49 protein-coding genes and 1 tRNA gene are annotated in these 57,671 nt (G+C 68.4%); 17 read left to right on the top strand and 33 right to left on the bottom strand.

The annotated features are described in order from the left end of the window. Positions 1–554 precede the first annotated feature (554 nt). Entirely contained in the window at positions 555–3,065 is a 2,511-nt protein-coding gene (gene hrpB / locus HNQ61_RS06105; RefSeq protein WP_170037182.1) for an ATP-dependent helicase HrpB, read from the top strand. Positions 3,066–3,740: 675 nt separating this feature from the next. Here hrpB and HNQ61_RS06100 read toward each other — a convergent pair. Beyond that, positions 3,741–4,988, bottom strand: a complete 1,248-nt coding sequence (locus HNQ61_RS06100) for an FAD-dependent oxidoreductase (RefSeq protein WP_170037185.1) — start codon at positions 4,986–4,988, stop codon at positions 3,741–3,743. Positions 4,989–5,392: 404 nt separating this feature from the next. Here HNQ61_RS06100 and HNQ61_RS06095 point away from each other — a divergent pair, with 404 nt between their 5' ends. The 7 genes from HNQ61_RS06095 (at position 5,393) to HNQ61_RS06065 (ending at position 15,694) form a co-directional block, all read left to right on the top strand. After that, entirely contained in the window at positions 5,393–6,070 is a 678-nt protein-coding gene (locus tag HNQ61_RS06095) for a hypothetical protein (RefSeq protein WP_170037188.1), read from the top strand. A 165-nt stretch (positions 6,071–6,235) separates the two neighbouring features. Further along, complete coding sequence (locus HNQ61_RS06090) at positions 6,236–6,754, top strand: hypothetical protein (protein ID WP_170037191.1); 519 nt, start codon at positions 6,236–6,238, stop codon at positions 6,752–6,754. Positions 6,755–7,038: 284 nt separating this feature from the next. After that, the gene (locus HNQ61_RS06085; protein ID WP_170037194.1) at positions 7,039–7,740 is read left to right on the top strand and encodes an SH3 domain-containing protein; all 702 of its coding nucleotides are present in this window, start codon (positions 7,039–7,041) and stop codon (positions 7,738–7,740) included. Positions 7,741–7,816: 76 nt separating this feature from the next. Next, on the top strand, positions 7,817–8,299 hold the full coding sequence (locus tag HNQ61_RS06080) for a hypothetical protein (protein WP_170037197.1): 483 nt from the start codon (positions 7,817–7,819) through the stop codon (positions 8,297–8,299). 949 nt (positions 8,300–9,248) lie between these two features. Next, positions 9,249–11,354: a lamin tail domain-containing protein gene (locus HNQ61_RS06075; RefSeq protein WP_170037200.1), complete on the top strand. Its 2,106-nt coding sequence runs from the start codon at positions 9,249–9,251 to the stop codon at positions 11,352–11,354. Positions 11,355–11,876: 522 nt separating this feature from the next. Then, on the top strand, positions 11,877–14,576 hold the full coding sequence (locus HNQ61_RS06070; RefSeq protein ID WP_170037203.1) for a TonB-dependent receptor: 2,700 nt from the start codon (positions 11,877–11,879) through the stop codon (positions 14,574–14,576). Positions 14,577–14,581: 5 nt separating this feature from the next. Then, positions 14,582–15,694 carry a phytase gene (locus tag HNQ61_RS06065; protein WP_205761886.1) on the top strand — a complete coding sequence of 371 codons (1,113 nt, stop codon included), beginning with the start codon at positions 14,582–14,584 and terminating at the stop codon, positions 15,692–15,694. Positions 15,695–15,791: 97 nt separating this feature from the next. On the opposite strand, the gene HNQ61_RS06060 is transcribed toward HNQ61_RS06065, so the two are convergent. The 5 genes from HNQ61_RS06060 to HNQ61_RS06040 form a co-directional block, all read right to left on the bottom strand. After that, positions 15,792–16,343, bottom strand: coding sequence for an alpha/beta hydrolase (locus HNQ61_RS06060; protein ID WP_170037206.1), 552 nt, complete (start codon positions 16,341–16,343; stop codon positions 15,792–15,794). Positions 16,344–16,642: 299 nt separating this feature from the next. Then, positions 16,643–17,059 (bottom strand): ASCH domain-containing protein, encoded by a 417-nt coding sequence (locus HNQ61_RS06055; RefSeq protein WP_170037209.1) that lies wholly within the window; start codon positions 17,057–17,059, stop codon positions 16,643–16,645. Beyond that, positions 17,031–18,548 carry a PIN domain-containing protein gene (locus tag HNQ61_RS06050; RefSeq protein WP_170037212.1) on the bottom strand — a complete coding sequence of 506 codons (1,518 nt, stop codon included), beginning with the start codon at positions 18,546–18,548 and terminating at the stop codon, positions 17,031–17,033. The genes HNQ61_RS06055 and HNQ61_RS06050 overlap by 29 nt, the downstream gene beginning before the upstream one ends. Then, positions 18,545–19,093 carry an ATP-binding protein gene (locus HNQ61_RS06045; protein ID WP_170037215.1) on the bottom strand — a complete coding sequence of 183 codons (549 nt, stop codon included), beginning with the start codon at positions 19,091–19,093 and terminating at the stop codon, positions 18,545–18,547. The genes HNQ61_RS06050 and HNQ61_RS06045 overlap by 4 nt, the downstream gene beginning before the upstream one ends. A 200-nt stretch (positions 19,094–19,293) precedes the next feature. Then, positions 19,294–20,646, bottom strand: coding sequence for an Ig-like domain-containing domain (locus HNQ61_RS06040; protein WP_170037218.1), 1,353 nt, complete (start codon positions 20,644–20,646; stop codon positions 19,294–19,296). 312 nt (positions 20,647–20,958) lie between these two features. Here HNQ61_RS06040 and rph point away from each other — a divergent pair, with 312 nt between their 5' ends. Then, positions 20,959–23,559, top strand: a complete 2,601-nt coding sequence (gene rph, locus HNQ61_RS06035; RefSeq protein WP_170037221.1) for a rifamycin-inactivating phosphotransferase — start codon at positions 20,959–20,961, stop codon at positions 23,557–23,559. Between the two features lie 588 nt (positions 23,560–24,147). On the opposite strand, the gene HNQ61_RS06030 is transcribed toward rph, so the two are convergent. After that, positions 24,148–25,182, bottom strand: coding sequence for an aldo/keto reductase (locus HNQ61_RS06030; RefSeq protein WP_170037224.1), 1,035 nt, complete (start codon positions 25,180–25,182; stop codon positions 24,148–24,150). Positions 25,183–25,475: 293 nt separating this feature from the next. On the opposite strand from HNQ61_RS06030, the gene HNQ61_RS06025 reads away from it, so the two are divergent. After that, a complete protein-coding gene (locus tag HNQ61_RS06025; RefSeq protein WP_170037227.1) occupies positions 25,476–26,333 on the top strand; it encodes an EAL domain-containing protein in 858 nt (285 codons plus the stop codon). Between the two features lie 272 nt (positions 26,334–26,605). On the opposite strand, the gene HNQ61_RS06020 is transcribed toward HNQ61_RS06025, so the two are convergent. The 6 genes from HNQ61_RS06020 to HNQ61_RS05995 all read right to left on the bottom strand — a co-directional run bounded on the left by HNQ61_RS06020 (position 26,606) and on the right by HNQ61_RS05995 (position 30,261). After that, positions 26,606–27,274 carry a hypothetical protein gene (locus HNQ61_RS06020; RefSeq protein ID WP_170037230.1) on the bottom strand — a complete coding sequence of 223 codons (669 nt, stop codon included), beginning with the start codon at positions 27,272–27,274 and terminating at the stop codon, positions 26,606–26,608. A 187-nt stretch (positions 27,275–27,461) separates the two neighbouring features. After that, complete coding sequence (locus HNQ61_RS06015) at positions 27,462–28,397, bottom strand: zinc dependent phospholipase C family protein (protein WP_170037233.1); 936 nt, start codon at positions 28,395–28,397, stop codon at positions 27,462–27,464. Positions 28,398–28,883: 486 nt separating this feature from the next. Then, positions 28,884–29,192: a hypothetical protein gene (locus tag HNQ61_RS06010; protein WP_170037236.1), complete on the bottom strand. Its 309-nt coding sequence runs from the start codon at positions 29,190–29,192 to the stop codon at positions 28,884–28,886. 6 nt (positions 29,193–29,198) lie between these two features. Beyond that, positions 29,199–29,351 carry a hypothetical protein gene (locus tag HNQ61_RS06005; RefSeq protein ID WP_170037239.1) on the bottom strand — a complete coding sequence of 51 codons (153 nt, stop codon included), beginning with the start codon at positions 29,349–29,351 and terminating at the stop codon, positions 29,199–29,201. A gap of 146 nt (positions 29,352–29,497) precedes the next feature. Next, the gene (locus HNQ61_RS06000) at positions 29,498–29,674 is read right to left on the bottom strand and encodes a hypothetical protein (protein ID WP_170037242.1); all 177 of its coding nucleotides are present in this window, start codon (positions 29,672–29,674) and stop codon (positions 29,498–29,500) included. 514 nt (positions 29,675–30,188) lie between these two features. Continuing rightward, a tRNA-Ile gene (locus HNQ61_RS05995) sits at positions 30,189–30,261 on the bottom strand. Between the two features lie 296 nt (positions 30,262–30,557). Here HNQ61_RS05995 and HNQ61_RS05990 point away from each other — a divergent pair. Beyond that, entirely contained in the window at positions 30,558–30,986 is a 429-nt protein-coding gene (locus HNQ61_RS05990; protein ID WP_170037245.1) for a hypothetical protein, read from the top strand. Between the two features lie 254 nt (positions 30,987–31,240). Beyond that, entirely contained in the window at positions 31,241–31,612 is a 372-nt protein-coding gene (locus HNQ61_RS05985; RefSeq protein WP_170037248.1) for an Ig-like domain-containing protein, read from the top strand. 129 nt (positions 31,613–31,741) lie between these two features. Here the strand turns inward: HNQ61_RS05985 and HNQ61_RS05980 are convergent, their stop codons facing one another. The 14 genes from HNQ61_RS05980 to trxA all read right to left on the bottom strand — a co-directional run bounded on the left by HNQ61_RS05980 (position 31,742) and on the right by trxA (position 45,057). Next, positions 31,742–32,014, bottom strand: a complete 273-nt coding sequence (locus tag HNQ61_RS05980) for a hypothetical protein (RefSeq protein WP_170037251.1) — start codon at positions 32,012–32,014, stop codon at positions 31,742–31,744. Between the two features lie 2 nt (positions 32,015–32,016). Next, the gene (gene upp, locus HNQ61_RS05975) at positions 32,017–32,655 is read right to left on the bottom strand and encodes a uracil phosphoribosyltransferase (RefSeq protein ID WP_338088082.1); all 639 of its coding nucleotides are present in this window, start codon (positions 32,653–32,655) and stop codon (positions 32,017–32,019) included. A gap of 414 nt (positions 32,656–33,069) precedes the next feature. Further along, a complete protein-coding gene (locus tag HNQ61_RS05970) occupies positions 33,070–34,041 on the bottom strand; it encodes a BON domain-containing protein (protein ID WP_170037254.1) in 972 nt (323 codons plus the stop codon). A gap of 99 nt (positions 34,042–34,140) precedes the next feature. After that, entirely contained in the window at positions 34,141–35,151 is a 1,011-nt protein-coding gene (locus HNQ61_RS05965) for a hypothetical protein (RefSeq protein ID WP_170037257.1), read from the bottom strand. A gap of 303 nt (positions 35,152–35,454) precedes the next feature. Beyond that, complete coding sequence (locus tag HNQ61_RS05960) at positions 35,455–36,630, bottom strand: aminotransferase class I/II-fold pyridoxal phosphate-dependent enzyme (protein ID WP_170037260.1); 1,176 nt, start codon at positions 36,628–36,630, stop codon at positions 35,455–35,457. Positions 36,631–36,648: 18 nt separating this feature from the next. Beyond that, entirely contained in the window at positions 36,649–37,143 is a 495-nt protein-coding gene (gene lspA / locus HNQ61_RS05955; RefSeq protein ID WP_170037263.1) for a signal peptidase II, read from the bottom strand. Then, positions 37,140–37,754, bottom strand: a complete 615-nt coding sequence (locus HNQ61_RS05950; RefSeq protein ID WP_205761888.1) for a fumarylacetoacetate hydrolase family protein — start codon at positions 37,752–37,754, stop codon at positions 37,140–37,142. Before HNQ61_RS05950 ends, lspA begins: the two co-directional genes overlap by 4 nt. A gap of 246 nt (positions 37,755–38,000) precedes the next feature. Further along, positions 38,001–38,222, bottom strand: a complete 222-nt coding sequence (locus tag HNQ61_RS05945; RefSeq protein ID WP_170037269.1) for a hypothetical protein — start codon at positions 38,220–38,222, stop codon at positions 38,001–38,003. A 337-nt stretch (positions 38,223–38,559) separates the two neighbouring features. Then, positions 38,560–41,127 carry a helicase C-terminal domain-containing protein gene (locus tag HNQ61_RS05940; protein WP_170037271.1) on the bottom strand — a complete coding sequence of 856 codons (2,568 nt, stop codon included), beginning with the start codon at positions 41,125–41,127 and terminating at the stop codon, positions 38,560–38,562. A 32-nt stretch (positions 41,128–41,159) separates the two neighbouring features. After that, positions 41,160–41,399, bottom strand: coding sequence for a hypothetical protein (locus HNQ61_RS05935; RefSeq protein ID WP_170037274.1), 240 nt, complete (start codon positions 41,397–41,399; stop codon positions 41,160–41,162). Between the two features lie 120 nt (positions 41,400–41,519). Next, positions 41,520–42,383, bottom strand: coding sequence for an SIR2 family protein (locus HNQ61_RS05930; RefSeq protein ID WP_170037277.1), 864 nt, complete (start codon positions 42,381–42,383; stop codon positions 41,520–41,522). Between the two features lie 325 nt (positions 42,384–42,708). Next, entirely contained in the window at positions 42,709–43,557 is an 849-nt protein-coding gene (gene rsmI / locus HNQ61_RS05925) for a 16S rRNA (cytidine(1402)-2'-O)-methyltransferase (protein ID WP_170037280.1), read from the bottom strand. Then, on the bottom strand, positions 43,554–44,531 hold the full coding sequence (locus tag HNQ61_RS05920; protein ID WP_170037283.1) for a hypothetical protein: 978 nt from the start codon (positions 44,529–44,531) through the stop codon (positions 43,554–43,556). The genes rsmI and HNQ61_RS05920 overlap by 4 nt, the downstream gene beginning before the upstream one ends. A 187-nt stretch (positions 44,532–44,718) precedes the next feature. Further along, entirely contained in the window at positions 44,719–45,057 is a 339-nt protein-coding gene (gene trxA, locus HNQ61_RS05915) for a thioredoxin (RefSeq protein WP_170037286.1), read from the bottom strand. Positions 45,058–45,177: 120 nt separating this feature from the next. Between trxA and mce the strand changes: the two genes are divergently transcribed. Next, positions 45,178–45,585, top strand: coding sequence for a methylmalonyl-CoA epimerase (gene mce, locus HNQ61_RS05910; RefSeq protein ID WP_170037289.1), 408 nt, complete (start codon positions 45,178–45,180; stop codon positions 45,583–45,585). 399 nt (positions 45,586–45,984) lie between these two features. Here mce and HNQ61_RS05905 read toward each other — a convergent pair whose 3' ends face one another. Both HNQ61_RS05905 and clpB read right to left on the bottom strand, forming a co-directional pair. Beyond that, entirely contained in the window at positions 45,985–46,449 is a 465-nt protein-coding gene (locus tag HNQ61_RS05905) for a hypothetical protein (protein ID WP_170037292.1), read from the bottom strand. 146 nt (positions 46,450–46,595) lie between these two features. Continuing rightward, positions 46,596–49,214: an ATP-dependent chaperone ClpB gene (gene clpB / locus HNQ61_RS05900; RefSeq protein WP_205761890.1), complete on the bottom strand. Its 2,619-nt coding sequence runs from the start codon at positions 49,212–49,214 to the stop codon at positions 46,596–46,598. A 355-nt stretch (positions 49,215–49,569) separates the two neighbouring features. Between clpB and HNQ61_RS05895 the strand changes: the two genes are divergently transcribed. From HNQ61_RS05895 to HNQ61_RS05880, 4 genes are all read left to right on the top strand, one after another. Beyond that, entirely contained in the window at positions 49,570–49,758 is a 189-nt protein-coding gene (locus HNQ61_RS05895) for a hypothetical protein (RefSeq protein WP_170037295.1), read from the top strand. A 34-nt stretch (positions 49,759–49,792) separates the two neighbouring features. Then, complete coding sequence (locus tag HNQ61_RS05890) at positions 49,793–50,110, top strand: hypothetical protein (RefSeq protein ID WP_170037298.1); 318 nt, start codon at positions 49,793–49,795, stop codon at positions 50,108–50,110. A 398-nt stretch (positions 50,111–50,508) separates the two neighbouring features. Next, positions 50,509–51,249, top strand: a complete 741-nt coding sequence (locus HNQ61_RS05885; protein WP_170037301.1) for a hypothetical protein — start codon at positions 50,509–50,511, stop codon at positions 51,247–51,249. Between the two features lie 62 nt (positions 51,250–51,311). Further along, positions 51,312–51,488, top strand: coding sequence for a hypothetical protein (locus HNQ61_RS05880; RefSeq protein ID WP_170037304.1), 177 nt, complete (start codon positions 51,312–51,314; stop codon positions 51,486–51,488). A gap of 232 nt (positions 51,489–51,720) precedes the next feature. Here HNQ61_RS05880 and HNQ61_RS05875 read toward each other — a convergent pair whose 3' ends face one another. The 4 genes from HNQ61_RS05875 to HNQ61_RS05860 form a co-directional block, all read right to left on the bottom strand. Further along, positions 51,721–52,110 (bottom strand): hypothetical protein, encoded by a 390-nt coding sequence (locus HNQ61_RS05875; RefSeq protein WP_170037307.1) that lies wholly within the window; start codon positions 52,108–52,110, stop codon positions 51,721–51,723. Continuing rightward, positions 52,107–52,673 (bottom strand): hypothetical protein, encoded by a 567-nt coding sequence (locus HNQ61_RS05870; protein ID WP_170037310.1) that lies wholly within the window; start codon positions 52,671–52,673, stop codon positions 52,107–52,109. Before HNQ61_RS05870 ends, HNQ61_RS05875 begins: the two co-directional genes overlap by 4 nt. 143 nt (positions 52,674–52,816) lie before the next feature. Continuing rightward, positions 52,817–54,244, bottom strand: a complete 1,428-nt coding sequence (locus tag HNQ61_RS05865; protein WP_170037313.1) for an MATE family efflux transporter — start codon at positions 54,242–54,244, stop codon at positions 52,817–52,819. Between the two features lie 869 nt (positions 54,245–55,113). After that, positions 55,114–57,648: a M14 metallopeptidase family protein gene (locus HNQ61_RS05860; protein WP_170037316.1), complete on the bottom strand. Its 2,535-nt coding sequence runs from the start codon at positions 57,646–57,648 to the stop codon at positions 55,114–55,116. Positions 57,649–57,671: the final 23 nt, after the last annotated feature.

Here is a 57,671-nt window from a genome sequence, read left to right as displayed (position 1 = left end):
ACGCCATGTCATCCCACACCATGCCATCCCACACCATGCCATCGCACACCTGTCCATCGCACACCGTGTCCATCCCACACCATGTCATCCTGAAGGAGCGTTGACCGGTCTTTCCGGACCGCCAATGCACGGCGCGACTGAAGGATCTACTATCCGCCAAGCCAACTCTCACCCTGAAACGCCAGTCCGCTCTCGCAGTCCGCGAAGGCGGACTTCGTGCTCTTCCAGCGGCGAATTCATTCGCTCCTGGGATCGGCGGGCGCGCCACATCCCGCCCACCTCGACACATCCCGCCCACCGCGGCGCAATCCCGCCCGAGCGCGCGACATCTCGCTCTACCCGACCCGCGCCATATCTCATCGCCTGTGGTTCATCTCGCCGCACGCGACGATCCTGCCGCCGCGGCCCATCCCCGCCCTGCGCGCACGAACCTCCGCATTGGTGGTCCGTTCCCGCCTGTTCTGCGCCGATTAGTCGAAAGCCGTCATCGACCGTGCTACATTACCGCCGCGCGATCCACTCCGGATGCGCGGCGTTCCGTTTTCCCGATCGCGATGCCGACCGACCTCCCCATCGAATCCGTCATCCCCGAACTCCGCGAGGCGCTGCGGGTTGCGGGCGCGGCGGTGCTTCAGGCGCCCCCCGGCGCGGGCAAGACGACGCGCGTTCCGCTGGCCCTGCTGGCGGAGCCGTGGCTGGCCGGCCAGCGCATCGTCATGCTGGAGCCGCGGCGGCTGGCGGCGCGCGCCGCGGCCCGGCAGATGGCGCGCACGCTGGGCGAGGAAGTGGGCGGCACCGTCGGCTTCCGCGTAAAGATGGAAACGCGCGTGGGGCCGTCCACCCGCATCGAGGTCGTTACGGAAGGCGTGCTTACGCGCATGCTGCAGAGCGATCCCGCGCTGGAGGGCGTGGGGCTGGTCATCTTTGACGAGTTCCACGAGCGCAGCCTGCACGCCGACCTGGGCCTCGCACTCACGCTGCAGTCCCGCGCCGTCCTGCGCGACGATCTGCGGCTGCTCGTCATGTCGGCCACGCTGGACGGCGCGCCCGTCGCGCGGCTGCTGGGCGACGCGCCCGTCATCACCAGCGAGGGGCGGATGTTTCCGGTGGAGGTGCGCTACCTGGGCGGACGCGGCGACGAGCGCATCGAGGCCGTCGTCGCGCGCGCCGTGCGCCGCGCGGTGGAAACGGTAGACGGCGACGTGCTCGTCTTTCTGCCCGGCGCGGCGGAAATCCATCGCACGCAGTCGTTTCTGTCGGATGGCGGATTGCCGGAGGGCGTCCGCATCCTCCCGCTGTACGGCAATCTGCCGCAGCCCGCGCAGGACGAGGCCATCGCGCCGGGCCGGCCGGGGCGCCGCAAGGTGGTGCTCTCCACCGCCATCGCCGAAACGAGCCTCACCATCGAGGGCGTGCGCGTGGTGATCGACAGCGGCCTGATGCGCGTCCCCCGTTTTGCGCCACGCACGGGAATGACGCGGCTGGACACCGTCACCGTATCCCGCGCCTCGTCGGAGCAGCGCTGCGGCCGCGCGGGACGGCTGGGCCCTGGCGTCTGCTTTCGCCTGTGGGACGAGCACGCGCAGCAGGCACTCGTCCCGCACGGCACGCCGGAGATCCTGGACGCGGACCTCGCCCCGCTCGCGCTGGAGCTGGCCGCGTGGGGCGTGGCGGACCCCGCGGAGCTGGCGTGGCTGGACGCACCGCCCGCCGCCGCGTTTTCGCAGGCCCGCGAACTCCTGGCGGAACTCGGCGCCATAGACGCCGCAGGGACGATCACGCCGCATGGACGGCAGATGGCGGGGCTGCCGCTCCATCCGCGTCTGGCGCACATGCTCCTGCGCGCGGACCAGCTCGGGTTGGGCGCGCTGGCCTGCGACCTGGCCGCGCTGCTGGGCGAACGGGACGTTTTCCGCCGCGGCGAGCACCCGGCGGACGTGGACGTGCGGCTCCGCCTGGAAGCGCTGCGCGACCTGGAAGCGGGCCGCCGCGCGCGTACCCACGGCAGCGCGGTGGACGAAGGCGGCCTGCGCCGCGTGATGGCGGAGTCGCGCGAACTGCGCCGCCGTTTGCGGACACGCGCGGGCGAGAACGAAGCGTCCGCGGCCGGGCTGCTGCTGGCGATGGCGTACCCGGACCGTATCGGGCAGCGGCGCGGAAAGGCGGGGCGCTTTCTGCTGCGCAACGGCCGCGGCGCCGCCATGGCCGAGCGTGATCCGCTGGCCGGCGCGCCGTGGATCGTGGCGCCGGAGCTGGACGGAACGGGCCGCGAAAGCCGCGTCTATCTGGCCGCATCCGTCGATCAGGCCGAGATCGAGCGCGAGTTCGCCGCGCAGATCACGACGGAGGAGGAGGTCGCGTGGGATGAGGACGCGCGCGCCGTCCGCCCGCGCCGGCGCACGCGTCTGGGCGCGCTGACACTGCGCGAAGTGCAGATCACGGACGCCGATGCGGATGCGGTTGCCGGCGCTCTGCTGCGCGGCATCGCGTCCGCCGGGATCGGCGTGCTGCCGTGGAGCCGGGGCGCGCGCCAGCTTCAGGAGCGCATGCGGTTTCTGCACCGGCACGACGCCACGTGGCCGGACGTGTCCGACGAGGCGCTCGCGGCGGGGCTGCACGAGTGGCTGGCGCCGTACGTGTACGGGATGACGCGGCTGGACGACCTGCACCGGCTGGACCTGCCGGAACTGCTGCTGGGGATGATGGGCTGGGAGCGCCGCGCCGCGCTGGACGACCTTGCGCCGTCGCACGTGGACGTGCCGAGCGGATCACGCATCCCCATCGACTACAGCGACGTGGAGGCGCCGGTGCTGGCGGCGCGGCTGCAGGAGCTGTTCGGGATGATGGAAACGCCGCGGATCGCGGGCGGACGCGTGCCGCTGACGATGCATCTGCTGTCGCCGGCGCACCGGCCGGTGCAGGTGACGCGCGATCTGGGGAGCTTCTGGAAGACGGGGTACTTCGAGGTGCGCAAGGATCTCAAGGGGCGGTATCCCAAGCATTACTGGCCCGATGATCCGCTTCAGGCGCAGGCCACCAGCCGCGTGCGCCCGCGGCCGGGGTGAGTTTCGGTGGAAGGCGGAGTCCAGGGCGGCCCCCACCCGGGCCGGCACCACCGGCCCACCCTCCCCCAAAAAGACTGGGGGAGGGTTGGGGCGGGCGGATGGTTCGGTGCGGGAGGCGGAGTTTTTGCGCGGTCCACGGTAATCCTGAGCGGATGAATCCGCCGCTCGAACGTCGCAAAGCCCCGACACCGGCCGCTGGCGCGTCCGGTTCGGGGCTTCAACCGCACGTGGTGGCAATCCCGGCGCGCACGGGACGGTTGGACGGAGGGATGGTAGATCCTTCGTCGGCGCCAAGTAGCCACGTGTCAATGACTTCGGCCGGCGCCTCCTCAGGATGACGCCTTTTGGGCGCGGTGGCGGAGTTGTGCGTTGCGCGGTTGAAGCCCCGGGCGTGGACGCGCCAGCGACCACGAGCCGGGGGTTCCCGCTGTTTGAGCGGCGGATTCATTTGCTCAACGAAGACGCGGCCTGCTCCCGCCAACTGCACCTGCGATAAGGACGACGCGGTTTGCTCCCAACGGCCACTGCACTCGCGCCGATCTGGAGTGTGCTCCCTCTCCCACATCTGTTCGTGGGAGAGGGTCGTCGTGCGCAGCACGCGGGGTGAGGGCTCCACTCCGCCGCCGCGCGATCCTTTGCAGACGCCGCCGGTCTCCTCAGCCACGCCCGCATGGCTTAGCTTCGCAGGTGATTGTGGATGAACTGGATGGCCATCGACCCCTCCCCCACCGCCGCGCCCACGCGCTTTACCGACCCGCTCCGCACGTCACCCGCCACGAACACGCCGGGCATGCTGGTCTCCAGCAGCTCGCGCGGGCGTTCCAGCGGCCACTCCACGCGACCCTCCAGATCCGGCCCGGCCAGCACGAACCCGTGCTCGTCGCGCTCCAGCACGCCATCCAGCCACTCCGTCCGCGGCGCCGCGCCGATGTACACGAAGAGCGTGCTGGTTTCCACCACCTCCTGTTCGCCACTGTCCACGTCCTCCACCGTGACGCGCTCCAGCAGTTCATCTCCCGACACGTCCGTCACCTTGCTGTGCGGGCGCAGGTGGATGTTGGCCGTACGCTCGATGCGGCCCAGCAGGTACTCCGACATCTTGTCGGAAAACTCCGCCTCGGGCGCCACCATCGTCACCGACTTGGCGTAGCGGGCCAGGTACAGCGCCGCCTGCCCCGCCGAGTTGCCCGCGCCCAGCATCAGCACGTCGCGCTCGCGGCAGGTCGGGATCGCGGCGGCCGCCCCGCCGTAGTACACGCCGCGGCCGATCAGCCGGTCGCAGCCGGGAGCCTCCAGCATCCGCCACGACACGCCCAGCGCGAGCAGAACGGCGTGCGCGGCGAGCGTCGATCCGTCATCCAGCGTGACCACGCGGTTGGGCTCGTCATCCGCCAGCCCCACCACGTCGCGCGCCACCACGATCTCCGCGCCGAACCGCGTGGCCTGCCGCACGCTGCGCTCCGCAAGCTCGCTGCCGCGCAGGCCGTCGGGAAAGCCGAGGTAGTTTTCAATCGCCTCGCTCATTCCCGCCTGCCCGCCGGGCGCCTCGCGGTCAATGAGCACCACGCGCAGCCCTTCGCTGGCACCGTAGACCGCGGCGGCCAGCCCCGCCGGCCCGCCGCCCACGATGATCAGGTCGTAGAACGGCGCCCCGGGCTCCGTCTGCAGCCCGACCTTTTCCGCCAGCTCCTCGTCGCTCGGGTCCACCAGATCGGTGCCGTCGCTGAAGCGCAGCAGCGGCAGCGAGCGCGTCCCCAGGCCGAGTTCGGCGACTTCGGCGCGTGCGGCTTCGTTGTGCTCGTAGTCGATCCATAGATACGGAATGCGACTGCGCGCCAGAAAGTCGCGCACCTCGTGGCCGCGCGGCGACCAGGTGTATCCGATGACGCGGACGCGCCCCGCCGGCGTTCGTTCGTTGTTCATCCCACGCTCAGGCTCGTGACCCCGTCCCGCGCGCCCGGACCGGCGCGTACTCGGCCCGTCATCGTCACGCCCTGTGCCACGCCTGCGCCAGCCGCGACGGTGGCCGCGGCGCCCGGTTGGATGGGCGGATCAGGATCGGCGGACGGGACGGCCGGTTCCGCTCCGCGGATGACGGCGTGCGGCGGCCGGCCGGCTGCGGAACGCGGATCGGGAGGCGTTCGGCGCGGGACGCCGGCCGAGATTGCCGCGCGGGTGGCGTGATCCTCGGGGCATCCGTAATCTACCCCTCGCGTGATGTACGGCTGATGACGGGAGGAGAACCGTCCCGTTGCCGTTTTCCGCCTCGGACAGCACTCCGCGACGTGCACGCCGCACGTTCCCGACGTCCCCACCGGAGCATTTTCGTGTCTCAGTCCACGCCGCGTTCGCAGCCGGTTCCGGAGGGCCGTACCGGGATCGCCATGTCCATCAACCCGGACGCGGGCACGCATCCCGTGAGCGCCGATCCGCGCGAGCTGGCCGCCGTGCGCCGCGCGACGGAGCGGTCGCTGGAGCGCTTTCCCTACTTCACCGCGCGCTACGGCGAGCGGGCGCTGCGGTTCGGGGACAGCGACGGGGCGTGGATGGCGCTGGTGGCGCACATGGACCCGTCGTACGTGGTGAGCCAGTCCCTGTGGCTGGCGTCGGTGCTGGCTTCGCGCGGCATGCCGACGCTGCTGCTGGAAGAGCACCTTCGCTTTCTGCGCCAGGAGCTGCAGGCCGCGCTTCCCGAGCACGCCGGGCGCTACGCCCAGCTGGACGCGGCGGCCGACGCGCTGCGCGACCGTCGCGAAACGGGAGGCGATCCGGGGCGGATGACGGTGCTGGCGGCGGAGTTCGGCGAGCGGCCCGGCGCGGACCGGGGCCCGTCCGGGTTCGGCGAGATCCTGGTGGCCGCCGTCGCGGACGAGCGTTCCGGGCTGCCCGGGACGCTGGCGGAGGTGCAGACCTGGGCCCGCGAGAGGCACGACTTCGGCGGGGAGTGGGTGGCCGCGGTGGACGACACGCTTGCCGCCGCCGCGCGGGTGCCCGCCTCCGGCTGAACCCATCGCGCCGCGCGCCGGAGCGAGCACGGGCCTCGCGCGCCGATCCGGGCGTGCGGGGCTCGTTTGCCTTCGGCGGTGGTGTGGATTGCGCGCCGCGGTATCCGCCACGGATGGGACGATCGTGTCCCGGGAAACACCACCGGCGGCGGGGATTGCCTGGGCGTGGACCGCGCACGGTTGATGCTGGTGTGCGCCGGGCTGGCGGGCCGGACGAAAGTCGCCTGCCTGCATCAACTTGCGGATGACGGGAGTGCGATGGGGATCCGCTTTCTGATCGACCTGCCCTGCCGGTGTGTGGTGACGCGGATGTGGGGTTCTGTGTCAGGGGCCGACATTCACGAGTACCTGCGCGCCATGCGGGCCCACCCGGATTTCAACCCCGACTACCCCCGCATCGTCGACATGCGGCGCATTACGCAGATGCCTACGACGTCGGAGATGCGGATGCTGGCGCAGACCGTGTCCGCCATGGCGGGCGGCACCGGCCGGCGCGCGCTGATCGCGGACCGCGATTATCCGTTCGGCCTGCTGCGGATGTTCGAGATCATCGCCGGCATTCACTCCACCGAGACCGACTACCGCGCGTTTCGCGATCCTGCCTCGGCCGCCGAGTGGCTGGAACTGGACGCGTCCGTCGTCGCCCCGCTCGAGGAGCCGGACGAGGACGATCCTCCCGCCTGACCCCCCATCGAATTTCCGTCCTCCTCCCCGAAGTTCTCCTCCCCTCTTGCCGCCATCCGCCGAACAAGCCATCATCTGCATGCGAATTCGGGAGCAGCGGTCCGACTAGAGACAGGTCATCGCGCGTGACGGGCTGCTGAGCCGCCTGAACTTGCGCCCCATCACGTTCCGGCCTCTCTCGTTTTGCGACAGCGGTCGAACGTCTCTCGGACGATGGAGGACGTGGCCGCGCCCGCTCACCGGGCTCCGAAGCTGATACGCGTGTTTCGCGGATCAGCAGCACCATGCAGACACTTTTCACCGCTCACGCCCGTCTTTATCCACCCGTTTTCCGCGTTGATACGATGGCTCCGCTCCTTGCTCTCATCCTGTTCATCTCCATGCTGGCGCTTGTCCTTTCGATGGCTCGACATGCCGCGGCACGCGCCGGGTCCGCGCGCCCGCGCACCGGGATGCGCGCGGCACTGATCCGCGCGGGCTCCCTCGCGATCACCGTGGGCGCGCTCACCGCGTGCGGCGAAACGTCCGAACCCGCATCCACGGCGCTCGCCACGGTTCTGGATTTCCCCGTGCCGGCGGCCCATGCGGCAACGCGTTCCGGGTTTCTCCCGGCAGCCGAATCCCCTTCCCTGACCACGCTTTACGCCCATTCCGCAATCCGCATCCGCTCGCGGCCGTCTCGTAGCGCCAGCATCGTCCGCACGCTTCGCGCAGGCGATTCCGTCACCGTGGCGGACCCGGAGGATGGCTGGTCGGCGGTGCTGGAGCGTGGGGATACGACCGGCTACGTGTCGCGGGCCACGAACAGCCTTCGCGCCTCGCGTCGGGGTACGATCCAGCCGCTGATGGGCTCCGGAAACGCCTATCAACCGTCAGGGCATGGCAGCTCCGGCTCGCGAGTCTACCACAGGGGCCCGAAAGGCGGCTGCTACTACTACACGGGTTCGGGTAATAAACAGTACGTGGCTCGCTCCGTGTGCGACTGAGCCTCGGCGCGCCGATGGCGATCATCAACCATCATCCCGTGACGTTGATGGGCACGCTCCGCACGGAAGTCTGAGCGTGCAAGCCGAACCGCAGTTCTGGACGATCGTCTCCACGCTGTCGGGTTCCGTGAGCGCGGTGTTCGCGGCGGTGGCGCTGTGGCAGAGCAGCAGCCGCACGCAACTGTCCGAGACGTTTCAGCATCTGCGGGACGTGAACACCGCGCTTGCCGGGCTGGGCGCGGCCGATGCCCCGGTGCTTCAGGCGGCCGCGCTGGCGTACACGCGCCACGAAACTGACGCGGTGCCCGAGCGGTGGACCGAGTACCAGGCCCTGCTCGACACGCTGGAGCTGCTGGCCTTTGCGGTCGAGCAGCGCGCCGTGAACCGGCGGGTCGCGAGCAGCTACCTGCGCTCTATTCTGGGCGGACACCTGGTGCCCGCCCAGTTTCTGCGCGACTACCAGCGGGCCGCGCGCAATCCTCACTGCTACGAGGCGCTTCTGCGGTTCGTGAACAGCAAGGGTCCCCCACTTCCCCCGATGACGGGCTATCCGGACTGATGACTTCCGTGATCGAGTTGAAAAAGAACCCCGGGCCGGAGCCCACTCCTCGCCCCGCTCCCACGCCCCGCCCCGACCGCACGCCGGGGGATGACCGGTCGAACGAAAACAATCCGAATCGTTCGCCGAACGATTCGCCGGCACGCCACGATCGTGGGGCTCCGTCACGCGGCCCCGGCGGAACGCGCCCTCCCGAGCGACGCTGACCGAGGGCCCCTGCGTGCATCGGGACGGTCGATCCCCGCCGGAGATCATGCGTGCGCGTTGGTGGATGACCGGCATCACTCGCCGTATAACGACGCTGTCCCCGCAAGCCGATGCGCTTGCGGGGACAGCTTTTTTCGTGGATGGATCTCGGGATTATGCCGTCTATGAACCAATTTTGGCGGCACGCGGGGAGGCCCCTCCCCGGCCCTCCCCGTGCAAACTGCCGCACGGAGAGGGGGGAACTGCGGGATTGGTGTGTTCCGGATGGTGCCGCGCGGCCGGAGACGCCTCCTCTCCCCGGCCCTCTCCCCCGCTCCGCGGGAGAAAGGGAGACCTCAGCGTGGCCGCGGGATTCGGCTCGAGGCACGTCGCTCCGTTGTGGTTGAAGCCCCGAACCGGACGCGTCAGCGGCCGGTGTCGGGGGGGTGCGCTGTTGGAGCGGCGGATTCATCCGCTCAACGCAACCCGGCGGCGGGGAACGGTTCCGACATCACCAGATTGGCTCGCCGGCGGGCTGTGAGGCCCCTCCCCCGGCCCCTCCCCGTGCAAACTGCCGCACGGAGAGGGGGGAACGGCGGTCTGGTGCGGGCAGAAAGGATTTACCGGTCCGTGACCCTTCCTTGAAGGTCGTGTCGCGGCGCGGTGGGATGCTGCTGTGCCCCGCGTGTCCGCCCGGCCGCGCGGGGCAGGCCTGCGTGCAGGCACCCGCGCTCTGGCGCGCCACCCCTTTCCACCAGACTCCGTGTCCCGTTCTCGCACCCTCGCGGCCGTGCGCGCACTCGCGCTCGCGCTCCTGACCGCCACCGCGGCCGCCTGCGGCGACGACTCGCCCAGCGAGCCGCCGGCGCTCACCACCCTCCGCATCACCCTTCCCGACAGCGCGCTTGCGATGGGCCAGACCACCACGGCCACCGTGGCCGGGCTGGACCAGGACAGCGCCCCCATCGCCACCGGCGCCGTCACCTGGGCCAGCAGCGCCGAGACCGTGGCCTCCGTCACCCCCGCGGGCGTGGTGACCGCGGTCGCGGCGGGATCGGCGGAGATCATCGCCACGGCCGGCGCAACCACGGCGCGCCGGACGGTGAAGGTGGCCGCCCCGGCGCCCATCCGCATCAACGAGGTGGAAAGCAACGGCGGATCGCCCGGCGACTGGGCGGAGCTCATCAACCCCACTGGCGCCGCCGTCGACGTGTCCGGCTGGATCTTTCGCGACAACGATCCCACGCACACCTACCGGCTGCCGGCGGGCACCAGCATCCCCGCGGGCGGCTACCTGGTGCTGGAAGAGGCGGCGTTCGGCTTCGGCCTGGGCGGCGCGGAGGATGCCCGCCTCTTCAACCCGTTCGAGGTCCCGGTGGATTCTTATACCTGGACCGCGCACGCCCCCGTCACCTACGCGCGCTGCCCCAACGGCTCCGGTCCGTTTGCCGCCAGCGCCACGTCCACCAAGGGCACGGCCAACGACTGCCGCCCGCTGGTGAAGATCAACGAAGTGGAATCCAGCGGGGGCACGCCGGGCGACTGGATCGAGCTGTACAACGCGGGCGCCACGGTGGTGAGCCTGGGCGGCTTCGTGCTGCGCGACAACGACGACACGCACACCTACACCCTCGCCGCCGGAACCACGCTCGCGCCCGGCGCGTTCCTGGTGGTGGAAGAGGCCGCGCTCGGCTTCGGGCTGGGCGCGGGCGACGCGGCGCGCCTGTTTGACGCGGCCGGCGCGCTGATCGACGGGTTCGAGTGGACGGCGCACGCCGCGGTCACCTACGGACGCTGCCCGGACGGCGCGGGCATCGCGGTCGCCACGACGGCGGCCACCAAGGGCACGGCCAACAACTGCACGCCGGCGGGCCCCGTCACCTCGCCGTGGCCGGGGAGCAACGAGGTGGAAACCGTGGACGGCACCGCGGTCTTTGGCGGCAACCTGAGCGGCCTCACGTACGAGGGCGCGGCCGGCGGGCGCCCCGCGTACCTGTGGGCGGTGCGCAACGGGCCCGGCACGCTGTACCGCATGGTCGCCAGTGGCGGCAACTGGATTCCTGACCCGGCGGACGGCTGGGGCTCGGGCAAGGCGCTGCGCTACCCCGACGGGCTGGGCAACCCGGACGCGGAGGGCGTCACCTTCGCGGGCGGCGGCTCGGCGGGCGGGATCTACGTGGCCACCGAGCGCAACAATGACGCGAGCACCATCAGCCGCAACGTGGTGCTGCGCTTTGATCCGGCGCAGGCGGGAACCACGCTTCGCGCCACGCACGCGTGGGACCTCACGGCGGACCTGCCCGTGGTGGGCGCCAACCTGGGCATCGAGGCGGTCAGCTGGATTCCGGACGCGGACCTGGTGGCCCGCGGCTTCTTTGATGAGGCCAAGGGGCGGGCCTACGCCCCCGCGGACTACGCGGACCACGGAACCGGGATCTTCTTCGTGGGCGTGGAGGCCAACGGAATCATCTACGCCTACGCGCTCAACCACGCCACGGGCGCGGCCACGCGCATCGCCACGATCGCAACCGGCTTTCCTGGCGTGATGGGGCTGGAGTACGATGCCACCAACGGCGCGCTGTGGGCCACCTGCGACGACGGGTGCGGCAACACGGCGGGGATTCTGGAGATCGACACCGCGTCGGGCTCGGCGGGACGCGGGCGCTTTCTGGCCCCGCGCCGCTTTGCCCGCCCCACGGGGCTGCCCAACCTGAACAACGAGGGATTCGCCTTTGCGCCCGTGCTGGAGTGCTCCGGCGGGCTGCGGCCGGTGTTCTGGGCGGATGACGGCGAAACCGGCGGCCACTCCATCCGCCGCGGCTATCTTCCCTGCGGCCGCGTGGCCGTCTCCACCATCCGCGCACGCTGATCGGTTGATGCACGCCGGCGGATGCTGATCGACGGAACGCTGATCTTCGAGAGATAATCGAAAGGCGGCCTTGACCATTCTGGTCAGGCCGCCTTTTTAGCATTCCTCCGTGATGTGAGCAGCCGAAGGCGCCCACAACGGCGGCAAACTCGCCCCCCCGATGTAGAGCCTGCCCCCACGCAAATGCCGTGGGTCCCGGCGTGAGTTCTCCCCTCTCCGTGCGGCAGTTTGCACGGGGAGGGGCCGGGGGAGGGGCCTCACAGCCCGCCGCCGGTCAGGACTTCGCCGCTTCCGAACCTATCCATCGACCGATCCACCCATCGACCGATGCTAACCGCGGGCCCTGCCCCGCCCCGTCCATCCGCCCGTGTGGAATCCGGCATCATCCCGGTACGGGGGCGTTACGCGACGGGAGTCGAAACGGCCCGCGGGCAGGGTAACGTGACCGTTCGGCCGCGTTCCGCCCGCGCGGGACGGCGGCCGGGTCACCCCCATGTTCACGAAGCTCCCCCGAGACGCACCATGCACACTGCGCGAGCACCCTGGATCCGCAGGGCCGCGATCACCGTGTTCTGCCTTCTGGCCGGCGCGCTCCCCCTTCACGCGCAGCAGGCCGGGCGCGTGGAAGGCCGCGTGACCGAGGCAGAAACCCGCCAGCCCCTGCAATCCGCGCGGGTGACGCTGCAGGGAACGTCGCTCAGCGCGGTCACCGCCGCCGACGGCCGCTACGTGCTGTACGCCGTGCCGCGGGGCGAATACGTCGTCGTGCTGTCCTACCTGGGCCGGCAGGAGCGCAGCCAGTCGGTCAGCGTGGCCGCGGGCGCCACCGCGACGGCGGACTTCGAGCTTCCCGTGCGCGCCATCGCGCTGGAAACAATCACCATCCAGGGCAGCCGGGCGCGCACGCAGGCCCGCGCGCTCAACCAGCAGAGCAACGCGCCCAACATCGTCAACGTCGTCGCGGCGGACCAGATGGGCCGCTTTCCCGACGCCAGCGCGCCCGAGGCGGTGCAGCGCATCCCCGGCGTGTCCATCGCCCGCGACCAGGGCGAGGGGCGCTACATCCAGATCCGCGGCGCCTCGCCCGCCGCCACGCAGGTGACGCTGAACGGCATCCAGGTCCCCTCGCCCGAGGGGGAGGCGCGGCAGATTGCGCTGGACGCCGTGCCGGTGGACCTGCTGGACGCCATCGAGGTTTCCAAGGCCATTCTCCCCAACATGGACGCCGACGCCATCGGCGGCGCCGTGAACCTGGTGACGCGGCGCGCGCCGGACCGCGGCCTCTTTTCGCTCGAGGCGGCCAGCGGCTATTCGTCGCTGCGCGAGGAGTTCGGCGGCAGCGGCGCGCTCACGGCGGGAAACCGGTGGATGGACGGACGTCTGGGCGCCGTGGTGACCGGCTCGTTCAACCGCCGCGCGTTCGGCAGCGACGACCTGGAGCCGGCGTACGACCTGGGCGGCGACGGGATGGATGATGACGAACTGGAAGAACTTCAGGTGCGCCACTACACCCTTTCGCGCCGCCGGGTGGGCGGAACGGGAAACCTGGACTACCGGCTGAGCCCCAACTCGTCGCTGATGCTGACCGGCGTGTACTCGCAGCTGGAAGACCACGAGCAGCGGCGCAACCTGGTGAACGCCGTGGCGGATGAGGAACTGGCCTTTCAGCACAAGAACCGGCTGGAGCGGCTGGAAACGTACAACCTGGCGCTCACGGGCGACCACGGGATCGGCGGCGGGCTGCGGCTGGAGCACAGCCTGGCGTTCACCCGGTCGCTGGAGCACACGCCGTTCGATGACGAGATCAGCTTCGTGCAGGGCGATGTGGCGTTCGCCCCGTCGCTGATCGACCCGGACCACGTGGGCGCGAACCCCGCCGCCGGCGCGCTGGACGGCGACTTCGAGTTCGACGAGATCGAAACCAGCCGCTCCGATACGCGCAACACCGACTGGGTGGGCTCGCTGGACCTGTCGCTTCCGCTGCGGCTGGGCGGCGCGGCCGGCACCCTGCGCTTCGGCGGGCGGCTGCGCGACCGCACCAAGATGCAGAACGTGGACACCGATGCCGCCGAACTCGCCGACGACGCGGAGGGCATTCTGCTGGGCGAGCAGGTGGGGCGCGGCTGGGGACGCTCGCTCCGCTATCCCGGGAGCTACCGCCAGACGCCGTTCGCCACCACGCCGGACGAGGTGCGCGGCTTCACCGACCGCTTTGCCGCGGACCTGGACAGCGAGCGCGACCTGGAGGAGGAGACCAACGACTACGATCTGGACGAGACGGTCGCGGCGGGATACGTGATGGCGGACGTGAGCCTCACGCCGCGCCTGCGCCTGCTGCCCGGCGTGCGCTACGAGCACACGGAGCTTTCCACCAGCGGCTTCGACTTTGATCCGGACGAGGAAACGCTCTCCCCGGTGCGGGCGGACAACGACTACGGCAACCTGTTTCCCATGGTGCACCTGCGCTACGCGGCCGGCGCCCGCACCAACCTGCGCGCGGCGTTCACCACCGCCATCGCGCGCCCCAACTTCTACGACCTGGTCCCCTACCGCCTGCGCGACGACGAGGACCTGACGCTGGGCAACCCCGGGTTGAATCCCACGCTGGCCCGCAACTTCGACCTGCTGCTGGAGCACTACGACGCGCGCATCGGCGTCGCCTCGGCCGGCGTGTTCTACAAGCGGATCAGCGACCCCATCTTCGTGTTCACGGCGGACAACGAGCTGGGTGGCGAGACGGAGCAGCCGGGCAACGGCGAGCGCGCGTCCATCCAGGGGGTGGAGGTGGCGCTGCAGCGCCAGCTGAGCGGGCTTCCCTTTCCGCTGGACGGCGTGGGCGTGTACGCCAACTACACCTTTACCGACTCGGACGCGAAACTGCCGGACGGGCGCCAGGTGCGGCTCCAGGGCCAGTCGCGGCACGTGTTCAACACCGCGCTCAGCTACGAGCGGCTGCGCTGGTGGGGGCAGGTCAGCGTGAACTACCACGACCGCTACGTGAGCGAGTACGCCGGCGACGCGGCCGAAGACCTGTTCGTGGACCGCCACCTGCAGCTCGACGCCTCCGCCCAGGCGCGGCTCACGGACCGCGGCGCGGTGTTCCTGGAACTCGTCAACCTCACCAACGAGCCGTACGTCGTGTACCAGGGCAGCCGCGAACGCCCGGTTCAGCAGGAATACTACCGCACGTGGGGCCGGCTGGGCTTCCGCATCTCCCGGTGAGCGCCATGACGACGCAGACAAGGAGCGGGATGGGGAGGACGGGGATCCGGCGCGCCTCCGCGGCCGTGCTGGGCGGATGGATGACGGCGTGCGCGCCGGCGATGGCGCCCGCGACCGTCCCGGTGTCCGCGCCGGTGATGGTGGCCGAGGCGTTCACCACCCCGCGGGACACGGCGGACAACATCGATTCTCCCGCCGTGTGGCACGGGCCGGAGGGCCGGCACTGGCTGCTCTCGACGGCCAAGACGGGGGACGTGATCGTCATCAGCGATGCGGCCACGGGGCGCACGCTGCGGCGCGCCAGCGGGCCGGGGACGGCGCTGGGGCAGATGGAGCGGCCCAACGGCATCGCCGTCGTCGACGACCTGGCGTTCGTGGTGGAGCGCGACAACCATCGCGTGCAGGTATTCCGCCTCCCCGGCATGCAGCCCGTGGGGATGTACGGCGCGGATGACCTGGCGCTGCCCTACGGGATCGCCGTGGTGCGCGACGGCGCGGGCGCGTACACCACCTGGGTGACGGACAACTACGAGCAGGCGGACGAGAGCATTCCGCCCGACGCCGAACTGGGGCGGCGGGTGCGCCAGTACCGCGTGTCGGTGGCGGAGGATGGCCTGCGCGCGGAGCCGGTGCGCGCGTTCGGGGCGACCGGCGGCGCGGGAACGCTGCGGGTGGTGGAGTCCATTGCCGCGGACCCGGCGTACGGCCGGCTGATCGTCGCGGAGGAGAACCCGGGCGAGTCGGCGCTCAAGGTGTACTCGCTGGACGGGCGCTTTACGGGGCCGGTGATTCCCCCTGCGTTCTTTCCGTCGCAGGCCGAGGGGATTGCGCTGTACGCGTGCGGCGCGCGGGAGGGCTACTGGATCGCGACGGACCAGAGCCACGAGGCCAACGCCTTTCACGTGTTCGACCGGCGCACGCTGGCGCACCGCGGCTCGTTCCGCGGCCCCACGGTGCGCAACACGGACGGCGTGACGCTCACGCAGGTGGGCTTCGGCCCCTTCCCCGCCGGCGCATTCTACGCCGTGCACGACGACGGCAACGTGGCCGCCTTCTCCTGGTCCGCCATCGCCGACGCACTCGGCCTGCGCAAGGACTGCACGCTCCCGGCGCGCTGACTGCTGCGGGTCTGTGGATGCAGAAAGGGCGCGGGGGAGAACCATCCCCCGCGCCCTTCGTGCATCCCCCCCGAAAACGAACCGCTTCTCTGCCTTGTCAGCTCAGGCGCTTGATGGCCTGCGCGACCTCGGAGAGATCGTCGTTGAGCATGTGGTTGCGTCCGTCCAGGCGGCGCACCGTGGCCTGAGGCAGCACCCTCGCATACATCTCGACGTGCGAGACGGGAACGACCTCATCCTCCCGGCCATGGTAGAGGAAGAGCGGCAGGTCGTGCGGAATGCGCTCGGCGGCGTCCGCGGGGAGCTGCGCTTCCTTCCAGTTCCAGAAATCGTCATCGTGCCAGAACGGCGCGGAGAGCACGAAGGCACCCGCGAGCGACTGCCCGATGCCGCCATCCACGAGAACTCGAATCACAACCGATCCGCCGATGGAATGGCCGATCAGAATGGCGCCATCGCCCATCTCCGCGAGTTCGCCCGCGATGACGTTCTTCCACGTCGCGAAGTCCGGCTCCGCCTCGTTCGGCATCTTCGGGAACCGCACGACATAGGCGTCGCCCAGCGCGGCCCGCAGGCTTTCCACGGCCTTCGCACTCTCGTCGTACGTACCCTCGCCGCCACCATGAACGAACAGCACCTGTTTGGTCATTCCACTCCTGACAAAACCGTGGTGAACTAACTCCGCTCCAAGCACAGGCGCGGCATATCAGGCTAGTTTGGATGCGACAGGTACGGGAACGTTACCACCTACGGCGTAATCGGCGAAAGTTTGCGGCGGCATCTGCTAGTAGGCGGCCGTACTTATCACGGCTTTGGCTCTATGATGATGCGAGGCCCTTCCTGAACGCGAAAGGGCGCGGGGATGCTCCCTCGCGCCCTTTCCTGACTAGAGTTTACTACGTCGGATCGGTACTGTGGACAATCCCCCAACGGCACCAACCGACACTTTTACTGCAAGGCGGTAACTCCATTTTCATCCGCAGAGTCACTCAGGTACCGGAATGACTGGGGTGGGTGCTGGATGCCGAAGTGCCTGTCCAATGCCAACGGCTCCGGGTACCGTCGTGTCTCGCCTACAGCTACTGCATACCCGAGGTCTCGTCCTGCAAAGTACTCGTCGAAGTATTCTTTTTCGATGCCCGCATCCGACTCAGTGTGCTCCCACAGACGTTTCAAGTCCATGTGAACAATCTCTTGGATCGTGAACTCACCGACCACACGTTGGACGGGACTCGACGCGTATAGCACTACCCGTTGCACATCCGGGTCGCGAAAAACCGCGCGCCGGAACTCGAATTTCTTAGCGCCGACCAAGATCGCCTCAGCGAACTGTGGTTTAACTGACAATAAAACGGTCGTCGACATGCGCTATCTCCAAGAGCTTGCGGAAGGCGGCCTCTGACAGTTGCATGAAGCCGCGAGGGGCAGACGCGATAATCCCATTCTCTCGCAATTCCTTGAGGTTGGGTCGCTTCGGGAATGAGTAAACATACAGAAAGTTCACCACGAATGGCCTATCGTACTTTCTGTAATCCCAATGCTTCTTGAGTTCCTGATCTGTGAATACACTGCGTTTACGACAGGCCTTCACAAACTCATCAAAAGTCTGGATGCCTGCAGTGACTGTAAGGACAACTCCCACAGTCGTCGCAACGGATCGGTAATGTGCCGGGCCTTCACCATCGTTCGTTCGGTAGAAAACGATTAGGTCACCCCGTCGCAAGTTCCTCTCCATCGACCTCGAGATATAGACTTTGCTGATCGCGTTGCGATTGGGCCTGTTATCTTCGAAATCGGCTGCGTCTTCTGTGTGCAGTATGGAATCTGGCAGGAGTTCTGTATGGTACTCGGGATAGATTGGAACAATGAATTTCCTTGAAGACTCTCGGATATATGGATAGCTGCGGCGTGGGTCCTGTGCTTCGTAATGGGGCCTGAAGTTCCGGACGTAGACCTCTTCCGTGCCAGCCTTCGAGGTTTTCTGCCCATGATGACTGAACCCCCAGTCCTCAAGCAAGGCGATCAACCGCGTTTGCTCCGGACGGTGCTTGAAGATGGTGACATAGATCTCATCTACACGGAGATTCGACGCATTGTCGAACACTATTTTCAGGAACCGCTCACCTAGTTTGAACCCATTCGAGACAACTTTGAACGTTCCGATCTTCAACCGGCGAGCTGAGATGAAGCTCGGAGTGATGTCACTGTAGTTCTCATTGCTTTCTTCGCGCTTGATATAGAGAAAAGCGACGACACTCCCGTTATCCGCGGTACAGATGTAGGCGAGCTCGTCAGCTTTCCGATTGAACCAGTGGTCGAATCCTGGGTAGTCCTCCCGAAAGGAGTTGAAAAAGGAGTCTTGCAGGTTAATTGCACCAAGGTGCACCTTGCGTACGGAAAGTACTTCATAGTCCGAGAGGGACGGATTCTCAGCCGTGACTTTTTCAAGAAATGCGTCGATAGTGAACACACTATTCACTACACCGAGTCGCGCGGCCTTCCGGTGAATTCCGCGATCTTCCGTTATAATCGCATCGACTCGGTTCGCAACGAGCTCTGCAAGAAGCGATGTGTCTATCTCGTCATTGGGGGTTTGATCTGAGGCACGGATTTCTTTGATTTTGGGTGTATCTGGGGCAGTAGTCTTCAAGACAACATAGCTGCCGAGCTTAATCTCCAACGTGCGGACAACTTCTGGGTCAGAATGCTTCTTGATTTCCGCGATAGAGCCTGGATGAATGCACTTCTCGTAGTGAAGCTCGTCGAGCCAGCGGAACAAGGTTCCAATGTCAGAACGGACGACAGTCCGAGCCTCGCGATGAATGAGGATGTTAGTATCGAGCAGGACTTTCATGAGACGCCGTAGTGAATTGCGTTAGGTGAAACTAGCTGACTTGCCAGCGCGTCAGCCGTAGCATAGGCACTCAATAGCAACAGCGGAATCTGTAGGGTTCTGCTGATGGTCTCTGCATGTGCTTTTTCTTCACGCGCATGGTGCTCGACAAACGTAAGGCTATAATCTCTATTATCACGCTCGCGCAATCGCTTTACAACCAATTCCGGTTCTGAATCCACCAAGACCAATGATGATGGGTTGAGTGCATGGAACACTTCTATCTCGACAGGACAGATGGCGCCAGTACTGTCGACGACCGTGTAATGGCCGTCAAGGATCACAGTTGCGGTACCAGCATTCCGAAGGTCGTTTAGAGCGGAAAGGAGCAAGGTCTGATTTTTTTTCACGTCACGAACGGTTTTATCACGCACCTCTTGGCTTTCGCCTCCCAACCGGATCAGTTCGCCCGCAGAATGGTGCGGAGCCCTGAGCTTCGCCGCGAGGTTCCGGCACAACGTGGTTTTTCCGGAACCATGTATTCCGCCAACGAAATAAAGCCGCATTCTACAGGCTGCTGAGAGAGGGCGCTTGGGTTACATCTGGGCGATGACGAAACTTGCGACACTCGGCAGCAACCGGCAAGGATGAACTATCGGGAACACAATGTTGACATGCGACGATGCTCATGAGAACGCAGCATACAGTCAATTAGCCGACAGACCGACTGATAGTGCTACCGCGATTCAATCCAACCGTTCGACCGTCAGGGCCGGGCGGGCGCGGTGGTGAACTCTACCAGGTGTTCGCGGAGCGGGTAGCCGTTCGGTGCCCGGAAGCCGCCGGTGGGGCTCCCCTCCAGAACAAAGCTGTAGGTGCGGCCCGGCTCCAGCTTTACCTGATACGTGTAGGCCCGCATGTCCGCCGACCACCCTGGCCGCGCGGTCACCGGAAACTGCTCGCGCCCGCCGGGGCCGAAACCGGTGCCGGTGCTGGTGCTCATGGGTTCCGAGAACTCGATGCGCAGCTCCGTCGTGGCGGGGTCGATGGGGCCGCGCTGGATGAGCGGCAGCACCCGCGTCACGTACGGCCGCCGCGCCTCGTACCGCGCCAGCAGTGCGGCCCGGTCGATGGGCTCCGGAAGAAACCGCGAGCTCCGGAGAAACGCCTCCGCCGCGGCTTCATCATCAAAATCCATCTCGATCATCTCCCGGATCGCCCGCGCCTTGTCGGGGGCGCGCTCATAATACGCGCGCGAGATGGCGTATCCCATGTAGTAGCCCAGATCCGCCACGTGCCGGGGATCATCCGACACCTGGTTGTAGAACCACCGGCCGATGAGCGGCGTGAACATCTCTTCGGCGAAGCGCGCCTTGAGCACGGCCTCGTTCTCGTGCCCGTACGTCATGTACGGAAGCGCAAGTTTTTCGCCCGTCACCAGTTCCGTGATCCAGTCGGCGCTCCCCTCGCGGATGGCGCGCGCGAGCACGCTGTTGCCAATCCCCCGCTGCTGCGTGTGCACGTACTCGTGCACGTTCAGCGGAATCAGGTTCCGGATGGGCCGCGTGCCGAAGTAGCGGGCCATGAACGCCTGCTGCCGCGCGGGAAATTCCGAGATGTCGGTTTCGGGATCGCCCGTCGCCAGCTCCACGCCGATGAGCACCGCGCTGTCGAGCGTGGTGCCCGCGGACCGCAGCTCTCCCACGGTGAAGTAGATGTCGGCCGGACGCAGCGCCGGGTACAGCGTCCGCAGCCGGTCGATGTACGCCTCGAGGCCCGGCGCGCCGGTCTTTACCCGCAGCGTGTTGGGGCGGATGGACGTCCAGAAGCGCGGGTACCGGCGGATGGAGTTCACCCACCCCTCCGCCGTGTAGTCGCGCGCCGCCATGAACGCCCGCACCCCCGGCGATCCGCGATCGATGTACCGGGACTGGATGATGCGCACCTGCTCGGCGCTGTCCGTCGTGGCGACGGCGCTGTCGTACGCGGCCCAGAAGGTGTCGATGTCTTCGGTGTGCACCCGCGGCGCGGAGGGCGGGGCCTGCTGCGCGGCAGCGGGCGCGAGCGCGGCGCAACTGATCGCGAGCGCGCACGCGAGGGGTCGCTTGGGTACGATCATCGGGAGCGGCGGAGGCGGAAACGGAATATCGGGACGGCGCGGAAAGAGGCCCGCGGACGGTCGGCGGCCCGCGCGTTCGGGAGAGCCGGGCGCGGGGGCTGAGGCGTACGCAAAAGGGCGCGGGGGTGATTTCCCCTGCGCCCTGGCTGATTTTCATCGATGTTTCGCGGATCGAGAAGAGTGCCCTTCCCCGCCGTGATCATAGTATATCACACCCCCGGGCTTGCGGCCAGACCAGGGGCGGGTGGCAGAGTTGTCGGCCGAAAATCACCCGGCTGAGGGCTCGAAACCTGTGGACATGGGAGTCGCGAAATGATTGACCGCTTCGTGCTGGACCTTGGCGAAGTTGATCGGACGCAGATCGCGCTGGCCGGCGGAAAGGGCGCGCATCTGGGCGAGCTTTCGCGCATCGGCGGCGTCCGCGTGCCGCGCGGCTTCTGCGTTACGACAGACGCATTTCGGCGGATCATGGCGGAATCGCCGTCCATCAACCATCAACTCGAGCGGCTGTCACACATTACGGTGGATGATCGGGACGCGATCCGCACCCTCAGCGGGGAAATCCGCGCGACCCTCGAATCGGCCCCCATCCCCGGCGACATGGCCGCCGCGATCACCGGCGCGGTAGCCCGGCTCGGCGGGCAGGCTGCCTGCGCAGTCCGGTCCAGCGCGACGGCGGAGGACCTGCCGGGGGCGTCCTTTGCGGGCCAGCAGGACACGTATCTGAACATCTCCGGCTCGGATGCGATCCTGCGGCACATCAGCCGGTGCTGGGCGTCGCTCTTTGCCGAGCGCGCCGTAACCTACCGTCTCCGCAGCGGCTTCGATCACCGCAGAGTGCACATGGCGGTCGTCGTGCAGCGGATGATTGAACCGCACGCCGCGGGCATCCTGTTCACGGCCGATCCCGTCACGGGCCATCGCAAGTTCGCCTCCGTGGAGGCCAGCTTCGGGCTGGGCGAGGCGCTGGTTTCCGGCCGGGTGAACGCGGACGTCTACAAGGTGCGGGACGGCGGGATCGTCGCGCGCACGATCGGCGACAAGCGGCTCGCCATCCACGCCGCGCCGGAGGGCGGGACGCGCGAGCACGAGATCGACCCGGGGCGGCGGAGCGAGCCGGCGCTGGCCGATGCGCAGGTCCTGCAACTGGTGCAGCTGGGCCGGCGGATCGAGGCGCACTTCGGCGCCCCGCAGGACATCGAATGGTGCCTGGCGGATGACGAATTCCACATCGTCCAGAGCCGGCCCATCACCACGCTGTTCCCCATCCCCGCGGCGGACGATGGCGGGAACCACGTCTACGTTTCCGTCGGCCATCAGCAGATGATGACCGACGCCATGAAGCCGCTGGGCCTCTCCTTCTGGCAGATGACCACGCCCAGGCCCATGGCCGAGGCCGGGGGGCGCCTGTTCGTGGACGTGACCCGGATTCTGGCGAGCCCGGCCGGCCGCGCGGATCTCATGGGGATGCTGGGCAAGTCCGATCCGCTCATCGGTGACGCGCTGCAGACCGTCATCGGCCGCGACGGCTTTCTCCCGCCGCCTCCGGAGGACGGTCCCGGCTGGGTGGCGCCGAGCGCTGGCGAACCCGGCCTGGTTGAGACCGATCCGGCCATCGTCGAAGCGCTGATCGCGGAGAGCCAGGCCTCCATCGCCGCCGCCAGGCGTGACATCCGCGGAAAGTCGGGGCCGGCGCTGTTCGACTTCATCCTCGCGGACATGCGGGAACTGAAGCGGCTCCTGTTCGATCTGCGCAGCCGCCCGGTGATCATGGGCGCCATGGAGGCGGCCTGGTGGCTGAACGAGCGGCTGGAGGTGTGGCTGGGCGAGAAGAACGCGGCGGACACGCTCACGCAGTCCGTCGCGCACAACGTCACGTCGGAGATGGGCCTGGCGCTGCTGGACGTCGCCGACGCCATCCGCCCGCACCCGGACGTCGTCAGTTTCCTCCAGCATGGGACAGACGAGGACTTCCTGGATGAACTGCTTTCGGTCACGGGCGGGCGGGAGGCGCGGGATGCCATCGCGGGGTGGCTGGACCGCTACGGCATGCGCGGCGCCGGCGAAATCGACATCACGCGGCCGCGCTGGAGCGAGCGCCCCGGAATGCTCGTGCCGCTCATCCTGGGCAACGTCAGGAACTTCGAGCCGGGCGAGGCCGCGCGCCGCTTTGAGCAGGGGCGGCGCGACGCCGCCGCCAAGGAGCAGGACGTTCTGGCGCGCCTGCGCGCCCTGCCCGGCGGGGAGGAAAAGGCAGAGGAAACCAGGCGGATGATCGACCGCGTCCGCGCGTTCGCCGGGTACCGCGAGTATCCCAAGTACGGCATGGTCAGCCGCTACTTCGTCTACAAGCAGGCGTTGATGGAGGAAGCCGCGCGCCTCGTCCACGCCCGCGTGCTGCGCGAGACGGAGGACATCTTCTACCTCCGGTTCGATGAACTGCACGACGCCGTGCGCACGAACCGCGTGGATCACGACCTGATCCGCCAGCGCAGGGACGCATTCCGGACCTACCAGGCGCTCACGCCGCCGCGCGTCCTCACGTCGGAGGGCGAGGCCGTCGCCGGCGCGTACCGGCGAGACGGTCTGCCTACCGGCGCGCTGGTGGGCCTCGCCGTATCCGCCGGCACCGTCGAGGGCCGCGCGCGGGTGATCCTGGACATGGCGAAGGCGGATCTGGAGCCGGGCGACATCCTGGTCACCGCCTTCACCGACCCCAGCTGGACGCCGCTCTTCGTCTCCATCGCGGGCCTGGTGACGGAGGTGGGCGGCCTGATGACCCACGGCGCCGTAATCGCGCGCGAATACGGCCTGCCAGCCGTCGTCGGCGTGCAGCACGCCACCCGCCTCATCCGCGACGGCCAGCGCATCCGCGTGCACGGCACGGACGGCTACGTGGAGGTCCTGCCGTAGCGCCACCGCGGACATCGGTCCGGCAGGATGCGCTATTGGAACGGCGCCGCGGAACCAGAGTTCCGCGGCGCCGCTGCGCATGGCACATGAGTACGGGACAGCGCTTACCAGTAGCAGATTGCCCCATCTCCGTTGGTCCAACTGCAGTCCTGACACGTCTGGGTGTCGGCCGGACACCACGCGCAGGATGCAACGCCGCTGTTCTCACAACCTCCCCTGCCCGGTTGAACCGTCGCACAGTCCTGGCCAACGGTATACTCACGGCCGTGAACGGTACCGTTCGCGGGGCCGGCAGCGTCCGTCGCGAACGCTTCAACCTCCAGTTGCTCCAGCTTCAGCTTGATCTTTCGCATGGCTCGCCTCCACGTGATCTGTACGAAAGGGAACTGACGTGCCCCGCGACACCCGCGATAAACGCACCACAACATGGCGTCATCCGAGTTTCCTCGCCGGGCCGTGCTCACCGCAGCCCGCGAAATCGCGACGATTCCGCGGGCTGGTTCACAGGGGGAAAATCGGCGCTGCCCGGTGCGGTATCAGCTTCCGTGCGGTGAACAGACGGTCAACCAGGCACACGGGTCCGGCCACTCACGCCGCCACTCGCTCGGCGATGGGGCGGCGGCGGAGGGCGGGCTGCGCGATCCAGGGCGGCGTGTAGGCCGCGCCTTCCAGCGGCGCCACGTCCACGCCCGGCGGCACGATCTCGTCGATGCGGTCGAGGATTTCGTCCGTGAGCACGACTTCCGCGCCGGCGAGCAGGCCGTCGAGGTGCTCCGGGGTGCGCGGGCCGATGATGGCGGAGGTGAGCGCCGGGTGCGCCACCACAAACGCGAGCGCCATGTGCATCAGCGACATCCCCGCGGATTCCGCCACCGGAATCAGCTGCTCCACCTTGTCCAGGCTGGCCTCGTTGCTCATCGCCGCCGGCATGTACTTCGCGCGCAGCGTGTCGGGCGCCGGCTCGCCCCGGCGGTACCTGCCGGTGAGCATGCCCTTGGCCAGCGGGCTCCACGCCATCACGCCCATGCCGTAGCGCTGGCACGCGGGGAGCACTTCGCGTTCGATGGACCGGTTCAGGATGGAGTAGGGCGGCTGCTCGGTGCGGAACCGCGCCAGCCCGCGGCGTTCGGCCACCCACTGCGCCTCCACGATGTCCGACGCGGGGAACGTGGACGCGCCGATCGCGCGCACCTTGCCCTCTCGTATGAAGTCCGTGAGCACCGACAGTGTTTCTTCGATGTCGGTGTCCGGCGCGGGCCGGTGGATCTGGTACAGGTCGATGTAGTCGGTGCCCAGGCGGCGCAGTGAATCCTCCAGCGCGGTGGTGAGCCAGCGCCGCGAGCCGCCGCGCCGGTTGGGATCGTCGCCCATGGGATGGAACGCCTTGGTGGCGAGCACCACGTCCTCGCGCCGGCCCTTGAGCGCCTTGCCCACGATCTCCTCCGACTCGCCACGGCTGTACATGTCGGCGGTATCGATGAAGTTGATGCCGAAGTCCAGAGCCTTGTGGATCATGCGGATGCACTCGTCGTGATCGGAATTGGCGAGCTTTCCGAACATCATCGCGCCGAGACAGTATGGGCTGACCCGGATGCCGGTCCGGCCGAGCGGGCGGTATTGCATGTTCTTTCCCTCCGTTGAAGGTCTGATCCAAGCCCGGTGTCTTCCGTAAACGGAACTTAGTTCCGAATGATACGGATCATCGTTCCGGATCGCAAGCACTTCATCCAGAAATTCGTCCGTGAGGGATTGAGGCAGACGGGCCGGATCGCGGCGCGTGCCGTCCGTTTGAATGCGATCGGACGCGGTGCTGCGGCGAGCGGGTGAATCTGTTACACGCCGGTCATTCCACGGATGAACCGCTCCTCCATCTTCCCCGCCGGGAACGATCTGACGGCGCACTGGAGAGACGGCACATGGACATCGGACAGATCATCGCGGCGGGCCGGGTGGAAAGCCGTTTTCAGCCCATCGTGGAACTGGAGCACGGTGTGGTGATCGCGCACGAGGCGCTGAGCCGAGGCCCCGCGGCGTCGGATGCGGAGTGCCCGCGGTCGCTCTTTGCGTACGCCGCCCAGCAGGGGTGCGAGCGGCTGCTGGACGCGGCGTGCCGGCGGATGGCGCTGCGCCGCGCCGTGGATGCGGGGTGGGAAGCGGGCGCGGACGGCCCGCTGTTCCTCAACGTCCGCGCGGGCAGCCTGGCCGCGCCGGGCTTTCTGGCGGAACTGCACGACGCCGTCGCGGGGGTGAACCGCCTGCCCCGCGACATCGTCCTGGAGATCAGCGAGGCCGAGCAGGTGGGCGGCGACGCGTCGCTTCAGGCGCGCCTGGCGGAGTGCCGTGCGGCCGGTTTCTGGATCGCGCTGGACGACGCCGGCGCGGGGCACTGCGGGCTGCAGGCCATCGCCGAGGTGGTGCCGCACGTGGTGAAGGTGGATCGCGGGCTGGTGGGCGGGATGGATCTGCACCGGGGACGGCGGATCGCGGTGTCCGCGCTGGTGCACCTGGCGCGCGAACTCGGCATTCTGCTGATCGCGGAGGGCATCGAGACGGAGGGCGAACTGCGGGTGGCGCGCGAGCTTGGCATCGCGCTCGGCCAGGGCTACCTGCTGGGCCGCCCCGGCGAGGCGCCGCTTCCCGCGGGGTCGGTGGTGGCGGCGGTGGCGCGCGCGGCGGTATCCAGCGGGCGCGTGCCGGCCCCGGCGGCGGGGCTCACGCCGTCCGTCCGCGTGCGGTCCATCCATCCCCGCATGGGGCTGGCGCTGGCCAGCTGAGCGACGTGTGACGGCAAGCGATCCGGACGACGAGCCGCCGTATCGCAGGTTTGCGGTCCGACACAGACGGGGCGCGGGGGATGATCTCCCCCGCGCCCCCATTCGTTTCAAGCCGGAGACGGGCCGGCGAAGCGCGACTCCTCGCCTCCCCCGATCGTGATCGCGCGCATCAGTCACGGTCGATGCCAATGATCAGCTGCACGCGCCGACCCGCGTTCATCGCGCGATCAATCAACAGGTTGGCGCGTCCAGTGCGGGGTGTGCACGGCGGCTCAGCGGATCGCGGCGATCGCCTCAAGCGCCCGAGTTCCGGCCGCCGCTGCCTGAGGGTGCCGGTGCGCCGCGCAGAGCCGGGCGACCGCCGCCAGCTCGCGCGACGGCCTTCGTGCAATCTCGTTCGCCACGGCCTCACCCAAGTAGAAATCCTCGTGCGCCGCCAGCCGCGAGAGAAGATCGGCATCCACCAGGTCCAGGGAGGGGAGAACGGTGGCGACGATCATGGCAGTGCTCTCCTCGTCGTACCCGTCCAGCAGCTCGGTGATGAGCGCGCCCAGTGCCCGCGGGTCGGCGGCGCGCGGCGTCTGCGGGGGATGGAAGCCGGCGATCGCGTCGCCGCTGTCCCGCGCGGCTTGCGCGGCTGAGAGATACGCGTCGAGCGACGGAAACACGACGTGGGAATCCCCGTCGTGCGAGAGATGGAGGATCATCCCGGCAAGCGGCGGCCGGGTCAGGTAGAGGTGGTGATCGCTGGTGTCTTCGTCGTCCAGAACCACCCCGCCGAGCACCTGGATGACCGGGTGGAACTCGCGGAACGTGAGCGTGAGGTCGGCTGCGTTCCGCGATTTGAGCAGATGGGGAATCGCCGCGCCCTGCACGCGCTCGAAGTAGACGACGAGTTCGTCGGGCACTTCGTCGAAAAGCCGCGCCAGTTCTGATTGCATCGGATGCACGGATCAGGGATGGATGGGCAGAAATCCGCCACATCGCACCGGCGATTTTCAGGCCCGGGCAACCTCTGGCGCGAGCGGAAAGTTGCGTTCTTCCGCCGGTCGCGCTGGATGGCTCCGGGGATGACGATCGCGGAGCCCCCTTTCGCCGGTCCTGAGAGCGCCCATGCTCTACGCGCGTTCACGCCGCGCGGCGGGTGGCTGTAAAGGATGCGGAGATGCCGCGGGCATGGAGTGCGGTGATGGCCTGCATGGCGGCGGGCGAATCGTCGTCCCGCGGCTCGCCGGTGTCCAGGCAGTAGTCGCGCAGAAAGCGGAGGTCCGTCACGTAGTGCGAGTCGAACCAGTCGGCGAAGCCCGCGGCGATCCCGTCCACCTCCTCCATCAGCCACGCCGCCGGCCGCACCGGCGACAGCAGTCCCCGCGCGTGCGATCCGGGCGCGCTCAGCAGGGCCGCACCCTGGAATCCGGCGCGCGCCAGCCTCCCCGAAAGCCATCCCTCTTCCGCCACGGCCCAGGCGGCCAGCCCGCGCACGTGCGCCGACGGACCCAGCAGCCGCGTCACCTGCCGGTGGGAGCGCAGCAGCCAGTCCATGGGCGGGGCCGCGCCAAAGGTGCGCCCGTACGCACGGTGCATCGCCCCGAAGGCAGACGCGTCCATGGCGGGAAGCGTGCGAAGGCGGCGCAGCTGCGGCTCGCGCGCGTGAAAGGCGGCATCCAGCCCCGTTTCTACCCGCAGGTGCGCTTCGGTGACGGCATCACCCCAGAGCGGAACCCGTGTCCCGGCAAGCAGTTCGCCGCACGCCTCGTTCACCAGCGGGTGGATCGCCACGTCCGCCAGCACGTGCGTCACCCATCCCCACGCGAACGCGCGCTCCACATCCGTACGCGCCTCGTCCACCAGCGCGCGGCAGAACGCGCCCGTCCGCGCGTAGTGCGCCAACTCCGCCAGGAGCGAGTCGCCGCCCGGAAAGTAGCCCATGTCCGGGCCAATGGAGCCGTGCAGAAACGCGTTGCGCGCCTCCGGTCCCGGATGGAACGGGGCCCGGACGGGTGTGCGCTCCCACGCCTCGTACACGCGGCCGGCAAGCAGAAAGTGCAGCGCGGGTGCGGGCATGGTGTCAGCCCCCGGCGCGTGGCGGGAAAGGTCGCGCGGATGCAAATGCGAGGCGTGGTTCGCCCGCCGGGCCGGTAGTCAGGCCCGGGTGGATCGATCCGCGGGATGGGCTCGGGGCGGTGCTCGTCATCAGGATCCCGATGGCAGAGGTGCACCGGGAAAGGTGGCGGCGGATGATCGCGGCCCCGCAACCATTCCACCCACCTTCTGCAACGCCCGCGCGACAGGATGGTCAGTGGGATGGCGGCGGTCCAGGCTGCTGTCGCCGGCAGCGCCCGCTTCTGTCCCCTGCCCTGTTCGGCCGCACCATCCACGATCCGGCCAGGCTCACGCTGCCGACCAGCCGGACGGTGCCCGCCGGACCAGCGGATCGAGCCCGTCTCGTCCAACCGCTGCTGCAGTGCCTCCGGCCCGTCCCAACGCAAACTGCCCTCCCTCTCGTCCGAGAGGGAGGGTTCTTCGCGCGCAATGCGATGCAGCCTCGCCTTACCGCGCGACCGCGGCGATCAGACGAGGTGCAAACATCAGGGCCAGTCCAACCCAGGTGATCACGGTTAGAATCGTAGAAGCCCGGCCCTGTGCCACCGGGCGTTGCCCATGCGACGCCCGCCAAGACATCCAGCAGACGATCAGGTTCCCCACGATCGCCAGAGCCAGCGCTGCCAGCATCGTCCACTCGGTTCCTGGGGCCTGGCGAATCGTGAACCACGCCAAGCCCGCCGCGGCGACGCCACAGAAAGCCATTACGACGACTTGAATCTTTGATTCCGTCATCATTTCGCTCCATTCGGCCATTCGGCTTCAGATGCTCGGGGCAACTGCTGTAACCGAGCACTTGATCGCAGCCTTCGCGATCTCCGCCAGCGCGATTCCGGAGGTCACGGCTAGTTGCTTGTACACGAAGTTTTCCGCCTCCTTTGCGTCATCCCACATTCTGGCGTACAGAAGCATCACGTCGTGATCCGCGATGTCGTGATGCGTGCTGATGAATTGGACATACCTTGCTTCTGCTTCGCGCGTGTTACTCCGCGCCTCCCAAAGCTGGTAGACGCTCAGGGCACTTCCGCCCAGCGCCCCCCATCCGCTCAGCCCCAGGTTGCCTACAACGCACCCTGCGAAGGCGATCGGTCCAGCGTCCAGCGTGTCCCCGTCCTGGTCTCCGTCTCCAGGAAGACCTCCACCTCCACCTCCACCTCCACCACCCCCGCCACCTCCACCCCCGCCACCCCCGCCAGGATTGCACGCGCGCGGATCGTAGTCGCAGGGATCGATGACATCAACGTCCGTGGGGGAGGAGACTGGTCCTCCGAGGGGGCCAAGGACGCACACGCTCCCATTGATCACGCACCCCGCGTTCGGGTCCGGGTCCAAGCTCGTCATCTCCGGATTCGGCGGCCCGCTCGCGGGAGCGTCAGCCAGTTCGTAGGTCGGCCGCAGGTCCGGCATCGTGGCACTGTCCGAGCAGGCACCCATCAGCATGGCCGCTGCTCCTGCGGCGATTGTGGTCAGCCAGCGCGCGCGTTTGATCATCCAGCACCCCATTGAAATTGTGGCAATAAACGTTTCAGCCGGAAAGGAGTGTCTCTCACGGCGAGCTTCAGCCTACTCGACGCGGGATGGAAACGCCAGTATGCGCCCGAAAACGGCCAGCGTGGATACACAAGCCACGCGTTCTCTCCCTGAGTGGCCGCCAGTCAGCTTGCTTCAAGGCGGGGCTGCACGCCCCCGCCGCTGCCCGCGGACTACAAAGAAGCCGCAAGGGAGAGAATCCCTACGGCTTCTTTAGTTAAATGGGCCGTGTGGGAATCGAACCCACGACCGATGGATTATGAGTCCACTGCTCTAACCCCTGAGCTAACGGCCCGTGTTCAACAAAGTAGCGCATCCCGATCGGACCATCAACCGTCTTCCATCCTCGCGGGATCACGATCGCCAGCCCCGTTCCGTCCGCCGTTCCTCGCCCCGAACAGTCCAGCATCGCCACACTCGGAGGAGGGGGAATTGGCTGTGACCTGAGCCACGGCGCCGGGCATGCTTCTTCCCTGCACTTTCGTCGGGATGGATCTTTCTGCTACCTCCCGCGTAGCATCTCCCCGTTCGCGGAACTCGCCGCGGATTGCCCGCTGTCCACGACCGGTTCCACGAAATCCGGAGATCCAGATGAAGCTTCCGTTCGTTCTGCTCGCCGCCGCGGCCGCGACGCTCGCCGCCGCGCCCGCGCAGGCCCAGCTGGATCGCACCGTGCGGATCCAGCTCGATTCCGCGGTCGTGCTTATGAGCAGCCAGGGGTTCACGCTCAAGCAGCAGCCCGTGGCCGGCACCCTGGGCCCGAGCGCGGAAGAAACCAAGCAGATTCAACTCGCGGGCGGCAGCTACATCATCGTGGGCGCGTGCGACGCGGACTGCTCGGATCTGGATTTCGTGCTGACGGACAGCAACGGCGCCGCGGTGGACAGCGACCTCGAGACGGATGACGTTCCCACGGTCGTCGTGGAAGTGCCCGCCAACGCCACGTACACGCTCACCGTGCAGATGGCCGGCTGCAGCACCCTGACGTGCCACTACGGATACTCGGTCTTCGGCAAGTAATCCGGGACTCCGGGCAACGACGATGGGGGGCGCCTCTCCGTGAGGCGCCCCGCTCGTTTTTCGACGTGCAACACGGCGTATCCGCGGTCCCGCGTCCTGTTTCTCCGCCGCTGTCCTGCTCGGGAGCGCGCGGACGTTTTCTCCCGATTCCGCCAGCGTTCGCGCGCGAGCCGCTCCCACGGACCTGGGCCCGGCTTTGCGGGCGGGAGAAGTGCGGTTATGATATCGTCGACCCGCAACCAAGGATGTTCCGCGTGAAAAGCACTGTAAGTGCCGCCGGCCTGGGCCGGTCATGGATCGTGGCCGCCGCGTTCGTGGCGGCGCTGGCGGCCTGCGACGAGGGACCGGGCGGAATCGCGGTCCCGGCCGAGGCCACCATCGACCAGTTGGACGTGTCGCCGGACAGCGTGCTGCTCACGACGGGCCAGTCCACCACGCTGGTGGTGACCGCGACGTCCGCGGACGGGCAGCCGGTCTCCAACTTCAAGGCGACCTTTGCCAGCAGCAACCGCGGCGTGGCCACCGTAAGCGTCGCGGGCGTCGTGCGCTACGAGGGCCCGGGCCGCGCCGTGGTGACCGTCACCGCGGGCGGCAAGTCGGCCACTTCCATCATCGGCGCGCAGTAATCCACGCGGGTCGTCGCTGATCTGTTGGATGCAGAAAGCCCCGCGAGCAACCGCTCGCGGGGCTTTTCTCATCCTCCGCCCCTGCGTCGTGGCGGCGGCGGATAGGTCATGGACCGGCGGTGACGTCCGTCAGGCGCCGGTGCAGTTCACGCTGACGGGGGTGGCGTTGCGGCAGGCGATCTGCTCCGTCATGCCGTGCGCGTTGCCTCCGCAGGCGCTTTCCTGCGCGGCGCGGCGGGCGTCGGCTTCCGTCTCCCCCGCCCCCCTGCGGCAGACCTTGCGGTCGCCGAACTGCAGGCAGACCTGGCAGGAGTTGGGCGACCGCGGGATGCTGCTGTACACCATGAACCCCACGAACACCATCATCCCCAACGTTACCAGCCACTTGGCGCGCGAGCTCATGGCTACCTCGTCCCGAACAGGCGGTCGCCCGCGTCGCCCAGGCCGGGAAGGATGTAGCCCTGCGCGTTCAGTTCGCGGTCCAGCGCCGCGGTCCACACGCGCACGTCGGGGTGGTCCGCCAGCATGCGCTCCACACCTTCCGGAGCCGCCACCAGGCAGACGAGCTGCACCCGCGTGGCCCCGCTGCGCTTGAGTGACGCCACCGCGGCCGACGCCGAGCCGCCGGTGGCCAGCATGGGATCGAGCACGATGAAGTCGCGCGCTTCCGGCTCGCTGGGGATCTTGAAGTAGTAGTCCACCGGCTGCAGCGTCTCGTGATCGCGAAACAGGCCGATGTGCCCCACGCGGGCGGACGGGATCAGGCGGGCGACCCCGTCCACCATCCCCAGCCCGGCGCGCAGGATGGGAACCAGCGTGAGCTTCTTGCCGGCGAGCGTGTGCGCCGTGGTGCGCTCCAGCGGGGTTTCGATCTCCACGGCTTCCAGCGGAAGGTCACGCGTGATCTCGTAGGTGATCAGCATGGCGATCTCGTCCACCAGCTCCTTGAACTGCTTGGTGGGCGTTTGCGCATCACGCAGCACGGCCAGCTTGTGGCGGATCAGCGGATGCCCCACGACGGTCAGGTTCGGATACGTGCGCACGCGGATTCTCCGGATGGGGATGAACGGCGCGCCAAGCTACGGCGCCGCGCACATGCCGGTCAACCCGCGCGCGCTCCTGCCGTGTTCGCCGCGAGGGAACTGCCGTTTCACACGGAGGTCACGGAGGACGCACGGAGGGCACGGAGGAGGGGCAACTGACGGGTCTCACACAGAGTCAACAGAGTTAACAGTCAGGATGATGCGGGTTGATGATGACCGTTCCTGGTTTCTGTTACCGTTGACTCTGTTGACTCTGTGTGATGTCTTCTGTTTTTCCCCCGCGCACCTCCGCTACCCCCGCGCACCTCCGCGTGACGGCTGTTGAGGAGCCGACGGCCATGCGGGGACGGCCAGGGAAAACGAAGAAGCGCCGGAGCCTGGCTCCGGCGCTTCTTCTCATGCGACCCGCGGGCGTCAGACGCCGCGGTCTTCGTCGCCGGGCTGGCGCTCGTTCAGCGGCACGTCGGACTGCTCCAGGCGAAGGCGCACGCCGGGCTTCATCTCCTCGCCCACGCGGGACTGGGAGTTCATGGCCTGCGGCTGCTCCGGCACCGGGATGGCGTGCTTGCCGTACGGGCTCTGGTTGTCGAGCTCGTCCTCGCTGAAGTTGGTGCGGTTGGCTTCCTGCACCTCGTCGCGCTCGGCGTTGCGCGGACGATTGTGGTAGCCCTCATCCGCGAACTGCGCGCGGTCGGCCTTTTCGATCTCCACCTCGCGCATGTGCTGCGAGTCGTCGCTGCGGTCCGGATCGGTGTCGCGGCCCTGGCGGCGTCCGCCCATCCCCGAGTTGTTGCCGGTCCATTCAGATCCACTCATCTCGCCATCCTCGTCGTAAAAGGCGTACGGAAGGTCCTCACGGCCGCGGAGCCGGCTGCGTTCTTCGCCGATCTCCATGCGGTTGATCACCGTCTCCACCCCGTGCACCGACTGGGCGACCGCCACGGCGCGGCGCGCATCCTCACGCGTCCACACCTCGCCGGAAAGCTCCACGATGCCGTGGCTGATGGCGCCCACGTCAATGCCGCGGGCCGACAGCACTTCATCGTCCAGAAACGCGTCCAGGACCTCGTCTTCCAGGTCCAGCAGCGCGCTGTCCTCTTCCGGATTGCGCACCAGCCGGGCCGGCCCGCTGAACGAGGCATCGGCGTCCTCGCCGCCGCCGGCCTGCGGCTGTGACGGGCGGGCGCGGTCGCGAAGGCGCTGCCCGACTTCGGCAAAGACCTCCGCCCCGGCTCCGCGGGCCAGAAAGCCGGCAATCACCAGCCCGCCCAGCGCGCCGAGCGCGTAGACGAGGCCGCGTGAGCCGCTCGGCTCCTCCAGCTCTACCACATACTGCTCGTTGGGCCGCTTGGGCTGGGTCGGGCGCTTCGGCTTGTTGTCTGGCATGGTCCTGAACGCGTTTCGGGGCAAACGATTGGAGCCGCACGGGAAAGCAATTCGCGTTCCCATGCGGCTCCGGGCCGTCCGTCCACGCGCCGCCGCGTCTCAGGGCGTGGCGGGCGGATTGGTGGTTGTGGCGGTCTGCTCGCGCTCGCGGCGGCGGCGCTCGTTTTCGCGGTCGCGGGTAGCCTGGCCGCGCTCGCGGCGGTTGCGGTCGCGATCGATCTGGTCCGACTGGCGGTCGATTTCGCCGCGCTGCGACCGCTCGCGGCGGTCCGCCTCCTCCAGTTCGCGCGAGCGGCGGCCCATCTGCGGGCGCGGCGCGGGAACGCGCACCCCGTTTACGACCGGCCCGCGGTCGTCCAGCCCCCACTTCTTTCCGTTGCGGTCCGTAAACGTCCAGTCCGTGAGCCGGCGGCGGCGCTCGGCCTCGTCGGCCACGCTGTCGTTCATGGCGTTGATTGCGGCCTCAAAGTGCCGCTGGTAGCGCTCCTCGCGGCTCATCTGCCGCTCGGGGATGGCTCCCGGCGTTACTACCAGCCGCTCGTCGCCGTATTCCACGCTGAGCGGGTTGCGGCCGTTTGCGCCGCCCGCGCCCTGCCCCGCGCCGCCCGCCGTTCCCGCCCCGGTGCCCGGCACTCCGCCCTGCGCCCGTCCCGCCGCACCGCCCCCGCCCGCCCGCGGCCCCGTCGCGGGCAGTCCGCCACGGATGCCGGCCGGCACGCTCTGCGGGTAGGCGAGCGGCGCGCGGGTGCCGTCCAGGATGGAATCCATGGCTCCCGCGCTGATCTCCGGCGCGGGAATGGCGTCGGGCACGCCCGCGTCGCCGCCTGCCGCCAGCCCGCCCCACTCGCTCACGTCCACGAACTGAACCGCTTCCGTCGCCTGCCCATCCGTGGCGGAAACCGGCACGGGCGGCTCGGAGTCCGGCATCAGCAGAAGAACGATGGCGAGGACCGCGTGCGCCGCGACGGAAAGGGCGACGGCGCGCGTGCTGGCGAGGGCGGGACGTGGAGGGCGGGGACGGCTGAAGGGGGCACGCACACGAGGCGCCGCCGCGGAAAGCGGCGGCGAATCCGCTTCGGGCGGCAGGTCGGCGTCGTGCGGTGATTTCATTGTTCGGTTCTACTCCCCCCGCCCCGCCCCGGTTCCGGCAAGCTCGCGTGCGGTGGCACCGCCGTTTCACACGGAGGACACGGAGTGGGCACGGAGGTCACGGAGGAAGGGCAACAGAAAGGACCTCACACAGAGACACAGAGCCGCAGAGAAAGAACAAGAGGAAGAGGGATGGGATGGGTGTCCTCTCTCCTCTGTGTCTCTGCGGCTCTGTGTGAGATTTCTGTTTGCGGATCATGGATAACGAACGACGCCCTCCGCGGCGAACCGGGAGGGCGTCGGACTCATCGAAAAAGTACGCGTTCAGGCGGGAGCGGTTTCCAGCATGTGCGCCATGCGCGCGGCCGCCTGCCGGAGCCGGTCTTCCGAGCAGGTGAGCGCGATCCGCACGAAGCCCTCGCCGCCTTCGCCCAGCGACTTGCCGGGAAGCAGCGCCACGCCCTGCTCCAGCAGCAGCCGGCGCGCCCACGGCTCGCTCTGCACACCCTCCGGCAGCGGCACCCACAGGTACATGGACGCCTGCGGGCGGGGCACGTCGAAGCCGGCTTCGCGCAGCGCGTCCACGGCCGCGTCGCGGCGTCGGCGGAACGTTTCCACGTTCCCCGGCACCCAGTCGGCGTGCGAGCGCAGGGCCGCCACGCCGGCGTGCTGAATGGTGAACGGCACGCCCGTGTCGGCGAAAGTCTTGACCCGCGTCAGCGCGCCGATCAGCTCGGGGTTGCCCACCGCCCAGCCGGTGCGCCACCCCGTCATGTTGTACGTCTTGCTGAGCGAGTGGAACTCGATGGCCACCTCGCTGGCGCCCGGAATCTCCAGGATGCTGGGCGGCACGTAGCCGTCGAACGCGATCTCGCTGTACGCGTTGTCGTACGCCAGGATGACGTCGTGGCGGCGGCACCACTCCACCGCGTGCTCCAGGTATTCGCGGGGCGCGGCGGCGGCGGTGGGATTGTTGGGATAGTTCAGGTACAGAATGCGCGCGCGGCGCACCACGTCCGCCGGAATCTCGTCCAGCGGCACCAGAAAGTCGTTCTCCGGCCGCAGCGGCACGATGTACGGCTCGCCCCCGGCCAGCACGGTGCCGCCCAGGTACGCCTGGTATCCCGGGTCGGGGATGATGGTGACGTCACCCTCTTCCACGAAGGCGAAGGGAAGGTGAAAGATCCCTTCCTTGCTGCCGATCAGCGGAAGCACCTCCTTGAAGGCATCCACCCGCACGCCGAAGCGGCTCTGCATCCACCGGGCGATTTCTTCGCGGAACTCCACCAGCCCCAGCTGAAAGGAGTAGCGCGAGTTGAGCGGATCCTGCGACGCGCCGCGCAGCGCCTCCACGGCGGCCGGCGGGGGCGCCAGGTCGGCGTCGCCGGTGCCCAGGTCGATGACGTCCACCCCCCGCTCGCGCAGTTCGCGCTTGATGGCGGGAACGTCGGTCAGCGGGTACGGCGGAAGGCTCTGAAAGCGGCGGGCGAGTCTGGGCATGGAATCAGGCGTTCCCGGTCAGGCGTGAGTGGGGGCCGACACTTCGTCCTGCGGGCGCTCCAGCAGCATGCGCGCGGCCAGGATCACTCCGCCGACGGTGATGGCGATGTCGGCGAAGTTGAAGATGAAGGGAAAGAAGTGCACGTAGATGTAGTCCGTCACGCCGCCGTGGTACAGCCGGTCGCCCAGGTTGCCCAGCGCGCCGCCCAGCACCAGCGCGCCGGCCACCTGCAGCCACCGGTCGCGCGACTGCCGCATGATGCCCAGGGTGGCCACGATCCCCACCAGCGTCAGGGCGATGACCAGCGGAAAGCGCACGTACTCCGGCGCGTTCTTGAGCCATCCCCACGAGATGCCGTGGTTCACCGTGCGCATCAGGCTGAACCAGCCGGCCACCACGGTGCGCGGCACGCCCAGCGGCAGGCGCTCCTGCACCATGGCCTTGGTGATCCAGTCCACCGCCACGATCAGGGCGATGGTAAGGGCCAGCCAGCGGCCGCGGGTCATCTTCATGCGGACTCCACGGGGTTGCGGATGATGCCCACGCCGGGGATCTCGACTTCCACCACGTCGCCGGGGTGCAGCCGCGAGATGCCGGCCGGCGTTCCCGTGGCGATCACGTCGCCCGGCTCCAGCGTCATCACGTTGGAGATGTACTCGATGAGCACGGGAATGCTGAACGCCATCTGCGACGCGTGCCCCTGCTGCCGCACCTGGCCGTTCACGCGGCAGATGACGGACAGGTCGTCGCGATCCACTTCCGCCAGCGGCTTCATGGCGCCGAGCGGGCAGAAGGTGTCGAAGCCCTTGGCGCGCGTCCACTGCCCGTCCGGCTTCTGCAGGTCGCGCGCGGTGACGTCGTTGAGCGGGGCGATGCCGGCCACGTAGTCCCACGCGTCCGCCGCGCTCACCCGCCGCGCGCGCCGGCCGATGACGATCGCGATCTCGCCCTCGTGCTCCACCTGCGCGGATTCCGGCGGGAGGACGATGGCCTCGCCGTCCGCGACCAGGGCGGAAGACGGCTTCAGAAAGATGAGCGGCCGCTCGGGAACGTCGTTGCCCAGTTCGCGGGCGTGTTCCAGGTAGTTGCGGCCGACGCAGACGATCTTGGAGGGAGAAGGCACGAGACCAACAGGGAATAGGGAATAGGGAATAGGGAGTAGGGAATAGGTGGACTGTCGTCGCGAGACGAGCGTCCACGTACCCCGGCCTGGTTTCGCGGTTCTGCGGCGCGGCGGATCACCTGCCGGGCCGCGCCTGTCCCCCGTAGACACGCGGCGGCACCAACCCGTTGTCCCGCCGCCGCTTGTCATCCTGTGGAGACGGACGCCATGGCACATTACCTTGGGGGAGCGCCGCCGCCCTCTGCCTCACACCAGAATCGGCCTCCACGGAAGGATCTGTCGCCGCACCGGATCCAGCGAGCCGCACCTCACCATCCGCCGCAGTCCGCGCAGGCGGACTTCGTGCTTTTCCAGCGGCGAATTCATTCGCTCCTGGGCGGGCGGCCGCACCGAATCCATCGATCCGCGCCGCACCGTCCGCCGCAGTCCGCGCAGGCGGACTTCGTGCTTTTCTAGCGGCGAACTCATTCGCTCCTGGCGGGCGGCCGCACCGAATCCATCGATCCGCGCCGAACTCTCCGCCCCAGTCCGCGCAGGCGGACTTCGTGGTTTTCCAGCGGCGAATTCATTCGCTCCTGGACGGGGGGCCGCACCGAATCCATCGATCCGCGCCGAAGTTTCCGCCGCAGTCCGCGCAGGCGGACTTCGTGCCTTTCCAGCGGCGAATTCATTCGCTCCTGGACGGGCGGCCGCACCGAATCCATCGATCCGCGCCGGACCTTCCGCCCCAGTCCGCGCAGGCGGACTTTGCGCCGTGGTTGCCGCGACTTCAGTCGCCCGTGCTCCCCGCCTGCCGAGCGCGTCTTTATCCCGCCCGCCGCGTCTGCATCCGCTCGCCGTAGAACGCCAGCATCCGCTCCTTCACGACCTTCCACGGCGCCTGCACCAGCGGCGTGGGCGGCAGCGAATCCAGAAAATACCGCCCGTAGCTCTTCTTGGCGATGCGCCCATCCAGAATCAGCACCACGCCGTGGCACTCGCGCGAGCGCACCAGCCGCCCGAACCCCTGCTTCATGCGGATGGCCGCGTGCGGCAGCATGTAGTGGATGAACGAGTTGAGCCCCGCCGCCTCGATCGCCTCCACCCGCGCCGCCGTCACCGGCTCGCTCGGCACTTTGAACGGCAGCTTGGGGATGATGAGCCCGCGCAGCGGGTGCCCGGGCACGTCCACGCCCTCCCAGAACGACGTGGTGCCCAGCAGAATCCCCCGCCCCGACGCCGCGAACCGGTCCACCAGCTGCCCGCGCGGCGCCTCGCCGTGCACGAACAGCGGCCAGTCCAGGTCCGCCCGGCGCGCCCGCAGCTCCTGCGCAACGTGGCGCAGCGCGCGGTAGCTGGTAAAGAGGACGAACAGGCCGCCATCCGTGATCTTGGCCAGTTCCAGCGTGGCGCGGATCGTGGCCTCGTCGTGCCGCGGATCGGAGTCGCCGGCCGGGAGCGGCAGGTCCGTGGGTACGGCCAGCAGCGTCTGCTTCGAATAGTCGAACGGCGACGGGTAGACGGCTTCCTCCACGTGGATGTCGTTGGCGAAGTCCGCCCCGATCCCCAGCCGCTGCCGCATGAAGCGGAAGTTGCCCTGCGTGGCCAGCGTCGCCGAGGTCAGAATCACCGTCGGCACCTTTTCGAACAGCGTGTCGCGCAGCACCCACGACAGGTCCAGCGGCGCCGAGTTCAGCGTCAGGTTCCCCTCGCGCCCGTCGCGCGGCGGCTGGCGCTCCATCCACCGCACCAGCTTCATCTCCGACTCGCCCGGCCGCAGCGCCCCGCGCAGCGCGTCCGACGCCGCGCCGATGCGGTTCACGGACCCGCGCAGCTCCACCAGCTGCGGCTCCACCCCCTGCTTGAGCTGCTCGTCCGCGCCGATGCGCTCGCGAAGCTGCTCCATTCCCGACAGCAGCGTCTTCAGGTTCTCCAGCAGCCCCGTGAGCGCGTCGTCCAGCCCCAGCGGCCAGATGGGGTGCGCGGCGAAGTTTTCTTCCAGCCGGATCACGGGATCGCCCGCGGAAAACACGTCGGACAGGAACGAGAACACGGTGGCGGCGCGGTCGCGGCTGTCGTCCAGCGCGGGAAGCAGCTTTTCGTCAATCAGATCCAGCGCGGACTGCGCGATCAGGTCCGACTTCACCCCCGCGATCGCCGCGCGCAGGGAGGGAAACAGCCCCTTGCCGCGCGTTTCCAGCCTGCGCAGCGTGCGGAACAGCCCGCGCTTGCTCACGGTGCTGCCCAGGTGGCTGGTCGCCGCCTCTTCCAGGTTGTGCGCCTCGTCCAGAATCAGCCGCCGGTAGTGCGGCAGCACCGCCGGCGCCGTGTAGTTGCCCTGCGCGCGGCGGACGGCCAGGTCGGCAAAGAGCAGGTGATGGTTGGCCACCAGGATGTCGGCGGAGGCCGCCTCGCGCCGGGCGCGCTGGTAGAAGCAGTCTTCAAAGTGCGGGCACTTGGCGCGCAGGCACACGTCCGTTTCGGACTGGATCTCGTCCCACACTTCGGACGAGGGACGGAACGGCAGGTCGCTGATGCTGCCGTCCTCCGTGGTGTTCATCCACTCCAGAATGCCCTTGAGCTCGGCCTGCTTTTCCGGCTCCAGCAGCGTCGCCGCGCTTTCCTTGGCCAGCAGCGCGCGGCGGATGCTGACGTAGTTGCTGCGCCCCTTCACCAGCGCGAAGCGGAACGGCTGCCCCAGCGCGCGCCGCAGCAGCGGCAGATCCTTCTCTACCAGCTGCTCCTGCAGGTTGATGGTGTTGGTGCTGACGACCGTGCGCTCCTTGTTCTGCAGCGCCCAGCGGATGGCGGGAAGCAGGTAGGCGACGGACTTGCCCGTTCCCGTTCCCGCCTCGGCCACGCCCACGCCGCCGGTGTTGTACAGCCCGCCGATCATCCGGGAGAGCGCGCGCTGCTGCGGGCGGTCTTCAAAGCGGGGATGTCGCGCGGCCAGCGGTCCGCCGGGGCCCAGGTCCGCGTCGATGGCGTCCAGGTCCAGCGGATCGTTTTCGCGCGACTCCGGCGGCTCGACGACGACGTACATCTCCCGCGCGTCGTTGTCGATGATGGCGAAGCCCAGCCCCTGCTCCCACAGCCGCGCGGCGACGCCGAAGTCCGCCTCGGACGGCTCCAGGATGCCGGACGGATGGTTGTGGATGAGCAGCCCGCCGGCCTCCGGCTCCTTCACCAGCGCCAGCACCGCCCCCGCGTTGCCGCGGGCGACGACGCGCGGCTCCACCACTTCCCCGCCCTCGCCAATGCGCGCGACAAAGCACACCTCGTTGCCACGGGCGCGAGCGATCTCGCGGCGCAGCAGTTCGGCGGCGGCGGGGTTCAGAAAGAGTTCTACGGCGGAGCGCCGGGTTTCCACGTCGCGGAGTGCTTCCGGGTACAACGGGTGCGGCCCGGAGTGTCCGGGCCGCGCGGTCAGCCGATGGCCGAGGCGGGATCGGATTCGGCCAGCGCGTCGCGCAGTGCCTCCTCATCGTCCTGCTCGATCGCGTCGATCTGGATGAAGCCGACGCGCACGGGCTCGGCGGGATCTTCCGGGCACTGAAAGCGTGCCGCGTAGATGCCCAGCTCGGTGGGAGACGGATGGCCGTACTGGATCTCCACCAGCCAGCTCCGCTCCTGCTCGTCTTGAAAGATGGCCCTGTCTTTCGGCATGCGTTCGGTACAATGATAGTGGAGAGTGCGTTCCGCCGGGAGTGGACGCCGAACGCGCCGCGCCCGCCGGGAAGCTAACATGCTCCCGGCGGGCGCGGTACGTCGTGGACGCCAAAGGTGTCAGTCCGCCGCGATCTGATCAGCGAACGGGTCCACGTACGGCGAGGCGGCGCGAAGCTGTTCCAGCGCCTCCAGCACGGGCGCGTGATCGTGTCCCGCCTCGTACGAGATCGCGACGATGTTCATCTGCGACATCATGTGGGCAATTTCGAACGATCCCGCCCCGGCGACGAGCGCGTAGTGCTTGGGCAGGTGATTCTCAAAAATCAGCGTCAGTTCGCGCAGCGCCAAGTACAGATCCGGGTCGCTCAGGCTGTAGCCGATGAACAGAACCGTGTAGTTCAGGAACACGGAGTACAGGAACGCCCGGACGTGCGGGCTGCGTACGATCAGCCGGTCGTAGTCCCGGCTGGCCAGGATCACGCCGCCGGCGGCATGCACATCCCCGTGCATCTTGAAGACGAACGGGTCCGGCTCGAACAGGACCTGCGCCAGCCGGTCGAGATTGCTCGGCCCGAATCCGACGTTGGCGTAATCGCCACGCTCGAGCGCGATCGCGGACTCGATCAGCGCATCGTAGTTCGTGGTGATGATGCCGCGGTATGCCGTCCCCGCGATCGCCCGGTGAACTGGGAGCGGCGGCAGCTTGCGGCCGATTTTCTCCCGGAGTACTTCGCGGATGCCGCTGGGGCCGAGCACCCGCTGCGCGTACTCCGCCAACGTGATCCAGTCGTTGCGATCGGAGAACTTCTGCAGGCCCTCGATCTGGGCCAGGGGCATCTCGTTGGCTTCGTCGACCAGCGCCTGCACCAGTTCGGCCCACGTTGGATAGCCCGCCGCCACGGACAGGCCGGAACCTACGAACGCGATGCACTTGCCGCGGCGGACGGAGTTGATCAGTCGTTCAGGAAGCTTGATGGACATGGCGTCACCCGGGTAAGAGGTTGACCGCAAGGTAATGTAATCTGGACACCATTTCCAGTGCTGAACGTCCGTTTTGTAAAAGTGGTCCGAACGCTGGAACCAAAGGATCGGTGAGGGTTTTTCGCTATGTTTCAGCGGTGTCGGATAAGGTGCTCCCAATCCGCCGTCCGGCCGTAGCTGTCCAGATTGGCGAACCTGTGTCTGGGAGCCTTTTCGGTCGCCAAGGCAGAAGAGGAGGGACAGGCGATGATGCCCGTCCCTCCTCTTTCTCTGCGGCTCTGCGCCTCTGTGTGAGGCTTTTTTCGCCCGTCCGGCGCGCGGCGGATCAGGGCTCCGCCGCGTCCTGCGCGATGCGGTAGGCGTCGTTGCGGGAGATGCCCAGCCGGCGGCGCAGCTCCTTGGCGACGGCGCTGGGGGACTGGCCCTGGGAGAGCAGCGCCTTGGCGACGGCGTCGGCCGCAAGCTCGTCCACCTCGCCCTCCGCCACCGCGTCCGCCGTGCGCCCGGCGACGACGACGACAATCTCCCCAAGCACCTCCGCATCCGCGTAGCGCGCGGCGGCTTCGGTGAGCGTGCCGCGGAAGAACTCCTCGTGCATCTTGGTCAGTTCGCGCGCCACGGCCACGCGCCGCTCACCGCCGGCCGCCTCGGCCAGGTCCACCATCAGCCGGCCGAGCCGGTTGGGCGATTCGTAGAGGACGGAGGCACGCGGCGAGGCGGCCACCTCTTCCAGCAGTTCCGTCCGCTCCGGCCCCTTCCTCGGCGGAAAGCCGAAAAAGGTGAAGCGCTCCGCCTCGATCCCCGAAGCCACCAGCGCGGAGAGCAGCGCGGAAGCGCCGGGGATGGGGATGACGGGAAAGCCCGCCGCCACCACTTCGCGGACGATACGCGCGCCGGGATCGGAGAGCAGCGGCGTGCCCGCGTCCGACACGAGCGCCACGTTCTTTCCTTCCCGCAGCATCTCCACGACCAGCGTGGCGCGCGAGGCCTCGTTGTGCTCGTGCGCGGACATCAGCCGCGTCTGGATTTCCAGGTGGCGCAGCAGCATTCCGGTGCGCCGGGTGTCTTCGGCCAGGACGACGTCCGCGTCGCGCAGCGTGTCTACCGCGCGGCGGGAAATGTCGCCCAGGTTGCCGATGGGCGTGCTGACGATGTGCAGCGAAGGAGAAGTCAAATCGCGAGGGCCCAGGGAAGGCGGGCAAAGAATCCGTGCTCCTGCAGCACGAAGCGGCTGTCGCGTCCCACCTTTTCAATCATCGCGCCGGGATCCACGCCGTGGTGGTCGGCGGCGCTGATCAGCACCTCGGTGATCCACGCGGCCACGCCGTCCGTCAGCCCGTCCGGCGAGCTGACCGGGTCGCCCGCCACGCGCCCCTCCGGCGTGATGTCGAACGCGGCCACCACGGCGTGCTCGCGCGCGGCGGCCTTCTGCCCGCGCTGCAGCATGCCCAGCGCCGTCTCGCGCCCGGCGGAAAGCGCCAATTCGCGCAGCGTGCCGCCGATCATCCGGCGGTACAGATCCACCAGCCCCGGGCCCGCCTGCATGGGAAGCTCGTCCAGCCCGGGATACAGCACGGCCTTGAGGCTGGCCCCCGCCGCGAACACGGTGCGCAGAAAGTCCGGTATGGCCACGGACTCGCTGCGCTCGGCGAACCATCCCGTGCGGAACGAGCCCTCGTCAAAGATCAGGTAGTGGTGCCGCTCGCCGTCCGTCAGTTCCAGCACGCCGCTGAAGCCGCGCTCGCGCAGCAGCGGAAAGAGCCGCTCCGGGCGCGCGGACTCCAGCGGCTCCGTCCAGGGAATGGGCTCGGCGACCAGGGTGGAGAGCATGGCGCGCAGCTGGTCTTCGGTGGCGCCGTAGTAGCCGATCTGTCCGCCTTCTCCCCGCTCGCTTTCGGTGGCGCACAGGCGCAGCACCTCCGACAGCGCGGCGGGACCGCGCCCGGCGGGCGTCATCCTGGCGGCAAAGAAGGGTTCCCCGCCGCGCAGAAAGACCAGAAAGCACCGCTCCCCCAGCTGCACGCACACGAATCCCGGCACGCGCGCCTGCCGGTCGCGTTTTCCGTCGCTGAGAATGCCGGGGAGATTTACGTACGAAAGCTTGGTCCGCGGGAGATAGGCGGCGTCGGCGGGGAAGCGGTAGATCATGGCGGCGGTCGCGGGCCGATGAACGGGACGGGGCGGACCGTGGATGGAAGTCAGAAAGCGTGCCGCGATCCAAGCTGTTGCGGCGCAATCACGTAGCAGATGAGGAGGCGCCCTGGGCCTCGCAATCCGCAACCACCGGCGCGGAATGCGGTGCGGGCGCCCCGGGGGGACGCCCGCGTTCCGGAAATCAGGCCGCGGTCAGTTCCTGCAGCTTGCGCGCGAGCGCCTGCTTGGGAACCGCGCCCACCACCTGATCAATCACCTGCCCGTCCTTGAAGAACAGGATGGTGGGGATGGAGCGCACGTTGAACTTGGCGGCCGTCTGCTGGTTGCTGTCCACATCCAGCTTGCCCACCTTCACCTGGCCGGCGTACTCATCGGCCAGCTGCTCCACGAAGGGGCCGATCAGGCGGCAGGGGCCACACCACTCCGCCCAGAAATCCACCATCGAAACGCCGTCCGCGTTCGCGATCTCCGACTGAAAGTTGCCGTCGGTGATCTCCACGATGTTCGCGCTGGTCGCCATTGTCGTGCCTTCCCAGGTTCCATGGGCCACGGGGGCCCGGTGCGGTAGCCGCGCCCGCCGAGGCGGGCTATTTTCGCGGCTTCTACAGAGTGGTACACCTCAAATCGAAAACGGAGTCCGATGACCGAGCGTGCGCTGGACCACGTGGGAATCGCGGTGCACTCGCTGGACGAATCGCTCCCCGCGTTCGAATCTATCACCGGGCACAAGGGGTACGGCCGGGAGCGGGTGGATTCGCAGGGCGTGGAAGTCGTCTTCCTCGGCACCGGCGAAGGGCGGCTGGAACTGCTGGCCCCCACGCGCGAAGATTCGGCCGTCGCCAAGTACCTGGCCAGGCGCGGGCCGGGAATGCACCATCTGTGCTACCGCGTTCCGGACCTCGCCGCCGAGCTGGACCGCTACCGCGCCGAAGGCAAGCAGCTGATCGATGAAGCGCCCCGGCCGGGCGCCGCCGGCCACCTGGTCGCGTTCATCCATCCCCGCTCCACCAATGGCGTTCTGACGGAGCTTCTGCAGGCCGGCCACTGAGGTCCGGGCGGTTCCTGCGGCTGATCGCGACCAGGTTTCGAGAGCCGCCTGACGTGGATCGCACGTATCCGCATCCATGCCGCAAGGCGTCATCCTGAGCGAGCGTGCGCCCCCCTCTCCACCGGGCGGGGTCATGCGCGAGCGAAGGATCTACCATCCGCCGAGCCAACGTCGCGTGACGCACGCCCGTTCTCGCGGGGAGAGCAGATCCTTCGTCGGCGCCAGGGTTCGGCGCGTCGGCCGCATCGTCCGGCGCCTCCTCAGGATGACGCCATGGGCGAAACAACCGCCATCGGAACAACATGGACGGCTGTTCCGAGGATCATCCAAACAAGACAAAGAGCCTGCGCCCCGGAGATCGGGGCGCAGGCTCTTTCTTCGGTCAGGAGGACGAAGACGTCAGGAGCGCGGGCGAATCGCGGCCTGCATGTCCACCATCTCCACCAGCCACGTTCCCGCCGGCCCCTGCACCACCGTAAACGGCACCTGCCGGCTCTGCCGGCCCTGCCGCAGTTCCACCATGATGGTGCGCGCTTCGGGGCGGCCCGGCGTGTTGACCATGGCGTTGAGCGCGTACGACTCCGCGCGCAGCACCGAGGCAATGGCCTGCATGCGGCGCGCGACGCGCTCCGGGGCTTGCGACTCGGCCAGCGGTCCGCGCGCCGTGCCGAACAGGTATCCCATTTCGGTATACTTGCTCTGGCGGGCGTAGCCGATGAACTGCTCCACCGCCGATGCCGGCGCGGTCGCCTGCACCGCCGTCCCCGACGGTCCCGCTGCGGGTCTCGCGGTCGTGGCGCCGCCGCCGCACGCCGCGAGCGCGGTGGCGAGGGCCGCGGAAACAAGGAAATTCCTGGAACGCACGCGACCTCCGAAGAGGGGGAAACAGAGAAGTGCCCGGACGCGGCGGCCGTCGCCGCGCCCGGACAGTGTAACCGCTCGCTCCGCGCGTGGAAAGGACGGGGCGGAGAGCGCCGTCGCGCCCCCCGCCCCGCCCCGCCCCGCCCCGCTCACGCCGCCGCCGTCCGCCCCTCGGCGCTGAAGGTAAGCCCGCCCGCGGGATCACGGTCCACCCGCACCGTGTCGCCGTCCTGGAACTGCCCCTCCAGAATGCGCAGCGCCAGCGGGTTCTGCAGCAGGCGCTGGATGGCCCGCTTCAGCGGCCGCGCCCCGTACGCCGGGTCGTAGCCCTCTTCCGCCACGAACGCCTTGGCCGCATCCGTCATGTGCAGCGACAGCTTGCGGTCTGCCAGCAGCTCCTCCAGCCGGCGCAGCTGCAGATCCACGATGTGCGTCAGCTCGCCGCGGCCCAGCGGCCGGAAGACGATCACGTCGTCCACCCGGTTCAGGAACTCCGGGCGAAAGTGCTGCCGCAACTCGCCCAGCACCAGCTTCTCCACCTCACCCGCGGTGGCGGGATCGGCAAGGCGCGCGGCCTGGTCCAGAATCAGCGGGCTTCCGATGTTGCTGGTCATGATGATGACCGAGTTGCGGAAGTTCACCGTCCGCCCCTGGCTGTCCGTCACCCGCCCGTCATCCAGAATCTGCAGCAGGATGTTGAAGACGTCCGGGTGCGCCTTTTCGATCTCGTCAAACAGGATGACGGAGTACGGGCGCCGGCGCACGGCCTCGGTCAGCTGGCCGCCCTCCTCGTAGCCCACGTATCCCGGAGGCGCGCCGACGAGCCGGCTGACGGCGTGCTTCTCCATGTACTCCGACATGTCGATGCGCACCATGGCGTCTTCGTCGTCGAACAGGAACTGCGCCAGCGCGCGCGCCGTTTCCGTCTTGCCCACGCCCGTGGGGCCCAGGAAGATGAAGCTGCCGATGGGCCGGTTGGGGTCCTGCATTCCCGACCGCGAGCGGCGCACCGCGTCGGCCACGGCCTGCGTGGCCTCCGGCTGCCCGATGACGCGCAGGTTCAGGTGCTGGTCCAGCCGCGCCAGCCGCTCGCGGTCGCTCTGCACCATGCGGCTCACCGGAATTCCGGTCCACTGCGCCACCACCTCAGCGATGTCTTCCGAATCCACCTCTTCCTTGAGGTAGCGCGACGTCTTCTGCACCTCGCCCAGACGCGCCTCCTCGGCCTCCAGCTCCTTCTGCATCTGCGGGATGGCGCCGTACTGCAGCTCGGCCGCACGGTTCAGGTCACCGGTGCGCGAGACGCGCTCCAGCTCCACCCGCAGCGCATCCAGCTTCTCCTTTTTCTCGCGCAGGTCGCCGATGACGCTCTTTTCGGACTGCCACTGCGCCTTCATTCCGGACGAGCTTTCGCGCAGCCCGGCCAGTTCCTGCTCCAGCCGCTGCAGGCGCTCGCGGCTGGCGGGATCGCTTTCGCGCGAAAGCGCCTGCCGCTCGATCTCCAGCTGCATGATGCGCCGCTCCACCTCGTCGATCTCCTGCGGCAGCGAGTCGATCTCGATGCGCAGCCGGCTGGCGGCCTCGTCGATGAGGTCGACGGCCTTGTCCGGCAGAAAGCGGTCGCCGATGTAGCGGTTGCTGAGCGTGGCCGCCGCAACGATGGCGGGATCAGTGATGCGCACGCCGTGGTGCACCTCGTACCTCTCCTTGAGGCCGCGCAGGATGGCGATGGTGTCTTCCACGCTGGGCTCGCCCACGAACACGGGCTGAAAGCGGCGCTCCAGGGCGGCGTCCTTTTCGATGTACTGCCGGTATTCGTCCAGCGTCGTCGCGCCGACAAGGCGCAGCTCGCCGCGGGCCAGCGCCGGCTTGAGCATGTTGCCGGCGTCGGGCGATCCCTCCGTCTTGCCCGCGCCCACGATGGTGTGCAGTTCGTCGATGAAGACGATGAACTTGTCCGCCGAGTCCGACAGCTCCTTGAGCACGGACTTCAGCCGCTCCTCGAATTCGCCGCGGTACTTGGCGCCGGCCAGCATCGATCCGATGTCCAGCGACACCAGCGTCTTGTCGCGCAGCCCCTCGGGCACGTCGCCGTTCACGATGCGCTGCGCCAGCCCTTCGGCGATGGCCGTCTTGCCCACGCCGGGCTCGCCGATGAGCACGGGGTTGTTCTTGGTGCGGCGGCTGAGCACCTGCACCACGCGGCGAATTTCCTCGTCGCGCCCGATGACCGGGTCCAGCTTGCCGCGGCGGGCGCGCTCGGTGAGGTCCGTGCTGAAGCGCTGCAGCGCCTGGTATTTGTCTTCCGGGTTCTGGTCCGTCACCCGGTGCGAGCCGCGCACCTGCTCCAGCGCCTGCCGCAGCGCGTCGATGCCGGCGCCCTGCGCGCGCAGCATGTCGCGCGTGCTGAAGCCCTTTTCCGCCAGCCCCAGCAGCAGGTGCTCGGTGCTGACGTACTCATCCTTGAGGGTGCGCGCTTCCTCTTCCGCGCGGTCCAGCGCCTCGTTCAGCTCGCGGCTGATGGTGGGGTTGGATCCGCCGGACTGCTTGGGAAGGCGCGCTCGGGCGGCGTCCACCTCGGTGCGCAGGCGGGTGGTGTTCACCCCCACCTTCTGCAGAATGGGGACGACGATGCCCTCTTCCTGCTCCAGCAGCGCGGAAACCAGGTGCAGATCCTCGATCGTGGGGTTCCCCGCCTTGCGCGCCTGGTTGGAGGCCTCCTGAATGGCCTCTGCCGATTTGACGGTCAAGCGTTCAAAGTTGATCATCTATCTTCCATGTTCAAGCGGGTCAACAGCTTGTCTCATCCCGGGAACCGGATGCGATCTGAAGCGCCGCCTCGCGTTTCCGCGCGCAGCCGGCCTCTCCATTCCCGGGGGCTGACGGGTGGAAAGACAACTTCCATGCCGGGTTCAACCTGCCGAAACGTCAGCCTTTCCGCTCCCCCAAGCACAATGGACGAGCGCTCCGAACGGGAAATTGCATGCGGGTCTCCATCCAGTCGCGTTCGAACTCCGCCTCAACGGATTTAACACAAGTTATCAGTATTGATGTTTCGGTTGCGCACTCCTATTCTCCTAAGCAGCCGTTTTGTGTTGCTAGTCACTCACCCCCGCAATTTCGGTGGCCACGATGACGTCCCGCCGCGCGCTTCTGATCACCCCTGTTGTGCTCGGCGTGCTGTTCGCGATCGGAATCGCGCCCGCGCACGCCCAGGTGAAGTGCTACATCAAGAAGTGCGTGGAGTATCCGGATGGGAGCAGCGTCTGCGAGCGTACGCCCGTGGACTGCGCGACCGTCGAGATGCAGTAGGCCCGGCGTTCTCAACCCTCATTCTGGACACTTGATGAGAAGATCCCTGCTTCTGCCGATGGCGACCGTGCTGCTTCTGGCGGCGTGCCAACCCGTGGCTGCGCCCGAAACAGACAAGCCCGTTGCCGCGCTGGATGGGAATCCCGCGTTGACAGCTTCACCGCGGACGGCGGACCAGCAGAAGCTGATGGAGATCGCGGAGCGTCTGGCGGCGGAGTACGAGAGCGGCAGGCGGCCATTTCCCGCGATGAGCGCCGATCCGCGCGACTCCGTCTCGCCCGAGTCGCTGCGCGTGATGGAAGAAACCGCCAACCGCTTGGCCACAGCGTATGATGGCCGGAATGCGGACTGAGTTTCTCCTCGCTCTCTCGCTCGTCCTCTTTGCCGGCTGCGGGGAGAAGGCCGAGTCCGGCGGGACTGGCGCGGGCCAGGCGGCGCAGTGGATGCTCGATGCGAATCCGGTCATGCGGATCGGCGCGGAGGACGGCGCGGAGAGCCTGCACCGGGTGATGGCGGGAACCCGGCTGCGCGACGGAAGCATCGCCATCGCCAACGCGGGATCACACCAGGTCCGCATCTTCACCGCGGAGGGCAGGCCGGTACGCAACCTGGGGCGCGAGGGCGACGGCCCCGGCGAGTTTCGCGCGCCCGCGTGGATCGGCACGCGGCGACACGCTCATTGTGTGGGATGTGCTCGCGTCGCGGATCTCCCGGTTTGGCGGCGACGGGACGTTTCTGTCATCTGTCCCGATGCCGGAAGCGGTCGGCACCTTTCCCCGCATGGTGGGCGCCTATCCTGACGGATCGCTGCTGTTGGCCAGCGACGCGGCGGCCAGCAATACGGCGGAGTTCAAGACCGGGGTGCGCCGCGAACGGTCTGCCCTTCTCCGCGTCTCGCCGGCGGGCGCGCTCATCGGCCAGGTCGCCGAGGTGCCATCGACCGAGCAGTACGCGTCGGTGAGCCCGGACGGGCGCGGATTCCGGCTGCAGTCGCTGCCCTTTGGCCGGCGCACGGTGATGGCGATCTCCGGAAATGATCTGTACGTGGGGACGGGAGAGGATGCCGCGATCCGTGCGTTCGGCCTGGATGGATCCAGCCGTCACCTGCTCCGCGTCCCCGCTGATCGCAAGCGGGTGGCTGCGGCGGACATCAACCAGTACTGGAAGCGTCTGGTGACCAGCGGCAGCAGCCGGGATGGTGAGGGCCCACCGCCGGGTGAGATCCCGTACCCGGACGCGCTTCCCCCGTACGCCGCGCTGAACGTGGATCGCGCCGGGCGGTTGTGGGTGGGCGAGTCGCGCCTGCCGCGTGAGTGGGACCAGCCCGCGACGTGGTGGGTGTTCAGGCCGGACGGCGCGCTGGCAGCCACCATTCGCATCCCCGGCCGGATGCACGTGCTGGAGATCGGCGAAGACTGGCTTCTGGGCCGCGAGATGGACGCGGATGAACGGGAAACCGTTTCCCTGTACCGGTTTCGCCCCGCCCGTTGATCGCAGCTGCTTGCGCCGGGCGCCTGCCCGGCGAGCCCAGACCCGCAAACCGGAGCCTCGTCATGCCCGCCATTCTCCGCTCGCGTCTCCTGCTCCTGGCCTTCGCGGCCCTCGCGCTGGGCGGTTCGTCTCTGCTGTATGCGCAGGAACTGAAGTGTTACGTGGAAACCTGCGTCCCCACTGCGTCCGGGGGCGAATCGTGCGTGGTGAAGCCCATCAAGTGCCCGCAGGCCACCTGACCGGCTGAGGCGGGATCTGGATCCAGGTGCCGCATGGGAAACCACAGAAGACGGCCCAACGGAAGAACCGCGGGGCCGTTTTTCTCATCACCCACCAAGGAAGCCAGAGCGTCCGGCCGGCTCTCCGCTCCCGGGGGCTGACTGGTGCGAAACAACTTCCAGGCCCGGCGCGCCTGCGAAACGTCAAAATCGTTCAGCCCTTCAACGCGCCTGTCCCGCCTGCCGGGTATCTTCAGTTGCGTGTGACGAGGACCGGGGGAGGCTCGGGATACGCACGCAGGGCCGCGTCCTCGTCCAGCATGGCGTCAATCATCTCGTCGGCTCGCCACGAAGCCCCGGGATTGCGGACATCAGCCACCTCCGCGACCAGACGGGCAACCGCGCACGCGTTCGCACGAGCGCGGGAAAAGAACGCCGTTCCGCGAAGGACGTTCAGCGCTTCGGGAATCGCGGATCGCGCGTACTCCTCGGATGCGAACGGCCGCGGGTACCGGCGTGAATGCAGCAGCAGAAGCACGTGAAAGGCGCCGGTCAAGCGGTCCCAGGCATCCAGCGCTCCTTCGTTCCCCGGCTGATACAGGTGCGCCATCTCGTCCATGCACAACGGCGAGTATGCATTCATGCGGCACTCCTTTGTTCCAGGATTTCCAGCACATCACGGGGTGTCAGCGTTCCCCCGCCCTCAAGTTCCCGGCGTACCATCGCGTCGAACAGATCGTCTGTGCGCTGGTCTGCAAAGAGCACGTCGAACTCATGTTCCCGCAGATCGGGAACGAGGATCTCACGAGAGCCTTCCAGGCCGGATCCGGCGACTGCACGCCGGTCAGGCACGATCCCGTCCACGTCCACCCTATAGACGACAGGGTAGAAGAACTCCAGGCTTGCCTCATCGCAGATGCGTCTGAGCCGGGCGGCAGTGATGTTGTCGATCCGCGCCGCGCTTTCCATGGCGTTTACTCCGGCCCGAAGGCTACTGCGGTACTCCCGGATGAAGCGGTCGAACCGGTCCCTCCAGAACCAGGGCTGATAAAGATCGCCGTAGATCAGGTACGGATTGGAGGACTTGGGGTTGGTGGCGAGCGGGTGAAAGCTCTCCGCCAGCCACGTGTAATGCACGCCGCCGTAGAGAAAGTGGTTGATGATCCAGGCCAGGATCGGAACGGTTCCGTAGTAGTAGCGCGGCATGCACGGGCACTCGGAAAGCGGACGCGGTGGACTCCCGGAAACTGTACCGGCCCAAGCCCCCGGTCAAGGGCTTGGGCCGGTAAAAAGCAAGGAAGTACCACGCGTGGCGCGGACGAATCGCGCACCGCGCGCATTGCGCCACGTCACACCCGCTTGGTCTTCCAGCTTCCGCGGCGAAAGACGATGGCGCTGACCACCGCGAGCGCCGAGAACGCGATCGCCACGGCCAAGAACGCGCCGAACGGGCCCACTCCCAGCATTACGGCGAGCACCCACGCCAGCGGGATCTCGAACGCCCAGAAGATGGCCAGGTTGATCCACGTGGGCGTCCACGTATCCCCCGCCCCGTTGAAAGACTGCGTCAGCACCATCCCGTAGGCGTACAGCGGAAATCCCGCCGCCAGCGTGCGCAGCCCCATGACGGCGATGCGCGTGACCTCCGCGTCCTCGGTGAATACGCCCACAATGGGACGAGCGAATCCCACGAAGATCGCGCCCACCACGGCCAGAAACACGAGGTTGTAGCGGCAGGCCGTCCACACGGCGCGTTCGGCGCGGTCCGGCTTGCCCGCGCCCAGCGCCTGCCCCACCATCGTCGCCGCCGCGTTGCTCAGGCCCCAACTGGGGAGGATGGCGGTGATCACCACGCGGATGGCGACCGTGTACGCCGCCACGGCCGTGTCGCCAAAGGTGGCCACGATGCGCACCAGCCCGATCCAGCCCGCCGTGCCGATCAGCGCCTGCAGCGTCGTCGATCCGGAGAGGCGAACGATCTGCCGCATGGTGGCGGGGTTGGGAACCAGGTGTCGCCGACGCACCTGAAAGTGCCCGCCGGGACGCGTAAGCCGCCACAGCGCGAACGCCGCGCCCACCGACCGCCCGAAGGTGGTGGCCACGGCCGCGCCGGCCACGCCCATCCGGGGAAACGGCCCCACGCCAAAGATCAGCATGGGCCCCAGCACGATGTTGATGGCGTTGGCCAGCCACAGCACGCGCATGGCGATGGCCGGATCGCCCGCGCCGCGGAAGATGGCGTTCACCACAAAGAGCAGGATTACCGCCGCCTGCCCGCCCAGCATGATGCGCGCGTACGTCGATCCGACCGCGATCACTTCCGGCGATGCGCCCATCACCGCCAGCAGGCGCGGCGCGAGCACGAACGAGATCGTCCCCAGAACCACGGAGATCACCGCCGCCAGCGCCACGGCCTGCACCGCGGTCCGCGCGGCGCCCTCCGCGTCGCGCTCCCCCACGCGGCGGGCGATCACGGCGGCGGCGCCCATTCCCAGCCCCATCGCCAGCGCGTAGACCATCGCCAGCATGGACTCGGTGAGGCCGACGGCGGCGACGGCGGACTCGCCTAGGCGGGAGACAAAAAAGATGTCGGTGAGCGCAAACACGCTCTCCAGCGCCACTTCCAGCACCATGGGGATGGCCAGGAGCAGCACGGCGCGGCCCACGGGGCCCTGCGTGTAGTCGTGCGTGTGCGCGCCCCGCAGCGCCTGCCCGATGGCGGTGCGCAGGCGCGGAAGTTCGTCGGGTTCGACGGGGGTGTGTGGTACGGATGACATGCGGACGTCCAGTTTTCTCCCGTGCCGCGCGTGGCGGACGGGTATGCGTGATCGGGTGTGCAGGAGAATTCGGGTTGGGAAAGGGAACCCGAAGGCATCCCTTCCCGGTCAGCGCTGGATCATCCGATGATTCTCGATTCCGGAGGAAAGCAACCGGCGGCGCCCGCGTGCGGGGCGCGGCCGGAAAACGGTCCACGAAGTTATCGGGATCGGCGGTTGGGACAAGGGTTGGATGACCGATGTCCACGCGCGTTGAGCGACGAGGACAGCGCGGCGTCGGCGCTCGCCCAGAACGGGTCGAGAAACTGGCTCGCGATGCGTTCATCATCCTGAGCGAAGCGCCGCTCCGATGGTCGATGAGCGGTAGCCTGGCGTAAAGTCAAAGGATCTTGCCACGGCAGGTGCCGCGCACCCGGCAGGTGGGGACCGGATCAGACTCAAAGTCGCGACGCTCATGGCCGGCGATGTGGCAAGATCCTTCGACTCGCTGCCATGCACGGTGCAGCCGAGAGCACGGCGTCGCCGCTCGCTCAGGATGACAGGCGGGAGACGCGTCCCGTTTCCGCACGATGTGCGGGCTGAACAGCGCGGTCGGACGACGTCTCAACAGGTGAGCGGGAGATGCTCTGCTGCTCTGCGTGAGGCTTTCTGTTGTTCTTCCTCCGTGCCCTCCGTGCATCCTCAGTGACCTCCGTGTGAAACGGCAGTTCCTCGTAGCTGCCGCACTGCGGATCGAGGTGCAGGCGAACCACCGGCTGTGCGGCCGGCGATGAGCACAGGGACGGCCGATCGGAGCAGACCAAAAGACGACGGCGCCCGTGCTGCGGAGAGCACGGGCGCCGTCTGTCATCATCCCGGAACGCCGTGGGTCAGGGGCCCAGCAGGATCGCGTTGACGTAGATGGGGTTGGTGGCGCGCCAGAACAGGCGGAAGAGCGGATCGTCCGCGAACAGCACGACGCTGCCGTTGCCCATCCGCTTGCTCACCACCCACGACCCCTGCTGCAGCCGCCGCAGGTTTTCCGGGCTGATGACGCCGGAAATGCGCGTCAGCCGCTCCGGGAAGTACGCCACCGTCTCCACGTCCTCCGCCGGCTCGAACACCAGCGAGCCGGTGTGCAGCGCGAACGTCTCGTCCGGGCGGCCGTCCAGCCCGGCGCCGAACGCCAGCGGGTGCGCGGGGTCCAGCCGCAGCGGAAGGATGGTCCCCGGCACCTCCTGCCGCCACTCCTGCCGCTGCCGCTCCTCGCGGCCGGCCAGGTAGCGCGACGGACCGCCGCGCGCGCTGTCGGGCGTGCCGGCCTCGCGGGTCTTGATCTCCGCCAGCCCGGCCGCGACCGCCGCACCTTCGCCCACCGCCACCAGCCGTCCGCCCCGGCGGATCCACGCCTTGAGCGCGTCCTCGGCGCCGCGCAGGGCGCGCGGCGAGGCTTCCGGCAGCACCAGCACGTCGTACGAGGACAGGTCCAGCGACGACAGCTCCTGCGCCTGTACGGCGTCAAAGGGCAGCCCCAGCTCCTGCTCCAGGTAGAACCAGTGCCCGCCGAACGAGGTGGCGGCCACACCTTCTCCGCCAATCACGGCCACGCGCGGGAGCTTGGCCCTCGCCACGTTCTCGCTCCCCAGGTCGATGCCGCTTTCCGCCATCCCCGAGGCGACCGGAACGGCCAGCCCGCCCAGCCCGGCCTGCGTCAGACGCGCCTGCACCGTGTCGTTGGCGCGCGCGGGGATGAACCACGTTCCCGCCGGCCAGCGCCGCCCGCCGAACGTCGACTCGCGCGTCACCACGCTCGCGCGCCCGCCCGCCGCCAGGAAGCGGATGACCGGCCCGCCCGCCGCGCCGCCCGGCGCCACCAGCCAGCCGTAGCCGCCCGGCTGCGCGCGCACCGTCGACACGCCCTCCGCCGGCGCGGGAACCGGGGTCCATCCCGAGCCCGTGCCGGCACCGGCCCGGTACGCCGCGACGCCGTACGCGTACGGGAGCGACCAGGCGCTGACATCGTACGAATACTCGGCCTTGAGCTCCGTCTCCGGCTGCAGCAGCGTCACCGCCAGGCGGCCGCGCGGCTGCCGGGCGCGGACGCGGTACGTCCCCGCGGGAAACTGGCCGCGCGACGGAAAGCTGGGGTACGCCGTCGCCCGCGCGCCGAAGCCGCTGGACGCGCGCTCCACCTCGATCCCCTGCCGCCGCAGGTGCGCCACCAGCGCCTCCACGCGCGTGGGATCATCCCCCGGAACCAGCAGGAAGTCCGCCTCGCCCTGCCCCGCCGAGCGCTGCCCCTGCGCAAAATCCGTCAGCAGCGCCGTCTTGCCGAAGGCGGCGGTGCGCAGCGTGGCCTGCCCGCTGGTGCGGTGGTGCATGGCGCGGTCGTGCAGCGTCAGCGTATCACCCGACTCCTGCTGAATGGCCAGCCCCGCCGCGCCGTGCCCGGCCTGCTCGTACGTCATCCCCACCGCGCCGGTCAGGCTGGGCCACGAGTCGCCGTAGCCGGGGTAGAACAGGTCAAACGCTTCGCCGCTGTAGTAGGCCCAGCCCTGCGCATCGAACGCCCGCGCGTTCCCCTGCCCGAAGCGCCGCCCCCACGCCAGGATGTGCTCCGGGTAAATGGGGTTGATGGGCGCCGCCGCGGGAAAGAAGAAGTACGACGAGTTGTAGAACATCTCGTGAAAGTCCACGTGCACCTGCGGATTCCACTGCCACCACGTCGCCAGCCGCGCCTTGGTCTCCGGCTGCGTGGCCCAGCTCCAGTCGCGGTTCAGGTCGAACAGGTAGTGGTTGAAGCGGCCGCCCGGCCACGGCTCGCGATGCTCGCGCGCCTGCGGATTGACGTTGGGCGCCGCGCCCACCACGGACTGGAACCAGTTCACGTACCGGTCGCGCCCGTCGGGGTTAGTGACGGGGTCGATGATGACGATGAGCGAATCCAGCACCCCGCGCACCTCGGCGGCGTCGCGGGCCAGGTCCCACGCGGTCCACAGCGCGGCCTCGCTGGACGAGCTTTCATTGCCGTGCACGCCGTAGCTGAAGTAGACCACGGCCGGATTGGAAGCCGCCACCTGCCGCGCGCGTTCGGCGCTGGTTTCCGGCCGGGTGAGCTCGGCGTTGGCGGCCAGGATGGCGGGCAGGTTCTGCAGGTTGCGCGGCGACGCGATCACCAGCTGAAACAGCTCGCGGCCTTCCGGCGTGCGGCCGTACGGCCGGTAGTCCACCAGGGGCGACGCCTCCGCCAGCGCCTGGCTGTAGCGCTGCACCCCGGCGTACGGGGTAAAGTGTTCGCCCAGCGGGTAGCCCAGCACCTGCTCGGGCGAGGGCGGCGTGCCCTGCGCCCCCAGCGGGTGCGCGGCGGCGAGCGCCGCAACCACCGCCGCCGGCAGCAGGCGGGCGCGTGACGAGAGACGTGGCATTCGTTGGCGTCTGCGGGTGGATC

This window comes from Longimicrobium terrae (assembly GCF_014202995.1).
Lineage (GTDB): Bacteria > Gemmatimonadota > Gemmatimonadetes > Longimicrobiales > Longimicrobiaceae > Longimicrobium > Longimicrobium terrae.
This window is presented reverse-complemented; position numbering and strand designations above follow the sequence as displayed.

Excerpts from the sequence above, each read along its gene's own strand:
- mce (WP_170037289.1), top strand. The coding sequence starts at position 45,178 with ATGACCGAGCGTGCGCTGGACCACGTGGGAATCGCGGTGCACTCGCTG.
- clpB (WP_205761890.1), bottom strand. The coding sequence starts at position 49,214 with ATGATCAACTTTGAACGCTTGACCGTCAAATCGGCAGAGGCCATTCAG.
- HNQ61_RS05880 (WP_170037304.1), top strand. The coding sequence starts at position 51,312 with ATGCCCGCCATTCTCCGCTCGCGTCTCCTGCTCCTGGCCTTCGCGGCC.
- HNQ61_RS05885 (WP_170037301.1), top strand. The coding sequence starts at position 50,509 with ATGCCGGAAGCGGTCGGCACCTTTCCCCGCATGGTGGGCGCCTATCCT.
- HNQ61_RS06085 (WP_170037194.1), top strand. The coding sequence starts at position 7,039 with ATGCAGACACTTTTCACCGCTCACGCCCGTCTTTATCCACCCGTTTTC.
- HNQ61_RS06015 (WP_170037233.1), bottom strand. The coding sequence starts at position 28,397 with ATGCCCGCACCCGCGCTGCACTTTCTGCTTGCCGGCCGCGTGTACGAG.
- HNQ61_RS06055 (WP_170037209.1), bottom strand. The coding sequence starts at position 17,059 with ATGTCGACGACCGTTTTATTGTCAGTTAAACCACAGTTCGCTGAGGCG.
- HNQ61_RS05875 (WP_170037307.1), bottom strand. The coding sequence starts at position 52,110 with ATGAATGCATACTCGCCGTTGTGCATGGACGAGATGGCGCACCTGTAT.
- HNQ61_RS05870 (WP_170037310.1), bottom strand. The coding sequence starts at position 52,673 with ATGCCGCGCTACTACTACGGAACCGTTCCGATCCTGGCCTGGATCATC.
- HNQ61_RS06065 (WP_205761886.1), top strand. The coding sequence starts at position 14,582 with ATGACGACGCAGACAAGGAGCGGGATGGGGAGGACGGGGATCCGGCGC.
- HNQ61_RS05980 (WP_170037251.1), bottom strand. The coding sequence starts at position 32,014 with ATGAGCTCGCGCGCCAAGTGGCTGGTAACGTTGGGGATGATGGTGTTC.
- HNQ61_RS05890 (WP_170037298.1), top strand. The coding sequence starts at position 49,793 with ATGAGAAGATCCCTGCTTCTGCCGATGGCGACCGTGCTGCTTCTGGCG.
- HNQ61_RS06100 (WP_170037185.1), bottom strand. The coding sequence starts at position 4,988 with ATGAACAACGAACGAACGCCGGCGGGGCGCGTCCGCGTCATCGGATAC.
- HNQ61_RS06025 (WP_170037227.1), top strand. The coding sequence starts at position 25,476 with ATGGACATCGGACAGATCATCGCGGCGGGCCGGGTGGAAAGCCGTTTT.
- HNQ61_RS05945 (WP_170037269.1), bottom strand. The coding sequence starts at position 38,222 with ATGAGTTCGCCGCTAGAAAAGCACGAAGTCCGCCTGCGCGGACTGCGG.
- HNQ61_RS05865 (WP_170037313.1), bottom strand. The coding sequence starts at position 54,244 with ATGTCATCCGTACCACACACCCCCGTCGAACCCGACGAACTTCCGCGC.
- lspA (WP_170037263.1), bottom strand. The coding sequence starts at position 37,143 with ATGAAGATGACCCGCGGCCGCTGGCTGGCCCTTACCATCGCCCTGATC.
- rph (WP_170037221.1), top strand. The coding sequence starts at position 20,959 with ATGATTGACCGCTTCGTGCTGGACCTTGGCGAAGTTGATCGGACGCAG.
- HNQ61_RS05920 (WP_170037283.1), bottom strand. The coding sequence starts at position 44,531 with ATGATCTACCGCTTCCCCGCCGACGCCGCCTATCTCCCGCGGACCAAG.
- HNQ61_RS06060 (WP_170037206.1), bottom strand. The coding sequence starts at position 16,343 with ATGACCAAACAGGTGCTGTTCGTTCATGGTGGCGGCGAGGGTACGTAC.
- trxA (WP_170037286.1), bottom strand. The coding sequence starts at position 45,057 with ATGGCGACCAGCGCGAACATCGTGGAGATCACCGACGGCAACTTTCAG.
- HNQ61_RS06010 (WP_170037236.1), bottom strand. The coding sequence starts at position 29,192 with ATGGCCGAATGGAGCGAAATGATGACGGAATCAAAGATTCAAGTCGTC.
- HNQ61_RS06040 (WP_170037218.1), bottom strand. The coding sequence starts at position 20,646 with ATGATCGTACCCAAGCGACCCCTCGCGTGCGCGCTCGCGATCAGTTGC.
- HNQ61_RS05860 (WP_170037316.1), bottom strand. The coding sequence starts at position 57,648 with ATGCCACGTCTCTCGTCACGCGCCCGCCTGCTGCCGGCGGCGGTGGTT.
- HNQ61_RS06000 (WP_170037242.1), bottom strand. The coding sequence starts at position 29,674 with ATGTCATCGATCCCTGCGACTACGATCCGCGCGCGTGCAATCCTGGCG.
- HNQ61_RS06045 (WP_170037215.1), bottom strand. The coding sequence starts at position 19,093 with ATGCGGCTTTATTTCGTTGGCGGAATACATGGTTCCGGAAAAACCACG.
- HNQ61_RS06050 (WP_170037212.1), bottom strand. The coding sequence starts at position 18,548 with ATGAAAGTCCTGCTCGATACTAACATCCTCATTCATCGCGAGGCTCGG.
- HNQ61_RS05965 (WP_170037257.1), bottom strand. The coding sequence starts at position 35,151 with ATGAAATCACCGCACGACGCCGACCTGCCGCCCGAAGCGGATTCGCCG.
- HNQ61_RS05970 (WP_170037254.1), bottom strand. The coding sequence starts at position 34,041 with ATGCCAGACAACAAGCCGAAGCGCCCGACCCAGCCCAAGCGGCCCAAC.
- HNQ61_RS06070 (WP_170037203.1), top strand. The coding sequence starts at position 11,877 with ATGCACACTGCGCGAGCACCCTGGATCCGCAGGGCCGCGATCACCGTG.
- HNQ61_RS05930 (WP_170037277.1), bottom strand. The coding sequence starts at position 42,383 with ATGTCCATCAAGCTTCCTGAACGACTGATCAACTCCGTCCGCCGCGGC.
- hrpB (WP_170037182.1), top strand. The coding sequence starts at position 555 with ATGCCGACCGACCTCCCCATCGAATCCGTCATCCCCGAACTCCGCGAG.
- HNQ61_RS06020 (WP_170037230.1), bottom strand. The coding sequence starts at position 27,274 with ATGCAATCAGAACTGGCGCGGCTTTTCGACGAAGTGCCCGACGAACTC.
- HNQ61_RS06030 (WP_170037224.1), bottom strand. The coding sequence starts at position 25,182 with ATGCAATACCGCCCGCTCGGCCGGACCGGCATCCGGGTCAGCCCATAC.
- HNQ61_RS05935 (WP_170037274.1), bottom strand. The coding sequence starts at position 41,399 with ATGCCGAAAGACAGGGCCATCTTTCAAGACGAGCAGGAGCGGAGCTGG.
- HNQ61_RS05990 (WP_170037245.1), top strand. The coding sequence starts at position 30,558 with ATGAAGCTTCCGTTCGTTCTGCTCGCCGCCGCGGCCGCGACGCTCGCC.
- HNQ61_RS05960 (WP_170037260.1), bottom strand. The coding sequence starts at position 36,630 with ATGCCCAGACTCGCCCGCCGCTTTCAGAGCCTTCCGCCGTACCCGCTG.